At 71.4% G+C, this 57671-nt stretch carries 41 protein-coding genes and 3 pseudogenes (1 of these 44 only partly in view); 28 read left to right on the top strand and 16 right to left on the bottom strand.

Going from position 1 to position 57671, the window contains the following annotated elements; translation table 11 throughout:
* The 5 genes from ACH4RC_RS28605 to ACH4RC_RS28585 all read right to left on the bottom strand — a co-directional run.
* Positions 1–2022, bottom strand: the 5' portion of a protein-coding gene (locus ACH4RC_RS28605; RefSeq protein WP_398206015.1) for an AAA family ATPase. The gene continues 876 nt to the left of window position 1, outside the view; only the first 2022 of its 2898 coding nucleotides appear in the window; its start codon is at positions 2020–2022; its stop codon lies beyond the left edge, outside the window.
* Positions 2023–2557: 535 nt separating this feature from the next.
* On the bottom strand, positions 2558–5452 hold the full coding sequence (locus tag ACH4RC_RS28600) for an AAA family ATPase (RefSeq protein ID WP_398206014.1): 2895 nt from the start codon (positions 5450–5452) through the stop codon (positions 2558–2560).
* 255 nt (positions 5453–5707) lie between these two features.
* A complete protein-coding gene (locus ACH4RC_RS28595; RefSeq protein WP_398206012.1) occupies positions 5708–7108 on the bottom strand; it encodes an acyltransferase in 1401 nt (466 codons plus the stop codon).
* 7 nt (positions 7109–7115) lie between these two features.
* On the bottom strand, positions 7116–8336 hold the full coding sequence (locus tag ACH4RC_RS28590; RefSeq protein ID WP_398206010.1) for a cytochrome P450: 1221 nt from the start codon (positions 8334–8336) through the stop codon (positions 7116–7118).
* Between the two features lie 60 nt (positions 8337–8396).
* On the bottom strand, positions 8397–9620 hold the full coding sequence (locus ACH4RC_RS28585; protein WP_398206009.1) for a cytochrome P450: 1224 nt from the start codon (positions 9618–9620) through the stop codon (positions 8397–8399).
* A gap of 372 nt (positions 9621–9992) precedes the next feature.
* Between ACH4RC_RS28585 and ACH4RC_RS28580 the strand changes: the two genes are divergently transcribed.
* The 4 genes from ACH4RC_RS28580 to ACH4RC_RS28565 all read left to right on the top strand — a co-directional run bounded on the left by ACH4RC_RS28580 (position 9993) and on the right by ACH4RC_RS28565 (position 13427).
* On the top strand, positions 9993–10238 hold the full coding sequence (locus ACH4RC_RS28580) for a ferredoxin (protein WP_398206007.1): 246 nt from the start codon (positions 9993–9995) through the stop codon (positions 10236–10238).
* Positions 10239–10297: 59 nt separating this feature from the next.
* A complete protein-coding gene (locus ACH4RC_RS28575; protein ID WP_398206005.1) occupies positions 10298–11545 on the top strand; it encodes an activator-dependent family glycosyltransferase in 1248 nt (415 codons plus the stop codon).
* 74 nt (positions 11546–11619) lie between these two features.
* The gene (rfbB, locus tag ACH4RC_RS28570) at positions 11620–12642 is read left to right on the top strand and encodes a dTDP-glucose 4,6-dehydratase (RefSeq protein ID WP_398206003.1); all 1023 of its coding nucleotides are present in this window, start codon (positions 11620–11622) and stop codon (positions 12640–12642) included.
* A complete protein-coding gene (locus ACH4RC_RS28565) occupies positions 12636–13427 on the top strand; it encodes a BTAD domain-containing putative transcriptional regulator (RefSeq protein ID WP_398206002.1) in 792 nt (263 codons plus the stop codon). Before rfbB ends, ACH4RC_RS28565 begins: the two co-directional genes overlap by 7 nt.
* A gap of 29 nt (positions 13428–13456) precedes the next feature.
* Here ACH4RC_RS28565 and ACH4RC_RS28560 read toward each other — a convergent pair whose 3' ends face one another.
* Positions 13457–14461 carry an NAD-dependent epimerase/dehydratase family protein gene (locus tag ACH4RC_RS28560; protein WP_398206000.1) on the bottom strand — a complete coding sequence of 335 codons (1005 nt, stop codon included), beginning with the start codon at positions 14459–14461 and terminating at the stop codon, positions 13457–13459.
* A gap of 202 nt (positions 14462–14663) precedes the next feature.
* On the opposite strand from ACH4RC_RS28560, the gene ACH4RC_RS28555 reads away from it, so the two are divergent.
* Together ACH4RC_RS28555 and ACH4RC_RS28550 are read left to right on the top strand one after the other, a co-directional pair.
* Positions 14664–15260 carry a dTDP-4-dehydrorhamnose 3,5-epimerase family protein gene (locus ACH4RC_RS28555; RefSeq protein WP_398205998.1) on the top strand — a complete coding sequence of 199 codons (597 nt, stop codon included), beginning with the start codon at positions 14664–14666 and terminating at the stop codon, positions 15258–15260.
* A 50-nt stretch (positions 15261–15310) separates the two neighbouring features.
* Complete coding sequence (locus ACH4RC_RS28550) at positions 15311–16534, top strand: macrolide family glycosyltransferase (protein WP_398205996.1); 1224 nt, start codon at positions 15311–15313, stop codon at positions 16532–16534.
* A 69-nt stretch (positions 16535–16603) separates the two neighbouring features.
* Here the strand turns inward: ACH4RC_RS28550 and rfbH are convergent, their stop codons facing one another.
* Positions 16604–17905, bottom strand: coding sequence for a lipopolysaccharide biosynthesis protein RfbH (gene rfbH, locus ACH4RC_RS28545; RefSeq protein ID WP_398205994.1), 1302 nt, complete (start codon positions 17903–17905; stop codon positions 16604–16606).
* A gap of 276 nt (positions 17906–18181) precedes the next feature.
* On the opposite strand from rfbH, the gene ACH4RC_RS28540 reads away from it, so the two are divergent.
* Complete coding sequence (locus tag ACH4RC_RS28540; RefSeq protein WP_398205993.1) at positions 18182–19546, top strand: acyltransferase; 1365 nt, start codon at positions 18182–18184, stop codon at positions 19544–19546.
* Positions 19547–19602: 56 nt separating this feature from the next.
* Here ACH4RC_RS28540 and ACH4RC_RS28535 read toward each other — a convergent pair whose 3' ends face one another.
* Positions 19603–20223, bottom strand: coding sequence for a haloacid dehalogenase (locus ACH4RC_RS28535; RefSeq protein ID WP_398205991.1), 621 nt, complete (start codon positions 20221–20223; stop codon positions 19603–19605).
* Between the two features lie 178 nt (positions 20224–20401).
* Between ACH4RC_RS28535 and ACH4RC_RS28530 the strand changes: the two genes are divergently transcribed.
* The 4 genes from ACH4RC_RS28530 to ACH4RC_RS28515 all read left to right on the top strand — a co-directional run bounded on the left by ACH4RC_RS28530 (position 20402) and on the right by ACH4RC_RS28515 (position 23427).
* On the top strand, positions 20402–20752 hold the full coding sequence (locus tag ACH4RC_RS28530) for a DoxX family protein (protein WP_398205990.1): 351 nt from the start codon (positions 20402–20404) through the stop codon (positions 20750–20752).
* A 49-nt stretch (positions 20753–20801) separates the two neighbouring features.
* A complete protein-coding gene (locus ACH4RC_RS28525) occupies positions 20802–21410 on the top strand; it encodes a nucleosidase (protein ID WP_398205988.1) in 609 nt (202 codons plus the stop codon).
* Positions 21411–21500: 90 nt separating this feature from the next.
* The gene (metK, locus tag ACH4RC_RS28520; protein WP_398205986.1) at positions 21501–22751 is read left to right on the top strand and encodes a methionine adenosyltransferase; all 1251 of its coding nucleotides are present in this window, start codon (positions 21501–21503) and stop codon (positions 22749–22751) included.
* A gap of 46 nt (positions 22752–22797) precedes the next feature.
* Positions 22798–23427: a 4'-phosphopantetheinyl transferase gene (locus ACH4RC_RS28515; protein ID WP_398205985.1), complete on the top strand. Its 630-nt coding sequence runs from the start codon at positions 22798–22800 to the stop codon at positions 23425–23427.
* A 236-nt stretch (positions 23428–23663) separates the two neighbouring features.
* Here ACH4RC_RS28515 and ACH4RC_RS28510 read toward each other — a convergent pair whose 3' ends face one another.
* The gene (locus tag ACH4RC_RS28510; RefSeq protein WP_398205983.1) at positions 23664–24833 is read right to left on the bottom strand and encodes a glutamate--cysteine ligase; all 1170 of its coding nucleotides are present in this window, start codon (positions 24831–24833) and stop codon (positions 23664–23666) included.
* Positions 24834–24999: 166 nt separating this feature from the next.
* Between ACH4RC_RS28510 and ACH4RC_RS28505 the strand changes: the two genes are divergently transcribed.
* From ACH4RC_RS28505 to ACH4RC_RS28495, 3 genes and pseudogenes are all read left to right on the top strand, one after another.
* The gene (locus tag ACH4RC_RS28505; RefSeq protein WP_398205982.1) at positions 25000–25341 is read left to right on the top strand and encodes a hypothetical protein; all 342 of its coding nucleotides are present in this window, start codon (positions 25000–25002) and stop codon (positions 25339–25341) included.
* Positions 25342–25470: 129 nt separating this feature from the next.
* Positions 25471–26166 (top strand): annotated as a pseudogene (gene lepB / locus ACH4RC_RS28500) (signal peptidase I); the annotation flags it as partial.
* Positions 26167–26311: 145 nt separating this feature from the next.
* Positions 26312–26746, top strand: coding sequence for a hypothetical protein (locus ACH4RC_RS28495; RefSeq protein ID WP_398205980.1), 435 nt, complete (start codon positions 26312–26314; stop codon positions 26744–26746).
* A gap of 135 nt (positions 26747–26881) precedes the next feature.
* On the opposite strand, the gene ACH4RC_RS28490 is transcribed toward ACH4RC_RS28495, so the two are convergent.
* The 3 genes from ACH4RC_RS28490 to ACH4RC_RS28480 form a co-directional block, all read right to left on the bottom strand.
* On the bottom strand, positions 26882–27037 hold the full coding sequence (locus tag ACH4RC_RS28490; protein WP_398205978.1) for a hypothetical protein: 156 nt from the start codon (positions 27035–27037) through the stop codon (positions 26882–26884).
* 93 nt (positions 27038–27130) lie between these two features.
* Positions 27131–28237, bottom strand: a complete 1107-nt coding sequence (locus ACH4RC_RS28485) for a glycosyltransferase family 2 protein (protein ID WP_398205976.1) — start codon at positions 28235–28237, stop codon at positions 27131–27133.
* 203 nt (positions 28238–28440) lie between these two features.
* Positions 28441–28992 carry a hypothetical protein gene (locus tag ACH4RC_RS28480; RefSeq protein WP_398205975.1) on the bottom strand — a complete coding sequence of 184 codons (552 nt, stop codon included), beginning with the start codon at positions 28990–28992 and terminating at the stop codon, positions 28441–28443.
* A 422-nt stretch (positions 28993–29414) separates the two neighbouring features.
* On the opposite strand from ACH4RC_RS28480, the pseudogene ACH4RC_RS28475 reads away from it, so the two are divergent.
* Both ACH4RC_RS28475 and ACH4RC_RS28470 read left to right on the top strand, forming a co-directional pair.
* Positions 29415–29789: pseudogene (locus ACH4RC_RS28475) on the top strand (transposase); the annotation flags it as partial.
* Positions 29790–29894: 105 nt separating this feature from the next.
* The gene (locus ACH4RC_RS28470) at positions 29895–30398 is read left to right on the top strand and encodes an NUDIX hydrolase (protein ID WP_398205973.1); all 504 of its coding nucleotides are present in this window, start codon (positions 29895–29897) and stop codon (positions 30396–30398) included.
* A gap of 450 nt (positions 30399–30848) precedes the next feature.
* Here ACH4RC_RS28470 and ACH4RC_RS28465 read toward each other — a convergent pair whose 3' ends face one another.
* Entirely contained in the window at positions 30849–31796 is a 948-nt protein-coding gene (locus ACH4RC_RS28465) for a methionyl-tRNA formyltransferase (RefSeq protein WP_398205971.1), read from the bottom strand.
* A 244-nt stretch (positions 31797–32040) separates the two neighbouring features.
* On the opposite strand from ACH4RC_RS28465, the gene ACH4RC_RS28460 reads away from it, so the two are divergent.
* The 8 genes from ACH4RC_RS28460 to ACH4RC_RS28425 all read left to right on the top strand — a co-directional run bounded on the left by ACH4RC_RS28460 (position 32041) and on the right by ACH4RC_RS28425 (position 52251).
* The gene (locus ACH4RC_RS28460) at positions 32041–33393 is read left to right on the top strand and encodes a lysine N(6)-hydroxylase/L-ornithine N(5)-oxygenase family protein (protein WP_398205969.1); all 1353 of its coding nucleotides are present in this window, start codon (positions 32041–32043) and stop codon (positions 33391–33393) included.
* 209 nt (positions 33394–33602) lie between these two features.
* Entirely contained in the window at positions 33603–34661 is a 1059-nt protein-coding gene (locus ACH4RC_RS28455) for a FecCD family ABC transporter permease (protein ID WP_398205968.1), read from the top strand.
* Positions 34658–35719 (top strand): FecCD family ABC transporter permease, encoded by a 1062-nt coding sequence (locus ACH4RC_RS28450; RefSeq protein ID WP_398205967.1) that lies wholly within the window; start codon positions 34658–34660, stop codon positions 35717–35719. Before ACH4RC_RS28455 ends, ACH4RC_RS28450 begins: the two co-directional genes overlap by 4 nt.
* Before the next feature lie 38 nt (positions 35720–35757).
* Positions 35758–36600: an ABC transporter ATP-binding protein gene (locus tag ACH4RC_RS28445; RefSeq protein WP_398205965.1), complete on the top strand. Its 843-nt coding sequence runs from the start codon at positions 35758–35760 to the stop codon at positions 36598–36600.
* Between the two features lie 108 nt (positions 36601–36708).
* Positions 36709–37767, top strand: coding sequence for an ABC transporter substrate-binding protein (locus ACH4RC_RS28440; protein ID WP_398205963.1), 1059 nt, complete (start codon positions 36709–36711; stop codon positions 37765–37767).
* Complete coding sequence (locus ACH4RC_RS28435; protein ID WP_398205961.1) at positions 37764–39566, top strand: ABC transporter ATP-binding protein; 1803 nt, start codon at positions 37764–37766, stop codon at positions 39564–39566. The genes ACH4RC_RS28440 and ACH4RC_RS28435 overlap by 4 nt, the downstream gene beginning before the upstream one ends.
* 57 nt (positions 39567–39623) lie before the next feature.
* The gene (locus ACH4RC_RS28430) at positions 39624–50561 is read left to right on the top strand and encodes an amino acid adenylation domain-containing protein (protein ID WP_398205959.1); all 10938 of its coding nucleotides are present in this window, start codon (positions 39624–39626) and stop codon (positions 50559–50561) included.
* Positions 50548–52251, top strand: a complete 1704-nt coding sequence (locus ACH4RC_RS28425; RefSeq protein WP_398205957.1) for an ABC transporter ATP-binding protein — start codon at positions 50548–50550, stop codon at positions 52249–52251. Before ACH4RC_RS28430 ends, ACH4RC_RS28425 begins: the two co-directional genes overlap by 14 nt.
* A gap of 73 nt (positions 52252–52324) precedes the next feature.
* On the opposite strand, the gene ACH4RC_RS28420 is transcribed toward ACH4RC_RS28425, so the two are convergent.
* Positions 52325–53428 (bottom strand): alpha/beta hydrolase-fold protein, encoded by a 1104-nt coding sequence (locus ACH4RC_RS28420; protein WP_398205955.1) that lies wholly within the window; start codon positions 53426–53428, stop codon positions 52325–52327.
* Between the two features lie 147 nt (positions 53429–53575).
* Here ACH4RC_RS28420 and ACH4RC_RS28415 point away from each other — a divergent pair, with 147 nt between their 5' ends.
* From ACH4RC_RS28415 to ACH4RC_RS28400, 4 genes are read left to right on the top strand one after another with little or no spacing between them, the layout of a single operon-like run.
* Complete coding sequence (locus ACH4RC_RS28415) at positions 53576–53788, top strand: MbtH family protein (protein ID WP_398205954.1); 213 nt, start codon at positions 53576–53578, stop codon at positions 53786–53788.
* A gap of 11 nt (positions 53789–53799) precedes the next feature.
* On the top strand, positions 53800–55380 hold the full coding sequence (locus tag ACH4RC_RS28410; protein WP_398205953.1) for an amidohydrolase: 1581 nt from the start codon (positions 53800–53802) through the stop codon (positions 55378–55380).
* Entirely contained in the window at positions 55377–55607 is a 231-nt protein-coding gene (locus tag ACH4RC_RS28405) for a hypothetical protein (protein WP_398205951.1), read from the top strand. The genes ACH4RC_RS28410 and ACH4RC_RS28405 overlap by 4 nt, the downstream gene beginning before the upstream one ends.
* A gap of 54 nt (positions 55608–55661) precedes the next feature.
* On the top strand, positions 55662–56180 hold the full coding sequence (locus tag ACH4RC_RS28400; RefSeq protein ID WP_398205949.1) for a GNAT family N-acetyltransferase: 519 nt from the start codon (positions 55662–55664) through the stop codon (positions 56178–56180).
* 194 nt (positions 56181–56374) lie between these two features.
* Here ACH4RC_RS28400 and argB read toward each other — a convergent pair whose 3' ends face one another.
* Both argB and ACH4RC_RS28390 read right to left on the bottom strand, forming a co-directional pair.
* Entirely contained in the window at positions 56375–57256 is an 882-nt protein-coding gene (gene argB, locus ACH4RC_RS28395) for an acetylglutamate kinase (RefSeq protein WP_398205947.1), read from the bottom strand.
* Between the two features lie 194 nt (positions 57257–57450).
* Positions 57451–57561 (bottom strand): annotated as a pseudogene (locus ACH4RC_RS28390) (N-acetyl-gamma-glutamyl-phosphate reductase); the annotation flags it as partial.
* Between the last annotated feature and the right edge of the window lie 110 nt (positions 57562–57671).

Here is a 57671-nt window from a genome sequence, read left to right as displayed (position 1 = left end):
GATTTTGTCCCGGGCGTAGGCGCGGTGGCCGTCGGCGAGCGCGACCAGGGCCTGTTCGCACCGGATGACGGCCTGCTCCACCTCGCTGCCGCGGCGCTGGGCGAGCCGGTTGGCCTCACGCAGCCAGTGGGCCGCGCCTTCCACCTGCCCCGCGCCGGCCAGGATGTTCACAGCCAGCGGCACGGCGGTGTGGACGTGTTCGGGGGTCGGGGGCTCGCGCTCAAGGAGGCGATTGGACAACGTTGTCAGCCGCCCGGCGGGGACCGCGTTGGAAACGAACGCGATGTGCAGCAAGGAGGTGACCAACTCCCGCTCGCCCGTGGTGGCGAGACGGGGCGCCGGGCCGAGGTCGCGGAAGCGGCGCAGGGCCCGCTGGATGTGGCGCGGATCCTGCGCGGACAGGATGTGCTCGCGCGCCTCCAGACGCAGGGCCAGTTCGTGCTCCATCCAGTCCGCGGTCTCCGAGTGCCGCAGTTCGTCGGCGACGGCGGCGCGGATGGTGTCGATGCGGAAAGCGGGCGGGTCCATCTGCAGCGGACCGAGCCGTACGATCGCGTCGGCCCGCTCCCGCACCGATTCGAGCAGCGGCATGGCCTCCACCACATGGCGCAGCGAAGCGGCGGTGGCGAAGCTGCGTTCGGCGGTCGCGAGGTCGATGAGCAGCCGGGCCCGCTCGTGCCCGGCAAGCGAGGAGTCGAGCAGGGCGCGCCGCAGATAGCGTGCCGCGTCCCGGGGCGAACCGCGGCGCAGGGCGCTGTCCGCGGCGGTCCGCAGGATCTGCACCGCCTTCGGACCGCGCAGGGAGATGGCGCCCATCAGCTGCTCCGCGGCGAGTTCGGCCGGGTGCCCGGTGCGGTGCAGCAGTTCCGCGGCGACCCCGCGCATGGCGGTGCGCTCCTCGGCGGGCATGTTCTCCTCGAGGAGGTCCCGCAGGACCGTGCCCGAGGTGAGCCGGCAGGCGCGCGGGTCGGCGAGACCGACGCGGCGCAGCACGTCGATCGCCTCGGTGAGCCCGGCGTTGTCGATCTCGGCGAGGCGGGCGACGAACTGAGTGTCCGCGGCGGAGCCGAGGACGGTCAGCGCGTAGGCGGTGCGGCGCACATGGTCGGGCTGTGACCGCAGGAAGGCGTCGAGGCGCTGGCGTACGCGCTCGGGGCGCAGCGTCGCGGCGACGACGGCGTCCGCCGCCGTGGGGCGCAGCCTCAGGTAGTGCGCCTCGTCCAGGACCGTCCGCAACAGCAGGGGGTTGCCGCCGGTGCGCGCCGCCACGGTGTCCACGAACACCGCGTCCGTCGTGTCGCCGAAGGCCTTCTCCACGAGTAGGCGCACGCTGCTCCGGCCGAGCGCTGACAGCTCCAGGGTCAGGTCGTGCGTCTCGCCGCCGGGCTCCCGGGGGTGTTCGGTCGCGATCGGTGGCGCCGTGCTCGTCAGCGGGGCGAGGAGGCCGCGTACGTGCTGACGGCTGCCGCGTACGTCACCGGGGAGCACGGAGAACACGAAGAGGATCCGTCTTCGCGCGCGTTGCGCCAGTGGCAGCGCGAGCGCCTGCAGCGACTCGATGTCCGCCCACTGGAGGTCGTCCACCATGAGGACGACGGGCCGGTCCTCGGCGATGGCGCCGAGGAGGGCGGCCAGCCATCGGGGGGCCTGCTGCCAGGTGAGTGCGGACCAGGCTGGGCGGCCCGTGACCGGGTCGTGCGGGATCGTGGGCGATGCCGCCTCGGGCAGTGCGTCGGCGGCCTGCCGCAGCAGGTCCGCGATCTCCTCGGGCGGGGTGACCCAGCGCAGTGAGTCCACCAACTGCCGTACCACGCCGAGCCGGAACTTCTCCTCGGAGGCAGATGCCTGGGCCCTGAGGAGCAGGATGTCCTGCTCGTGGGTGAGGGTGGCCAGGGACTCCAGGAACGCCGACCGGCCCACGCCCATGGGGCCCTGGACGACCAGGAGCGAGCCCTGTCCGTTCACGGCGCGGCGCAGTGCGGCGCCGGCCTGCGCCAAAGCCGACTCGCGTTCTAACAACACGGTGCTGGTACTCCTCATGTGCGCCGGTACCGGGCGGACCTCGGTCCGCGCGGAGTCGGCTTGCTCGGCTCGGTCACGGACGTGCTACCGGTGTGCCGGGCCGACCGGGTGCGGACTATTCGAGAAGCGGCTCATGCCAGGTGAAGTCCCGAGGGTGCACTCAATGTTGCTTGAAATCTTGAGCGTCAGCAGATCACGGAGAGGGGTGTGCCAGCAAGGGGAGAAAAAAGGACAATAACCCAACGTTGTTATGCGCCAAATTGCAGAAAGCGCGTACGTGCTGATGGCGGGGCCACCGCACGGCCCCGGAGGAGCGGGTGGGGGCGCCTGCCGGCCGCAGGCCTCGGTAATTGAATCCGGGCCGGATCCGCCCACCGACGAGAAGGGTGCGATTTCCCGGAACGTTTTCTCTCAGCAGGCCATTGTCGGCCGCCATTTAATTGACCGTCAATGGCGGCGGCGCGTCCGGCGGAAACCGACAGCGTTTCGACAGGATCGACCACGGCGGCCGGCGCCGGAGCCCGTCTACGGCCGGTCACGTCCCCCGCGTGATGTCACTGGCGTCCGCCGACTCCAGCGCGTCCCGCAGCTCACGCCGCCCGGACAGCCCCAACTTTCGGTACACCGACGTCAGATGGACCTCCACGGTCCGCTGCGTGACGAACAGCGTCTCCGCGATCCACGCGTTGGACCTGCCGTCCGCCGCGAGACGGGCGACCTGGGACTCGCTCCGCGTGAGCGCCGCCAAGCCCCGGGAGACCGGACGGCGAGGCCGTGCGCCGGTCGCGAGCAGCGCCCGGTGGGCAACCGTGTGCAGGGACTTGGCGCCGATGGTGTACGCCTCCTCCCAGCCCTGACGCAGCACCTCGCGGGCGGCTTTCTTGTATCCGAGCCGCTGGAGCACCTGCCCGCGCGCGACCCGCACCTGGGCACGCAACAGCGCCGCCTTGGTGCCCGCGAGCACCTGCTCGGCCTCCTCCAGGAGCGGCGGCCGTTCGTCGTCGCCGACCGCCTGCGCCCACAGACCGAGCCCCACGCCCAGCGCGCACGGCAGGTCCGCGGCGCGCGCGTGGCCGACGGCCTCCTCGGCCAGTGCGAGGGCCGCGTGCCGGTCGCCGAGGGCGAGATGGGTGTGCCCGGCCCAGTACCACCAGTAGGAGAGGGACGGACTGACGCGCTGCCACTGCGCCTGCCGGCGGCCGCACTCCTCGAGGTGCGACAGGGCCCGCTTGGGATCGTTCATCGCCAGGTGCAGTCGCCCGCGGGCGCACAGCACCTCGTTCCACTGCCAGCCGTCGTCCTGGACCGGGTCGGGGATCTCCTTCTCCAGTGCGGCGGCCCCCACCGGGTCGCCCCGGTCGAGCAGGGTGTGCAGACGCACCGCCAGAGCCGGCGCGTGATGCGCGGTGGCCCGCGGGATGGCCACGTCCTCCAGGGCCGTCGCGGTGGCGCGCAGCGCCTCGTCGAGCGCTCCGAGGCGGTGGTGCGCCTCCGCGCGCAGCGAGAGCAGATTCGGGTAGGTGGGGTCGAGCAGCGGGTCGGTCGCGTCCAGCAGCCGCCGGTAGACCCGCTCCGCCTCGTGGGGCAGGTCGGCGTACAGGAAGACCGAGGCCGCGGAGCCGAGGAAGGCGGCGGCGTCGGTGGTCGACGAGCCGCGGCCGATGACGAGGCGGGCGGCGGTGACCGATTCGGCGACGCGGTCCAGGCGGGCGACGCAGATGATGGCGCGCGCCGCGAGCAGGGCCCGCTCCTCGGCGGTGTCGCCGGGCAGCGAGAGGTCGAAGGCCACGGTCTCCAGGAGTTCGCTGTAGCCGGCCCGGTTGGCCGTGGCCGCTATCAGCAGTTGTGCCTCGATCAGCTGCCGGCCGGCGACGCCGGACGCCGGTGTCGCCGCGTCCGAGGGGTAGCGGCCGAGCAGCGCCACCGCGCGGGCCACCTGCCCCTGCCGGCTCAGCGCCTCGGCGAGAGCGCCCAGCGCCGTCAGCCGCAGCTCCGGCAGGGACGCCCGCTCGAGCCCCGCCATCAGGTGGCCCACGCTGGCCTGCGGGTCGACCCGTATCTCTGCCACACCGAGTTCGACGAGCAGGCTCGGCTCGCACGTGTCCTCGGTGCCTTCGGGCACGCAGGGCCGCAGCAGCTCCACCGCCCGGCCCGGCGAGACGCGCAGCATCGCCTCACGGGCCGCCTCCCGCAGCACCTCGCGGGCCCACGGCTGCTGCGCGGCGTCCGGGGCGCGGCACAGGTGCTCGGCCACGTCCGCGGGGCGTGCCCCGCTGTCGTGCAGCAGCCGTGCGGCCCGGCGGTGGGCGCGGACGCGTTCGTCCTCCGGCATGTCGCCGAGGACGACGTTGCGCAGCAGGGCGTGGGAGAAGGACCAGGTTCCGTCGCCGTTGGAGGCGACGAGCCCGATGGAGATGAGCATGAGGACCGAGCGGGCGAAGGCGGTGCTGTCCAGGTGGGCCAGGCGCGCGCACGTCTCCGAGGCCGCGCCGTCGCCGAGCACGGCCAGCGCCCGGGCCGCCTGGACGGTGGCTTCCGGCTGCCGGTGCAGCAGTCGCGCCGCCCGTAGCCGGAAGGCGGGCATGTCGTGCTCGCCCATGGACGTGAAGCGGTCCGCCGTGAACGGGAGTTTCTCGTCGCGCAGCGCCACGAGCAGCCGGGTCACCATCAGCGGGTTGCCGTTGGTGGCGGCCAGACAGGACTCCTGGAAGTCGGTGTCGGTCTCCGTCCCGATGAGCCGGTGGGCGAGCCGGCCGATGCCGGCGCTGGTGAGCGGGCGGGGCCGCAGGATGTGGCAGAGGGGCAGGGCCGCCACCTCGTTCAGGGGCGGTACGTGGGTGCCGCTGCGTCTGGCGAGTGCCAGGAGCACGGGCAGCCCGGCCAGGCGGCGCGCGGTGTGGGCGAGGAACCGCAGGGACGCGGGGTCGGCGTCCTCGGCGTCGTCGACGGCGAGGACCAGCGGGCCGTCCGCCGCGGCGGACCGGACGCTCTCGTGCAGTTCGGCCAGCACTCCGAAGGAGACCGTCGAGGCGTCGACGTCGAAGCAGGGGAGTGCGTGCGGGCGGTTCCCGGGGCCGTCGGGGGCGCTCGGCCAGACGGCCGGCGGGAACCGGGCCGGACCCTCCGCGCCCAGGGCGGTCAGCAGGGAGTGCGCGGTGCTCAGCGGGAGCCGGTGTCCTGCCTGTCCGGTGCGGGAGTGGGCGATGTGCAGACCCAGCGTGCGGGCCTCGGCGATCAGCGCGTGCAGCAGGGTCGTCTTGCCGATGCCGTCGGGGCCTTCGAGCAGGACGAGGGAGGATCCGCCGGCCGCGGTGTGCCGGGCCAGCCTGTTCAGGACGGCGAGTTCGTGCTCGCGCTCCACCGGCTCCGGCTCCGGCTCCGGTCCGTCGGTCAGCCGGTCCCCGGGTCTGTCCCCGTGCGCAGCGGTCATCACCCCGTCCTCCCTCCCAGGACACCGGCGGTGACCCGGAGCATGTGTGTGCGGTCCGAGGGGAGGTTGCGTGAAGACCGCCGGCCGGACCTCGCACTTCCCCCGGCCCTGACTATCCTGGCCCATCGCAAGCCGGGAGCGTGCTAGGTGACTCCTTTCCCACAGCTCGGCTCTTCATCCCGCCTGACCCCGTCCCGGTTCGGTTCCGCTGAAGGCGCCCCGTCCGAGGCCAGGAACGGATCCGGACCATTCCGGTCAATGCCCGACAGCCGCCCCGCTCCACGCGTGCAGGCGCTCGCGCCAGGGCGCGGTGTCCACGAGCGCGGCATCCGCTTCGGGCAGGCACAGGTAGACGTCCCGGCTCCCGTCCTCCTCGGGCGTCGGCGCGATGTGCACGGTCGGTATCGGCAGGTCGGGGAACTCGTACCAGAACGGCCGTCCCGCACCCAGGTCGATGCGGTACAGCGGGAACGGCGACCAGTTGTTGACCGAGATCGCCGTCTTCGCCACGTCGGGCGCCCGCACCGACATCACATGGCGGGAAACGCCTTTGCTCCGGTAGGAGTTGAGGAAGGCGATCTCGTCGCGGATCTTGTCCTCGGTGTTGCTCTCCAGGCAGCGCCGCACCTCCCGGGCGACGGCGCCCAGCGGCGCCTCGCGCAGCCGGGCCGCCGTGAGCGAGGTCCAGCTGTTGCTGACGCAGTTGCCCCAGTACGACGCCGGCAGCGCGCCGCCGAGACGGTGCTGCACGCCGACGATCAGCCCGAGCCACTCGGCCGCGTCCGCGGGGCGGGCCCGCAACTCGCCGAGTACCTGCCACAGATGGGCGGTCAGCGCGTCGTTGGTCGACACCCAGGCGCCGGGCTCCGTGAGGGTGCGCTGCGACTCGGCCTTGAGCGCGGCCAGTTCCGTCGCGCCGAACCGGGTGGTGACGGTGGCGAGCTTGTTGCTGCCCGCCCGCAGCGTCGTCGTCAGGTGCCGCAGGCGGCCCACCCCGATGAACGCGCGCTCCCGTCGCGTCACCGGGTCCGCGGACGGCCGGCCCAGCTCGTCCAGTGCCTCGCGGGCGTGGGACGGGGCGTCCCATGCGAGGCCGAGGTGCTCGCGCGACCAGCTCTCCAGGAAGGCGACGGTGCTGCCGCCGTCCGCGAGGCTGTGGTTGATGAGCACACCGAGGATCGAACCGCCGCCGCGCATCCGGGTCAGCCGGACCTTCAGCAGCGGGGTGTCCCGGCCGATGACGCCGAAGGCGCTCACCTCGCGCAGCATGTTCCCGATCACCGGGGCGGCGCGCAGCCCGTGACCGTAGTCGCGCATGGGACCGGGGGAGGACGCCTCGGTGAACCGTACGCCCGCGTCGTTGCAGACCACGCTCATCCCGCCGTCGGCGTCCCGCTCGAGGCGCCCGGCGAGGAGCGGGTAGCGGCGCAGGGTGCGTGCCAGGGAGTCGCGCAGCGCCGCGCCGTCGAGGGTGTCGCGGTAGAAGAACGTCAGCGGCGTGTACCACGGGCCGGTCAGCAGGTCGTAGCCGGTGAGGCGGAGACGGCGGCCGTCGGCCTCACCGGCGCGGACGGTGTGCACCCGCTCCACGCGGCTGTCCACGACCGTGCGGAACGCGGCGGCGTCCTTCTTGCCCTTGCCCTTGCCTTTCGCCACGGCCGCCTCAGTCCCAGGCCAGCGGCAGCCGGTCCACGCCGTAGTGCACGGCGCGGTCGCGCAGCGGCACCTCGTCGGCAGGAGTGGCGAGGCGCAGCGTCGGGAACCGCTCGAAGAGACCGCGCAGCCCGATCCGCATGCTGGAGCGGGCCAGATGCTGGCCCAGGCACTGGTGGGCGCCGAAGCCGAGGGCGAGGTGCTTGCGCGGGATGCGCGTCACGTCGAGGCGGTCCGGATCGTCGAAGACCTCGGGGTCGCGGTTGGCGGCGGGCAGCGAAAGGACCACCGTCTGACCCGCCTTGATGGTCGTGCCGCCGATCTCGACGTCCTCGATCGCGCACCGGCTCGACCCCATCTGGGAGATCGTCAGGTACCGCAGCAGCTCATCCACGGCGCCGGCCTCCCACAGCTCGGGGCGCGTACGCAGCAGGGCCAGCTGGTCCGGGTGCTCGAGGAGCGCGAAGGTGCTCAGGGCCAGCATGTTGGGGGTGGTGTCGAGTGAGCCGCCCAGCGTGAGGACGGCCAGGTTGACCAGCTCGTCCTCGGTCAGCTCGCCGGTCGAGGACAGCCGTCCGAAGAAGTCCTCGCCCTGCCGCGCCATCCGCTCCTCGACCATCGGACGGATGAGCCCGTCCATGGACTCCACGTGGTGGATGAACTCCTCCAGCGTGTACGTGAGCGTCATCAGCGCCGAGAAGTGCTCCTGGATACCGTCCATCAGCTCCGGGGAGACGTCCATCAGCGAGCACACCGAGCGCAGGCTGACCTTCTCCGCGAAGTCGGTCACCAGGTCGGCGGGGGAGCCCTTGGCCGCCATCTCCGCGAGGGCCTCGTCGACGATCCGCGTCAGCTGCGGCTCGTACTGCTGGATGCGGCGCAGCGTGAAGTGGCCCGCGAGGAGCCGCCGGTACTTGGTGTGCTCGGGGGCGTCCATCTTCGCGAACGAGCCGGGCGGCGAGGGCTGCGGCGCGTACTCCGTCATCGGGAACGGCGGCGCGACCACGTGTGCGAGGAGTTCGTTGCGGTGGCTGAAGCGGTCGTCGGCGAGGATCTGCCGGACCAGGTCGTGGCGGGTCACCAGCCAGCCGGCGGTGTCCTTGGGCGCCACCTGGAAGGTGACGGGGCTGACCGGCTCCTCGGCGCGCAGCCGGGCGTACGCGGCAGGCGGGTCGAACGGGCACTTCCCGCGTTCCGAGGGGATCACGGGCGGGTCGGGCCTGGTCTTCATGAACTCACTCCGTCGGCGAAGAGGGGAGGGGCGGTCGGGTCATGAGGGAACGGGGCGGCCTCAGGCACGGTGCACGCGCAGCGGCAGGTGCCGGGCGCCGAAGACGTTGGTGCCGTGCCAGCTGAGCCGCGCCGTGGGGTCGACGCCGATGCGGTCGTAGCGGTCGAGCAGGGCCTCAAGCGCGATCCGGCCCTCGAGCCGGGCCAGCGGAGCCCCGATGCAGTAGTGGATACCGTGACCGAAGGCGGCCTGCCGGGAGTTGGAGCGGTCCGGACGGAACGCGTCCGCGCTCTCGAAGACCTCGTCGTCGCGGTTGGCCGAAAGGAGCCACAGGTGGATGAGGGTGTCGGGGGCGACCTCGACACCGGCGAGGGTCGTCGTGGTCGTGGTGACCCGCTCGATCCGGGTGAAGGGCGGACGCAGCCGCAGCGTCTCCTCGATCACCGCCGGTATCAGCGAGCGGTCCGCGCGCACCTTCGCCAGGAGTGCGGGGTCGCGGTCCAGGCACAGCAGCGCGTTGCCCACCAGCACCGAGGTGGTGATGTGCCCGGCGAGCAGCAGGAGGGTCGCGAAGCTCGCGATGTCCTCGTCGTCGAGGCGCTCGCCGTCGAGCTCGGCGCCGACCAGAGTGCTCAGCAGGTCGTCGAGCGGTTCCTCGCGGCGGGCCTCGATGAAGCCCTGGAGGTAGGCGGAGATGGTGACCGCCGTCTCCTCCATGCGGCGCACGCTCTCCGGGTCCTCGGGATCGGTGGAGAGGAGCTGGTCCGCCCAGCCCTGGAAGCGGTCACGGTCCTCGGTCGGCACGCCCAGCATGCGCGCGATGACCGTCACCGGCAGCGGGTTGGCCAGCGTGTCCACCAGGTCGAAGGTGTCCTCGGCGGCGGTGTCCAGGAGCTGCCCGGTCAGTTCGGTGATCCACGGTTCGAGGCCGGCGATGAGACCCGGGGTGAACGCCTTGCTCACCAGGCGGCGCATCCTGCCGTGCAGCGGCGGGTCGAGCAGCAGCAGTGTGCCGCGCGGGGCCTGCTTCTCGCCGCCGGAGAGCCGGCCCACCGTGTCGGAGGAGAACGTCGCGGGGTCGGCGAGGATCCGCTGCACGTCCGCGTGGCGGAAGACATGCACGTTGCCGCTGCCGTCGCGCCACACCGGGCGCTCCTCGCGCATCCGGGCCGCCCAGGCAAGCAGGGTTGTGCCGCCGTCCGGTTCCACGGCCGGCGGACGTTCGAGGGCGGTGTCGGCCTCAGGTGCCGTATCGAGCACGTCCGAGGTGCTTTGCTGCGCCACCCAGGGTCCCCTTTCACAGATGTCGTACGACGGCTTCGGCCACTTGGACCCACCAACCGGATCCATCGGCTGGACCCATCGGCAATCGGATCCATCGGCTGGACCCATCGGTTGGATCCCTCAGGAAAGGCCCTGCTCGTCCGGTCGCCCGGCCACTCCAGCACGGCGGCTTCGCGGCGGGCCAGCGCGGGCGGCGCTGTCTAGGGATTCACCGAGTCTTGGCCGCTCGGGAGGCGTTCGCCCCGGCGCCTGGGCCGAATATCTGGAGGAAACCCCAGTCAGCGGTGCTCGCGCGGCCGAACCCGCTCCCGGCACCGCAAGATGGGCTCGCTCCGGCATCCCGTCGAAGCGGCGAGCGCGCAGGAGGCCCGCATGGACATCGCGATCGACCACGACAAGTGCATCGGCGCCGGACAGTGCGCGCTGATCGCCCCCGAGGTGTTCGACCAGCGCGACGACGGAATGGCACTGCTGCTGGTCGAACGGCCCGGCGCCGCACAGGCCCCCGCCGTGCGGGAGGCCGCCGAGTCCTGCCCGCTGAGCGCCATATCCGTGGCGGAGGAGAGCGCGGCGGACGGCGCGAACGCCGCCCCGGGGCGCCCCCGCGGATCCGGCTAGATGCGACTGGATCCGACAGATGCGACCGGATCCGACTGGATCCGACCAGAGAGGAACCCATGCGCGTCCTGTTCGCCGGCCTGCCGGAGAAGTCACACGTCTTCACGATGGTGCCGCTGGCCTGGGCCCTGACGGCTGCCGGGCACGAGGTACTGATGGCCAACGCGCCGTCCCTGAGCGAAGCCGTCACCGGCGCGGGCCTGGTGGCCGCGCCCGTCGGCACCGACCACGACGTCCACCAGGACATGGCCCGGGCCCGGGGCTCCCAGGACGCCGACGTCGCCAACTGGAGCCGCCTCGGCTACGGCGACGTGGACCACGCGAGCCTCGTCGAGCGCTACTCGATCAGCGTCCCGTACGGGTTCGCCCGCTACAACGACCCCGTCGTCGAGGACCTCGTCGCCCTCGCCCGCGACTGGCAGCCCGACCTCGTCGTCCGTGACCCCATCGCCTACGCGGGCGCCATCGCGGCCCGCGCCTGCGGCGCCGCCCACGCCCGACTGCTGTGGTGCGCCGACGTCTACGGACAGGCCCGCGGCACCTTCGTCGAACTGGCCCAGGACGTCCCCGCGGACCAGCGGGTCGACCCGCTGGCCGACTGGATCGACGAGCGCGGCAGCGCCTACGGAGTCTCCTGCGACGAGGAACTGCTCAACGGCCAGTTCACCCTCGACACGCTGCCCGAGAGCCTGCGCCCGCCGAGCGACCTGCACCAGGTCTCCATGCGGTACGTGCCCTACAACGGCGCGGCCGTGCAGTGGGACTGGCTGCGCGAACAGCCCAAGCGCCCCCGCGTCTGCGTCACCCTGGGCCGTACCAACACCGAGGCCTACGGCGGCGACTACGTCGACGTCACCGGCCTGCTGCGCTCGCTGTCCCGGCTCGACGCCGACATCGTCGCCGCTCTCATGCCCGAACAGGCCGAGCACCTCGGCGACCTGCCGCCCAACGTCCTGGCCGCGAGCGGCGTGGCGCTGAGCACCCTGCTGCCCACCTGCTCCGCGGTGGTCCACCACGGCGGCTGGGGCACTTTCTCCACCGCCCTGGTCAACGCCGTGCCGCAGCTCGCCCTGTCCACCCTCGTCGCCGACCAGGAACTGCGCGGCCGGAACCTGGAGGACAGCGGCGCGGGGCTCTTCCTGCACCACACCGACGCCGCCCCCGAGCGGGTCGCGGACCTCACCCGGCGGCTTCTGGAGGACCCCTCCTACGCCGCCGCCGCGGGCCGGCTGCGCGACGAGTCCGCGGCCCTGCCCACCCCGCACGCCGTCGTCGGGGAACTGGAACGTCTCGTCGCGGCCCGCTGAATCACACCCCCGTACATTCACGAGGAAGGAGGACGGCGCCCGCTCGGCACGCCCGGTGACGCGCCGCACCCAGCATGAGTAAGACGCGCATCCTGGTGACCGGCGGGGCCGGCTTCATCGGCTCCCACTACGTCCGGACACTGCTCGGCCCCCTCGGCCCGCAGGACGTCACGGTCACCGTCCTCGACGCCTTCACCTACGCCGCCAACGCGGCCAACCTCGACCCGGTGAAGGACAGCGACCGCTACCGGCTCGTCGTCGGCGACATCTGCGACAGCGACCTGGTCGACCGGCTGATGGCCGAACACGACCAGGTCGTGCACTTCGCCGCCGAGTCCCACGTGGACCGGTCCCTGGCCAGTGCCACCGAGTTCGTACGCTCCAACGTGGTCGGCACCCAGACCCTCCTCGACGCCGCGCTGCGCCAGGGCATCGACCGGTTCGTGCACGTCTCCACCGACGAGGTCTACGGTTCCATCCCCGAGGGCTCCTGCTCCGAGGAGCAGCCCGTGAACCCCAACTCGCCGTACGCCGCGTCCAAGGCGTCCAGCGACCTGATCGCCCTGGCCTGTCACCGCTCCCACGGCCTCGATGTCCGCGTCACCCGGTGCTCGAACAACTACGGGCCCTACCAGTTCCCCGAGAAGATCATCCCGCTGTTCGTCACCCGCCTGTTCGCGGGCAGGAAGGTCCCGCTCTACGGCGACGGCCTGAACGTACGCGACTGGCTCCACGTCGACGACCACATCCGCGCCGTCGAACTGGTCCGCACTCGCGGCCGGGCCGGCGAGATCTACAACATCGGCGGCGGCACCGAACTCGACAACCGGGGCCTGACCGCACTGCTCGTCGAGGCGTGCGGGGCCGGCCCGGACAGCGTCGAGTACGTCACCGACCGCAAGGGACACGACCGCCGCTACTCAGTGGACTGGCGCAAGGCCCATGTCGAACTGGGCTACAAGCCGCAGAAGGACTTCGCCGAGGGCCTCGCCGAGACGGTCGCCTGGTACCGGGACAACCCCCATGTGTGGGACCGGACGGCACAGCCCGGACAGGCCGGACCGTCCGGCGGGACGACGGGGAACGCACCGTGCTGACCTGGCACACCCTGGGCCCGCTGCGGGTGTCGTCCGACGGCCGTGACGTCACCCCCACCGCGCCGAAGGTCCGCCAGGTACTCGCCGTGCTGCTCGCGCGCCGCAACAGCGTCGTCCCGCTGTCGGTGCTCACGGCCGAACTCTGGCCGGGGCAGCCCCCGCGCAGCGCCATCCCCACCGTGCAGACCTACGCGTACCAGTTGCGCAAGGCGCTGCACGGTGGGGAGGACCCGGGCCCCGGCGAAGGCGGCCCGCTCGCCACGCGCGCGCACGGCTACCTGCTGCGGGTGGGGCCGGGCGAGTGCGACGCGGAGGAGTTCACGCTCCTCACCGAACAGGCACGGGCGGCTCTGGCCGACGGTGACCCGGCCGGCGCCGTCGTGCTCCTGGACCGGGCCCGGCCGCTCTGGGAGGGGCCGCCGTTCGCGGACGTCGTGCACGGCACGGCGCTGCACGGCTACACCCTGCGCCTGGAGGAGCTCCACCTCCAGGCCGAGGAGTTGCGCATCACCGCAGGCTTCCGCCTCGGCCGCCACCGTGAACTCGTCGCCGGACTCAAGGAGTTGGCCTGCGCGCATCCGCTGCACGAATGGTTCCAGGGCACGCTGATCATCGCCCTGGAGCGGTGCGGCAGGCGCAGCGAGGCGCTTGCGGTCTACCAGCGGCTGAGAGCGCAGCTGAGGGACGAGCTGGGCCTGGACCCCTCACCCGGTCTGCAGCGGCTTCGCCAGCACGTGCTCACCGACGCGGTCAGCACGGCCGACCTGGATCTGCTGCCCGGCTGACGCCATCTTCCGGGCCCGCGGCCTGTCGCTCACGCACCGGCGGCGGGCCCCTCGTGCTGCTCCGCGGCGGCCCGCCACAGCTCCTCCACCATGTCGCGGGCGGTGCGCCCCGGCTCCCAGCCGAGGACCGTACGCGCGGCCGAGACGTCCACGGCCATCCAGTCGGTGTCCGGCAGCGCCCGAGCGCCCGCGACGGGCCGCTCCACCAGCTCGGCGGGCCGGCCGCTGATCGAGATCAGCAGGTCCACCATGTCCCGCACGGGCTGCCATGCGCCGCTCGCGATGTTCACGACGTGCCCGACGGCGTCCGGGGCGCGCACCGCCGCCACGACGGCCCGTGCCACGTCCCGCGCGTCGACGAAGTCCCGGCTGCTGCGCAGCGGGGAGACCCGCACCTGCGGGGGCGGCCCCTGTGCCGCCTGGTCGAGGAGTTGCGCGGCGACCTGTCCCAGGAGGCTGCCGCGCGGGGTGCCGGCGCCGATCACGTTCGACAGCCGCAGCACCACCGCGTCGACGGCGCCTGTCCTGACGGCCCGCAGGACCGCCCGGGTCCCGTGCAGTTTCGTCCGCCCGTAGTCGTTGGCCGGTTCCTCCGGCGAGGACTCGGTCAGCCACACCCCGTGGGGTTGCGGCGTGTACTCGTGCACGGACCCCAGCTGCACCAGGCGCGGCCGGTGGCCGGATGCGGCGAGCGCGGAGAGCAGACGGTCCACGAGCAGCTGGTTGCTGCGGCGCATCCCGTCGGCGGTGGGTGACCACACCTCGCCCGCGGCGTTCACGACGGCCACCGGGCCGGTCGCGTCGATGAGGTCGACCAGCGCCCGGGGCCCGGCGTCGACCAGGTCCATGGGGTGGAAACGCCAGGACGCGGGTGTCTTGCGCGGATGACGGGCCACGGCGATGACCTCGTACCCGGCCTGTTCCAGAGCGGTGCCCACATGGCGGCCGACGAAGCCGGTCGCCCCGAGAACCACCACCCGGCCGGACCCGCTGTCCGCAGCGTCGGGTCGTTCCGGCGCACCGGCCTCCGCCATGTCCGTCTCTCCTCCCGGCCCGCGCGGTGCGCGCCCGTCAACCGTGTGCTGTCCCGCCGAAACGCGGGTGTGACATCCCCACTGAAGCAGCCGCCGTTCGAGGAGCGCGCGAGGCCGGATCGAGTGGAGCCGGCCACCGACGGTCCTCGATCGGTCCTTGATCGCGACGCCCTACGGTGTGGCCACCATGAAGGTTCGAGAGATGGCTGTGCCGGACGCGTACCACATCACCCCGCACCAGCACCGTGACGAGCGCGGCAGCTTCTACGAGTCGTTCCGGCACGACAGGCTGGCCGAGGAGATCGGCCGGCCCGTGCCCGTGGCGCAGGTGAACTACTCGGTGTCGCGCCGCAACACCCTGCGCGGACTGCACGGCACACTGCTGCCGCCCGGACAGGCCAAGGTGGTGAGCGTGGTGCGGGGCGAGGCCCTCGACATCGTCGTGGACCTGCGGGTCGGCTCGCCGACCTGGGGCGTGCACGAGGTGAACCGGCTGTCCGCCGAGTCGGGGGAGACCCTGTTCGTGGCCGAGGGCCTGGTCCACGGCTTCCTCGCCCTCACCGACGACACCTGTGTCTCCTACCTGTGCTCCACCGCCTTCGTGCCCGGGACACAGGTGGACATCGACCCCTTCGACCCCGAACTCGCACTGCCGTGGCGCCTGTCGGAGGCGCCGCTGATGTCGGAGAAGGACTCGTCCGCGGTCTCGGTCGCCGAGGCCCGCGAGAGCGGGCTCCTCGCCCGCTACGAGGACTGCCTGGCGCACTACGAGGCGCTGCGCGCCGCCGACGCCCGCTGACCCACTGCCGCCCGGCCCTGGCGGGCCGGCTGACACCCACCGGAGAGCCGATGCCGCCCGGCACCCCCACCCCCGCCCGTCACTACGCCCTGCTGCTCTTCGCGGACTTCGGCCACGTCGCCCCCACCCTTGGCGTGGCCCGCGAACTCATCGCCCGCGGCCACCGCGTCACCTACGTCGTCGACGAGCGCTTCGCGTCGCTCGTCGAGGACTGCGGCGCCCGCGCGGTCACCTACACCTCGGCGCGCGGCGACTTCTACCGCGCCGCCGACCCGAGCCCCGACCGGCTCGCCCGCGACGGCTACGACCTCCTCGTCGACACGGTCCGCACCGTCTTCCCCGCCGCCCGCGACGCGCTCGCCGCCGACCCGCCGGACGCGCTGCTCTACGACTTCGAGACGGTCGCCGCCGGCCGGGTCGCCGCCCGCGTCCTGGACGCCGTACCGGTGCAGGTCTGCCCGAGCCACGCCGCCAACGAGACGTTCTCGCTGCGCGCCCAGATGTGGGACCCCGGCCATCCGCTGATGGCCGAGGGCGCCAAGGTGCTCATCGACTTCATGGGCGAACACGGCATCGGCCTGGCGGAGATGGGCCGTTACGGCACCGAGTGGGACGAGCGCAACCTGGTCTTCCTGCCGCGCGCCTTCCAGATCGAGGGGGACAGCTTCGACGACCGGTTCGCCTTCGTGGGCCCCACCTTCACCGAGCCCGGACCCGGCCTGTGGACGCCGCCCTCCGACGGGCGCCGCGTCGCCCTGGTGTCGCTCGGCACGGAGTCGTCGGACCGCGGCGACTTCTTCCGGCTCTGCGCGCTGGCGTTCCCCGCCGAGGACTGGCATGTCGTCATGACGCTCGGCCGGGACGCCGACCCGGCCCTGCTCGGGCCGCTGCCCGCCCATGTCGAGGCCCACCCCTGGCTGCCGCACCCCGCCGTCCTGCCGCACGCCGACGTGTTCGTGTGCCACGCGGGCATGGGCAGCCTGATGGAGTCCCTGGCCTACGGCACACCGGTGGTGGCGCTGCCCCGCGCCCACGAACTGGCGCTCAGCGCCGAGAGGCTGGAGGAGTGCGGGGTGGGCCGCACCCTGCCCCGGGCCGCCCTGACCGCCCAGTCCCTCGCGGACACGGTCGCCGGACTGCTCGCCGACCCCGCGACACCGGCCGCCCTGACCCGGATGCGGGACGCCGTGCACGAGGCGGGCGGCGCCGCCCGCGCCGCCGACGTGCTGGAGGAGTGGACCGCCCGGACCCCGGCGGTGCCCGCGGCGGGCTGAGCGCCCCGGACCCCGCCGCACGCGAGAAGGGGCCGGCACCGGATGGTGCCGGCCCCTTCTCGCGCGGCGTCAGTGCGGCAGCGTCACGTACTCGCTGACGGTGTTGATGCTGTGGTCGATCATCTCGTCGGTCAGGCCCGGGTACACCCCGATCCAGAAGGTCCGCTCGGTGGTGATGTCGCTGTTGGTGAGCGGCCCGCTGACCCGGAACTCCCGGCCCTCGTAGGCGGGGTGGCGGGTGAGGTTGCCCGCGAAGAAGCGGCGGGTGGCGACCTTGCTCGACTCCAGGTGGTCGATGAGGGCACCGGGCTCGAACGGCGCGTCCGGACGGACGGTGAGGGCGAAGCCGAACCAGCTCGGGTCACTGCCCGGCGTCGCCTCCGGAAGCAGCAGGTGCGGCAGCCCGTCGAGGCCCTCGCGCAGCCGCGCCCAGTTGTGCCGCCGCGCCGCGCCGAACTCGTCGATCCGGGTCAGCTGCTGCAGACCGAGCGCCGCCGAGACGTCCGTCGACTTCAGGTTGTAGCCCACGTGGGAGAAGATGTACTTGTGGTCGTAGCCCTCGGGCAGCGACCCCATCTGGTGCTCGAACCGTTTGAAGCAGCGGTTGTCCTCGCCCGGCTCGCACCAGCAGTCGCGCCCCCAGTCCCGCATCGACTCCACGATCCGCGCCAGGATCAGGTTGTCCGTCAGGACACAGCCGCCCTCGCCCATCGTGATGTGGTGGGCGGGGTAGAAGCTCTCCGTCGCCAGGTCGCCGAACGTCCCGGTCAGCTGTCCCTCGTAGGTGCTGCCCAGAGCGTCACAGTTGTCCTCGATGAGGAACAGGTCGCGGTCCTGAGCGAGTTGGGCGATCTCGCGCACCTGGAAGGGGTTGCCCAGGGCGTGCGCCATCATGATGGCCCGGGTGCGCGGGCCGATCGCCTGCTCCACCCGCTCGAGCGAGGCGTTGTAGGTGCCCAGCTCGATGTCGGTGAAGACCGGCGTCAGACCGTTCTGCAGGATCGGGTTGACCGTCGTGGGGAACCCGGCCGCGACCGTGATCACCTCGTCGCCCGGCTTGAGCCGGTCCTCGCCGAGCTGCGGGGAGGTGAGACTGCTCAGCGCCAGCAGGTTCGCCGACGAACCGGAGTTGGTCAGATGCGCCTTGCGCAGACGGAAGTACCTGGCCAGCGACCGCTCCAGCCGGCGCGAGCTGACACCGGCGGCGATCCGCATGTCCAGCGCGGCCTCCACCAACGCCACCCGGTCGTCCTCGGTCAGGACGGCGCCCGAGGCGAGCACCGGGGTGATGCCCGGCACGAACCCCGACGAGACGGTGGAGCGGTGGAACTCGCGGACCAGGTCGAGGATCTCGGACTTGTCGTTCCCCACGGCTGATGGCCTCCTGTGTGTGCCGGTGGGGACGAGACGGACGGCCGGCTCGCAGTCGAAGCGGGTCCCCACGCCCGTATCGTTCGATCGGGAGAGCCCCAGACCAGCACGTGCCCCCGCCCGCGGGCCAGGGACGTCGGCCGAATCTAGGGATCCACCAAACATCGGCCGCCCGGCGAAGCGCCCACGCCGGTTCTAGGGGATTCATGGATCCGCGCGCGGCAGTCTGGAACGAACGGGCCCCCGTGGGTCATTCGCCGATCCCTGGAGACACCCATGAAGAACGGCCGTCCGTCGGGCGACTCCGCGCGCACCGTCGTCCTGCGCGGAGGAGGGCCGTCCGGCGGCCGGGTCAGGCTCGGCGTGCACGACCTGATGAACGGCACGTTCGCCACGCCGCGCACCTTCTTCTACCGGCGGACCCTGAACGCCGGCGCCGTCGAGGACTCCCTGCGCCGCACGCTCGCCCAGTACCCGCTGCTCACCGGGCGCCTCGAACGCGACCCGGACGGCGGGCTCAGCGTGGCCCGCAACGACGCCGGCGCGGTCTTCGCGGTCGCCCACTGCGACCGGCCCATGCCGGAGTACGGGCCCGACCTGTCCGCCAGAAAGGACCTGCGCCGCTACCTCCACGCCGTCAACGCCTTCCGTGTCGTCGGCCACGACACCCCGCTGCTGTCCGTCAAGGTCACCCACATGCGCGGAGGCGGCTCCGTGCTCGGCGTGTCCATCAACCACGCCGTGGTCGACGGGGGCGGCTACCTGGACTTCCTGCTCCACTGGTCGCGCACGCACGCCGGTGAGGAGAGCCCCGCCGCGCCCTACGACCGGGCGCTGCTCGACGGACTCGCCGACGGCGTCTCCCCGGCACCGGACGATCCGCAGTACCGCGTGATCACGGGAGGCCAGAAGTTCGGGTTCATCTGGAAGGTCAACGCCCGCGCGCGGCGTCTGCGCACGATCACCGCCCGCTTCACCGCCGACGAGGTCCTCGCGCTGCGTGAGACGGCCCGCACGGGGCAGGGAGCCGACCGGCCGGCCGCCTCCAGCGGCGACGCGCTCGGGGCACACCTGTGGCGTGTGCTCGGCGCGCTGCGCGACCGGGACCCCGGCGCGCAGGAGCGCCTGGGGATCGTGGTCGGACTGCGCGCCGCGCTCAAGGACCGCCTCCCCGACGGCTACTGGGGCAACGCCGTCTCCAACACCACGGCCGTGCTCCCGGCCGGAGAGCTGCGCGAGGAACCCCTCGCGCACACCGTCACGGCGCTGCGCGCGGCCCTGGACCGCGTCACCCCCGACCGGGTGCGCCGGGAGACCGCCTACCTGGAGGCCCAGCGCTCGGGCGGCCGCTCGGGGCGCGTGTTCAGCCGGATGTCCCTCGACGCCTTCGAGGACACGGTCGCCCTGAACAACTCCAGCCGGCTCCCCGTCTACCGCGTCGAGTTCGGCGCGGGGCGGCCGTTCTGGTTCGAGTACCCGGCGAGCCCCATCCCGTGGACGGTGCTCATCACGCCCACACCGGCCGACGACCACAGCCGTGACGTCCACCTGAGCGTCCCGCGTGAAGCCGCCGACGCCCTGCGCGGCCCGGAGTGGAGTGCGCGTCTGCACGACCCCGCCGAGCGTCTGCGCACGCTCTGAGCGAACGAACCCGTAAGAAGCGAACGAACCCGTAAGAGCAGAGCGGGAGACCGGCGTCAGACCCTGGAAGCCGTCAGGCACTCCAGGGCGGGGATCACGGCGCGCAGGTCGTCGCCCCGGACCGACGTCGCCGTACGGGCCCGCGCTTCGGCCCGGGCGTTGAAGGCGATGCCCAGGCCGACGGAGTCGAGGAGGGGGGCGTCGGCCGGGCAGGCGCCCACTGCCGCGCATTCCTGCGGCGAGAAGCCGAGTTCGTCCGCGCGTCGGAGAGCCGACTCCCTCTCCGTGGGAGGCGCGGGCACGTCATCGGTGTTGCCCGTGAAGCGGCCGTGCACCGCGTCCAGGGGGCGGCCGAAGTACGAGTGGAAGCCGAAGCGCTCGGCGAGATGGGCGCCGATCGGTTCCCAGACGAGGCTGGAGATGACCGGCAGGAGACCGTTGCTCCAGCACCAGCGGGTCGTCTCCTCGACGCCGGGCAGCACGGGCAGGTCGGCGAGGCGCGTGTGCAGGGCCCTCTCGGTGATCCCCGCCCAGCGCGCCGGGTCGGTGTCCCCGGTTTCGTGCAGGCTGGCGGGCCCGCTCAGCCCGAGGCGTTCCTCGACCAGGCGGCACAGGCTGTCTCCCTGGACGAGCACACAGTCCACGGAGAAGAACACGGCGGCGGTATGAGCAAACATGACAGTTGTTCGAGTATGCCACCGGTGCGAGGACTCGCACCAGGCATTAAACGATCGAGGCCTCCCGTCCTCCCGGTCCGACGGCGCACGCTCTAGGGATCTCCTCGTGTCATGAACGCAAACATGGGAGGCGGCCGTCAACGCCGGCCGGTCGCCGTCCTTCCACCCCTGGAGAACCGTGAGCGCCAATTACGTCTCTCTCACCGTCGTCCTGTCGCTCGTCCTCGTCGGCTCGGCGGTGGCCAAAGTGAGGCGGCAGGAGTCCCTCGTCGCGACCATGCGGCGGATCGGCGTGCCCGACGCCTGGCTGCCCCGGCTCGCCGCTCTGGAGATCGCGGGAGCCGTCGGCCTTCTCGTCGGCCTGGCGTTCCGGCCGCTGGCGGTGGCCGCCGGCGTGGGAGTGGTCCTCTACTTCGCCGGTGCCGTCGTCTTCCACGTCCGGGCGCACGACCGCAAGGGGCTCATCGCTCCGGGCGCCCTGACCGTGGTCGCACTCCTCGTGAGCCTGCTGGCCCTCCAGAACACCTGATCACGCCCCGCCTTCCAGACGGCACACTTTCCGACAGGACCGACTCACCATGCTGCAAGCTCCCCTGTCCGAACCCTCCTTCGCCGCCCGGCTCCACGGCGAGATACGCCGCGACCGGCCGCTGATCGTGACGGCCGCCGAGGCGGAGGCGGCACGCTTCGACGACACCTGCCCCGTCCTCGTCACCGGCATGGGAAAGGTACGGGCCGCCATGGAGCTGACACGGGCGCTCTCGACGGCCCGGCCGCGAGCGATCGTGAACCTCGGCACCGCCGGGGCGCTCAAGGACGGCCTGAACGGGATCGTGGAGGTGTCCCGCGTCGTCCAGCACGACCTGCCCGACGACGTACTCCATCAGCTGAGCGGCACGCACCACGGCCGCCCGCTGACCATCAGCCCGCACCCCGGCGCCACACTGGCCACCGGCGACGCCTTCATCGCCGACGGCCGCACACGTAGGCAACTGGCCGCACACGCCGACCTCGTCGACATGGAGGGCTACGCGATCGCCTCGGTGGCCGAGCGGTTCGCCCTGCCGGTACGGATCGTGAAGTACGTCAGCGACCGGGCCGACGAGTCCGCGCAAAGGTCCTGGCCGGAAGCGGCGGCGGCCGCCTCCGACGTGCTGGCCGACTGGATCCGCGAGCACCTGGCCTGACCTCGACACCACAGGGATCCGGGCCCGTGTCCCGGCCCTCCCGCCCGTGCGGTGCCCGCCCAGGGCCACCGCCGCAACCACTGGAGTGACGTGTCCCGTCGCCTGTTCACCTCGGAGTCCGTGACCGAGGGCCACCCCGACAAGATCGCTGACCAGATCAGCGACACCATCCTCGACGCCCTTCTGCGGAAGGACCCCTCCTCCCGGGTCGCCGTGGAGACGCTGATCACGACCGGCCAGGTCCATGTGGCCGGCGAGGTCACCACCAGAACCTACGCGGACATCGCGACCCTGGTCCGCGACAAGATCCTGGAGATCGGCTACGACTCCTCCGACAAGGGGTTCGACGGCGCCTCGTGCGGCGTGTCGGTGTCGATCGGGGCGCAGTCCCCGGACATCGCGCAGGGGGTCGACACGGCGTACGAGTCGCGCGTGGAGGGCGACGAGGACGAGCTGGACCGCCAGGGCGCGGGCGACCAGGGTCTGATGTTCGGTTACGCGACGGACGAGACCCCGACGCTCATGCCGCTGCCCGTCTTCCTGGCCCACCGGTTGTCGAAGCGGCTGGCGGAGGTCCGCAGGAACGGCACGATCCCGTACCTGCGACCGGACGGCAAGACACAGGTGACCATCGAGTACGACGGCAACGCGGCAGTGCGCCTCGACACGGTGGTGGTGTCCTCGCAGCACGCCGCGGACATCGATCTCGAGTCGCTCCTCGCGCCCGACATCCGGGAGTACGTGGTCGAACCGGAGCTGAGGTCGCTCCTCGAGGACGGCATCAAGCTGGACACGGACAGCTACCGGCTCCTTGTGAACCCGACCGGCCGGTTCGAGATCGGCGGCCCGATGGGCGACGCGGGCCTGACCGGCCGCAAAATCATCATCGATACGTACGGGGGGATGGCCCGGCACGGCGGTGGCGCGTTCTCGGGCAAGGACCCCTCGAAGGTGGACCGCAGCGCGGCTTACGCGATGCGCTGGGTGGCGAAGAACGTGGTGGCCGCGGGTCTGGCCGCACGCTGCGAGGTGCAGGTGGCGTACGCGATCGGCAAGGCGGAGCCGGTGGGTCTGTTCGTCGAGACCTTCGGCACCCACACGGTGGGGACGGAAAGCATCGAGAAGGCCGTCGACGAGGTCTTCGACCTCCGCCCGGCCGCGATCATCCGCGACCTCGACCTGCTGCGCCCGATCTACGCACAGACCGCCGCCTACGGCCACTTCGGCCGCGAGCTGCCCGATTTCACCTGGGAGAGGACCGACCGCGTGGAGGCCCTGCGCAAGGCGGTGAGCAATGCGTCCGGATCGGATGGGCGCCCGGCCACGGTGAGCCGCGGATGACGGACGAGGAACCGCCGGCGAGCCCGTCTCCGCCGGGGCCGGTGACATGATCGAGCACATACTCCCGCAGGGGGTCGCGGTCGTCGAAGCCTTCCGCGACTCACCGGCCGCGGACCTCTACCCGCAGGAGGCCCGCCTCGTCGCACACGCCGTGGCCCCGCGCCGGCAGGAGTTCGCCACGGTACGGCGGTGCGCCCGCGAGGCCCTGGCCCGGCTCAGCCTGCCCCCCGTGCCGATCCTTCCGGACCGGCACGGGGCACCCCGCTGGCCCGCGGCGGTGCTCGGCAGCCTCACCCATTGCGCCGGCTACCGGGCCGCGGTCGTCGCCCCGGCCGCCGACCTGCGGCTCCTCGGCATCGATGCCGAGCCGGACGCCCCGCTGCCGAACGGCGTACTGGAATCCATCGCGCTCCCCTCCGAACTCCGACTCGTACGGCGTCTGCTGATCCGGCACCCTCAAGTGCGATGGGACCGCGCGTTGTTCAGCATGAAGGAGGCTGTGTACAAGAGCTGGTATCCGTGTACGGGGGAGCGCCTGGACTTCGAGGACGCCGAGCTCGACTTCGACGCTGACAGCCCCGTGTTCACCGCGCGGCTGCGCATTCCGGCGGCCCCCCGTCTGGAGGGCCGCTGGATGGCGGAGAAAGGCCTCCTGATCACCGCCATCGCAGCGTGAGGGGAATGCCGCGCGGCGCGGTCATGGAGGGTGGTGAACTCCAGCTGCCCGCCGCGCGGCACCGGCCACAACCCGGCGTCCTCGGGCCCAGCCGCCGAGGCCCTCACCAAGCTGACAAGGCGCTATCTATCGACGAGGTGCATCACCGCGATCAGGAGTTGCGCGCCGTCATCAAGCCCGGATACGTCGATTCGCTCGTGGACAGTCTGTCCCTGTGGTCGCCGCCCTGTGGCAGATCAGCCGGTGAGTCGATGAATGAGGTGGTCGACGATGTCGTGGTGACGATGGCGCTGACGGTAGGCGGCTCGTTGGCGGTCGGCCCCGTTGCCTTGTCCGGCGAGGCGCCGGCGTGTCTTGTCGGCGAGGGCGAGATCCTGGGGCGACAGGGCGGGCAAGGCTGTGTCCCACATGTGGGCGAATGATCGAGCGGCGGGTCGGAGGCGGCCGGTGGCGAGGTCGATGCTCTGCCCCCGTACGCCGTCGCGGGCGGCGCGCCAGTATCCGGCCCGCAGCATCTCTGCCTCCGGCCGCGGCGCCGCCCGTCCCTCGCGTACCGCCGCCAGGGCAGCGAGGGCCAGGCCTTTGACGGCGGCGGCCAGCAGGAGGGTGTCGTCGGAGGAGTACGCGGCGTCGGCGACCCGGACCTCCAGGGTCGGCACGTGGTGCGAGGGCCGGATGTCCCAGTACACCCCGGAGCGGTCCATGAGCGTACGACTGGTGATGAGCCGGCCGACCAGGTCCTCGAAGTGGGCGGCGGACTCGAAGTAGGGCGGCGGCCCGGCCACGGGCCAGCGTCCCCAGGCCAGGCTGCGCCAGCTGTCGTAGCCGGTGTCCTGCCCGTGCCAGTAGGGCGAGTTGCCGCTCAGGGCGAGAAGCCCGGGCAGCCAGGGACGCAGGTGGTTGCTGGTGGCGAGAGCGGTGGCCAGGTCCGGCATCTCCACGTGGATGTGGCAGGCGCAGACGGTCTGTTCGTGATCCAGCGCCCGAAAGGTGGCCAGGCTCTGCGCGTAGCGCTCGCCGGCCGACAAGGGCGGGGGAGTGTGCTGACCCAGGACGGGCGTCCCGCTGGAGATGACGCGCAGTCCCAGCCGGGAGGCGGCCCGCGCGACGGTGTGGCGGAGGTGTTGCAGGTCCTCGCCGAGAGCGGTGAGGCCGGCGTGGGGGTGGGTGCGCACCTCGACCTGATAGCGGGTCAGTTCAGTGCTCACCCGCGAGCCCAGTTCTCCTGCCGCTTCGGCGACGACCTTGTCCGCGCGGGTGCTGAGCCGCCGTGACATCGGGTCGACGACGAGGTACTCCTCCTCCACCCCGACCAGCACGACAGGCGGACCGGCGCCTCGGCGGTGGGAGGTGGCGCCGCGCGGCTGTCCCGGCGCAGGGGCGGATGTCGGCTTCTCGCTCTTCATGGCGACCACAGTGTCACCTACGGTGACCGCAGGGTGGGCACCGGAAGGCGTCGGATGCGCAAGCGGACACGCGTCCTCGTGATTGGCGGAGGCGTCCTTGTGACCAGCGGGGGCCCGCACCCCGCGCTGGTCCTCGGACCGCTCGGCGGCGTGCACACCGGACGGCGTGTCGACGTGCTCCACCGCCCCGAACGCGCCGCACGACGAGCTGTACGTACCGGTGCTCACCGAACTGCAGTGTGCGGCCGCGGCCATCCGACAAGGCCACCACGGGCTTCGTCGCCGCCCAGCAGGTGCACGAGGCGGCTCGTCTGTCCGGCCCGCTCTGCCCGCGAGCATTCTGCGGGCGGCACAGTTCCACGAGTTCGTCGGTCAGCTCCTCGACCGGCAGCCGAGCGGCATCGCGTACATCCCGGACCTGCCGACCCAGCTGGTGGCCTGCCGCACCGGCCCGCACGCCCGGCTGGCCGGTCCCACTTTCGAGGAGTGGCTCGACGCCCGCTCCTGAGCCCGTTCCGGCGTCCGCGGGCCGCGTTGATCGTGTACTTATGCCGCGGGCCTCATCCTTGAGCTCTCCATGTCTGCGGGCCCTGCCCAGGGTCATGGCCATGGCGCGGAGTGAGGGGGAGCGGGGAACATGACGGTCGGCGCACGGCCAGGGCAGCGGGAGCAGCCCGAAGGATCCGATGACGCGGCGAGTCCGGTGGTGAGGGGAGAGAAGAAGCCCCGTTCTTTCTGGAAGGAGTTGCCGATCCTCGTCGTCGTCGCGCTCGTCCTCGCCGTGGTGATCAAGACATTTCTGGTCCAGGCGTTCTCGATCCCCTCGGGTTCGATGGAGAAGACCCTGCAGGTCGGCGATCGCGTACTCGTCGACAAGCTCACTCCGTGGTTCGGCTCGGAGCCCGAGCGCGGCGACGTCATCGTCTTCCGCGACCCGGACGGATGGCTGGCGGAGGAGCCGACAGCGACCCCTGATGCGGTGCGCAGAAGCCTCAGCTGGGTGGGCCTGATGCCCTCGGCCGACGACAAGGACCTCATCAAGCGTGTGATCGGCGTCGGCGGTGACACCGTCGAGTGCAAGGGCACAGGCCCGCTCAGGGTCAACGGCAAGGCGCTGCGCGAACCGTACGTCTATCCCGGGAACACCCCGTGTACCGACAACGGGCAGCCCGGCAGCCAGTTCGAGGTGACAGTCCCCGAAGACACGGTCTGGGTGATGGGCGACCACCGGCAGGGGTCGGCCGACTCCCGGTACCACCAGAACGACAAGAATCACGGCTTCGTGCCGGTGAGTAACGTGGTGGGGCGCGCCATCGCCGTGGCCTGGCCGCTCGGCCATTTGAAGGGCCATCTCCAGCAATGAGCCCGACTGCTCCGATTACATGTCTATTTGCCTCTTTCGTGCGTTTGGCGTGTCCCTGACCGTCCGTAGGGCAGGCCAGTGCTGTACGGCACTCGACGAGAAGGAGAGGAAGACGATGGCGGACATCACCAAGATCACCGCCCAGGTCGCCACAGGAGATGACACCAACGCCGGGACCTTCGGCTGGGTCTATCTCGGCATCGGCGGACGGGAGTTCGTGCTCACCCGTCCGGACATCGACGACATGGAACCCGGCTCGGACGACACCTACATCCTGGGTGACGGAGCGAACGTCGAAGAGGCGCAGTACAACGACCCGCGCACCCCGCAGCTGAACACCGACAACCTTTCGGCCTACCCGGCCTACATCCGCCTCGAGCCGGAGGGCCAGTACCCCGCCTGGCAGGTGGAGCGCGTCACGGTCGTCGTGAACCCGGACGGGCCCGACAGCATCACCTTCGACAACCTGGACCTGCGCGGAGCAGCGAAGATCTGGCTCGGCCAGCCCTACGGCAAGACGCTCTACCTCCAGCGAGAGACCAGCAGCTGACCTCGCCGAGCAACTTCGAGCAAGGGCCGGAGTCACGGGAACCGACTCCGGCCCTTGCGCACGAAAGGCTAGACCCTGGTCCTCTACGCCGGGTGCTGCACGGCACAGCGAGGCGGGGTGTCGCGCACAGCTCCGTCATCGCCTGTTGCGGGGGAGGAGTCTGGCCACGGCGGTGGCGGCCATGAGCAGGGTGGTGGCGGCGACGATGGTGGCGAGGGTGTGAAAGCCGGTGGCGAGGAGGGAGGCGCCGCCGATTCCCGCGGTGTGTGCGGCGGCGGGGGTGGAGTACATGGGGGTGGTCCTTGTCGACGGCCGTGCGGAAGGGCTTGTGGGTGACGGGTGACGGGTGACGGGTGACGGGTGACGGGTGACGGGTGACGGGGGTCAGGTCAGGGGCCAGCGTTCGCGCCTGCGTCGGGTGAAGTCGTAGAGGCAGCGCAGGTAGACGGTGTGCTGGAAGAGGTCGTAGGCCAGCTCCACGACCAGGAGCGCGGCGAGCAGCTGGCAGCGTGGGCCGGCGCCGCGGGCGGTCACAGTCTTCTCGACGACGAACAGAAGGCCGACGGCGATCCACAGCGGGGAGAGGGCGGGCACGCCGCGGCAGAGCATCCAGGCGGTGAAGACCAGATACAGCAGCAGGGCGATCACGGACAGGCCCATGGCGGCCTGGCGCGCGAAGTAGGGCCAGGTGATGGGGGTGAGCCCGTAGTGGCGCAGGTTCTCCAGGGCGCCGCGCTGCCAGCGCAGCCGCTGGTGCCACAGTTTGGGCAGGCTGGTCATGACTTCGGTGGTGACCGCACAGCCCTTGGGGGAGATGGTGCGGTAGCCCAGGGTACGGACGGCTTTGGTGATCTCGTCGTCCTCGGTGAGGGAGGCGGGGGAGTAGTAGGAGGTACCGCCGGGCAGGCGGCCGTCGGCGCGGGCTTCTTTGAGGCGGTGCAGGGTGGCGGTGCGGAAGAGGGTGGCGGTGCCGGTGAGGACGTCGGCGCGGTGGTTGCGGCGGCTGATCTCGCGGGCGTAGCGGTGGAATTCGATGCGTTGCAGGGTGCCCAGGAGGCCGCCGCCCGGGTCGCCGTAGAAGATGCCGCCCACGGCTCCGACGGTGGGGTGCAGTGCGGCGGCGGCGTGGGCGACGAAGCCGGGGTTGAGGAGGGTGTCGGCGTCCTGGATGAGGATGAGGTCGCGTGCGTCGAGGGTCGGGATGAGGTAGTTGAGTCCCTGGTTGAGGGCGCCGGCCTTCTTGTGGGTGTTGCCACTGGTGTGCAGGACCAGGGCGCCGGCGTCGGCGGCGACCTGCGCGGTGTCGTCGCTGCAGTTGTCGGCGACGACGAGGATCGTCTCCGGCGGCAGGGTCTGGTCGCGCAGTGCGGTGAGGGCGGCTTCGATGCGGTCTTGTTCGTTGTGGGCGGGGACCAGTGCGACGATGCGCGGTGCCGTACCGACACCTCGGGCGGGACGCGGCTGGGAGGGGGTGGCGGACGGTCTGCTCACCGGCGGGGCCTTCCTTGGCTGGATACGGCGCGGGCTGGGGGCGACCGGGCGGGTGTGCTGCGGCATGCCCCGCCCGACGGATACGCACCCGGCCGACCGGGTGCGCGGAACGGGCGCCGTCCGTGGTGCAGCGGGAAGTGCTCACCCACCGGTGTGTGGGTGAGCACACGCGCCTGCGCCGCTCGGCGGGCCGGCGCCGTGGGTCAGGTGTGCAGGTCGATGGGTGTGGTGCCGGAGGCGTAGGTCGGCGAGCCCAGGTCGAAGGTGACCTTGGCGGTGCCGGGGGCGCCGGCGGTGGAGTCCACGGCCATCTCCGGGTAGACGACGAGGTTGCGGCGGGGGTCGAGGTTGAGATCGAGGTGGTCGCAGACCAGGACGCGGTCGTGGGAGACCAGGTCGCACGTCAGGTGCTCCTCCTGGCCGTCGCGGCGGGAGATGCCGAGTTCGTCGCTGAGGAAGTGGGTCCTGTCGTCGGCGGTGATGACGAGTTTGTCGCTGCCCAGCGGGGTGCTGCCGGTGTTGGTGATGATCGCCGAGGGATATACGTAGTCCTGTCCGGGTGTGGCGCTCACGGGCTTGCCGTGACGGACGGAGGCGGCCTGCCCGCTGCCGTCGGCCGCGGTGGTCGCTGTCGCCTGCGGTGTCGCTGTCGCCGTCGTGCCGAATGAAGTGGCGGCGGTGAGGGCGAGCAGAGCCGCGGCGACGAGGCGGCGGGGCGTGGGGCGGCGTCGCGTGGTGCGGGTTGTGCGCTGCATGATGTCTTCCTTTTCGGTCGGACGCTTGGATGGTCGGGCGGTCGGGTGGCCGGGGTGAGGGATCCCTCCCTTCGGGGTCTTCTCAAGGGGGTGCCGCGGCATCCGCAGCGAGTTGTTCTGCTGGACGTGTGGGCCAGTAAGCGCGCTCGCGAAGTGTCCGGGTCCGGAAATCAGCCGGTCACCTGCTCTGGGCGTGCGGGACCGCTCACACGGTCTGTGCCACTTGCCACTCGATGGGCCGGGCTGCCGCTGGTCGCGGGCCACTTCGCGCCGAGGGGACTGCGTGCGGCGGGTCGGAGGGTCCGGCCCCCACCGCGTGAGTCCGTACTGCGGCCGGGTCGGCTCCGCGTGTCGTCACGGACATCGACGTCAAACCCCATGCCGGAAGCACTTCTCTCGGCGACATCGACTGCTCGTGCGCGGTCAGCACGATCACCGCGGTCACAGCTGAGGGGCACCGCGACATCCTCGGACTGTGGGCCGGTGACGGCGGTGACGGCGCAAAACGCTGGCTGCGAATACTCTCCGAGCTCAAGAACAGGAGCATCGATGTGTCCTGATGCTGGTCTGCGACGGACTGAAGGGACTACCGCGCGTCAACGCCCGCATCCGCAAGGCCGTCCGTGCCCGCGGGCACTTCCCCACGGAGCGGGCCGCGCCTCAAGTGCGTCTATACGGCCGTCATGAGTCTCGACCCGGCCGGCGCCTGCCGCAAACGCTGGACCATGCGCTGGAAGGGCGCCATGAACGCTTTCGACCTGACCTTCGACGGCCGCCTGACCGCAGGCCAACTCTAGTCAGAACAACCCCAGTTTCACCGCTCGCTTTACAGACCCCCTTACGGTGCGGCCGCCAGCGCTGCTGGCGGCCCGGGCTCCGGCGCCCGCATTACGGTGTGTGGCATGACAGCGGATGATGGGAAGACGCCGAAGCCTCGCGTGCAGTTGGTGATCGGCGTCATCCGCCGGGGCGACGACGTTCTCCTCGTGCGCGAGAGCCTCGGCAGCAACGGCGAGATCCTCTGGTCCCTTCCCGGCGGTGGGGTCGAGGACGGCGAGCTCATGCATGAGGCTTTGCGGCGCGAGCTGCGTGAGGAGACCGGGCTGGTGGTGGGCGTGCCGGTACGGACTGCCTTCCTCATGCACATCGACTCCGAGCGGCATCCTTCGGCGGTGGCCGTCGCCTTCGAGGTCGACGCATGGTCGGGGGAGGTCGAGCCCAGGGACGACGACATCCGACAGGCGGCCTTCTTCCCTCTGCCCGACGCGCTGAAGCTGCTCGGTGAGCTGGACAGCGCGGTGCAGCGGGACCCCGTCGTCGGATATCTGTCCGGGACCGTCGAGCCGGGGACCACGTGGCTGTACCGCGACCGGGGTCAGGGAGAGACGCTCGTCGCCCGCTGGTGACGTGTCAGGCCGCTGGTGCGAGAGCGTCGCGCACCCGGCGCAGGAGAGAGGCAGAGACGAGGAGCCGTCGCTCTTCCGCGTCGAGAGGAGCCAGAACGGTGTCGTCCGTCGTGGCGGTTTCGGCGCTGAGCTCGGCCAGTGCCTCCTTGCCGGCGGCGGTGAGTCGTGCGACGACGCGTCGCGTACTTGATCGGCAAGGTGGACATGCCGACGATGGTGAACGCCGCCCCGGAGTAAGCGTGCGCGGTACCGGTGACGAGCGGATCTTTCACGCTGTTCACCGCAACGCTGCTCAAATGCAGGCAAGTTGATCCTAAGGAGTCCGCAAGAGTCCGCAGAAGCCCGCAGGAGCCCGCACGCCGCATCGCCGTACGAGTCGATGATCCGTACGGCGATGCACACCACCCCCGACCGGGACCGTCCGGAAAGCGGGATGGAGATCCAGGTTGTTCAGGCGCGGTCGGTGAGGTAGCCGCCCATGGAGCGGAAGTACTCGGTGGCCGGCAGTTCACGGCCGTCCTCGGTGCGGACGCGAGTGATCGCCAGGCCGTGGTTGGCGCCCGTCCGGGCATCGGCTCCCGCGACGATCACCACGCCGTCACCTTCGCGGTAGAAGACGCGGCCCGGTGTACCGCCGTACTTGGCCTCGGACACGACGGCGGAGAGCACCTCGAGCCGCTTGCCCTTGTGGAACGTGAAGGCCGCCGGGTAGGGCGCGGACTGGGCGCGGACCAGACGCTCCAAGGCGTCGGCGGGCCAGTCCCAGTTGATCCGGATGTCTTCTTCCGCCCGCTTGTGGAAGAAGGTGGCCTGGCTGCGGTCCTGCCGGGTGAACTCGGTCCGGCCGGAGGCGATCAGGTCGAGGGCGCCCACGGTGACCGGGGCGATGAGGTCGACCGTCTTGTGGAACAGGTCGGTGGCGGTGTCCCTGGGTCCGACGGACACCGCGCGCTGGAGCACGATGTCGCCGGCGTCGAGCACCTCGTCCATCATGTGGGCCGTGACGCCGACTTCGGGCTCGCCGTTGATGAGGGCCCAGATGATCGGGGAGAAGCCCGCGTACTTCGGCAGCAGGGAGTCGTGGACGTTCAGGGTGCCGTGGCGCGGCAGGGTGTAGATGCGCGGGGGGATCCAGGTCCGCCAGTTGTTGGCGACGATGATGTCCGGGTCGGCTTCCTTGAGCTGCTGGAAGAGTTCCTCGTCGTCGGGGCGGTTGCGGATGACGACCCGCACGCCGTTCTCCTCGGCGAGGTCGGCGACCGAGTCGCTCCAGATCTTCTCGTACGCGTGCTCGCTCTTGGGGTGGGTCACGACCATCACCACGTCGTGCTCGGAGTCCAGGAGCGCCTTGAGAGTGCGATGGCCCCAGGTCTGGTATCCGAACATGACGACCCGCATCGAGTTCCTCCTTGGCAGAGCGAAACAGTGAATGGCTAGTAAAGCAAGGCTTACCTAACGATGCAACGGCCCTCTTGCGGAGCGTAGTTGGGCGCACCCGCCCTGTCGACATCATCGCCACATCAGGTTAGCTTTACCTAAGTTCCGCTCGGTTGTCGGTCACCGGCGTGCCCGGACGACCCCTGCCTTCCCCACCGCGACACGACGCCGAACCGGCGGCGGTCCCGCACGAATTGGGAGTGACATGTCACAGGCCCTTCCTGTCGACGAACCACTGGTCCACGATCTGATCGGGATCGGCTTCGGACCGTCGAACGTGGCGATGGCGCTCGCTCTGAGCGAGCACAATGCGACCGTCGGGAGGCAGGAGGCGGTCACCGCCCACTTCTTCGAGCAGCAGCCCGGTTTCGGCTGGCACCGCGGCATGCTCATCGACGACGCGACGATGCAGGTCTCCTTCCTCAAGGACCTCGTGACGCTGCGCAACCCGACGAGCCAGTACAGCTTCCTCTGCTACCTGCAGAGCAAGGGCCGCCTCATCGACTTCGTCAACCACAAGAACCTCTTCCCGCTCCGCGTCGAGTTCCACGACTACTTCGAGTGGGCCGCGGCGAAGGTCGACGACATGGTCTCGTACGGCCACCAGGTCGTCGCCGTCGAGCCCGTCGTGCGGGACGGTGTCGTGGAGTACCTCGACGTGACCGCACAGTGCGCCGGCGAGACCGTCGTGCACCGCGCCCGCAACCTCGTCATCGGTACAGGGCTGCGCCCGGTCATGCCCGAGGGCATCGAGCGTACCGACCGCGTCTGGCACAACTCCGAACTACTGGCGAAGGTCGACCAGTTGGACGGCAGCGACCCCCGGCGTTTCGTGGTCGTCGGCGCCGGTCAGAGCGCAGCGGAGAACGTCGCCTACCTGCACCGCCGCTTCCCCGAGGCCGAGGTCTGCGCCGTCTTCTCCCGCTACGGCTACAGCCCGGCGGACGACAGCAGCTTCGCCAACCGCATCTTCGACCCGCAGGCGGTGGACGAGTACTTCACCGCGCCGCAGGACGTCAAGCGTCAACTCATGGACTACCACGGCAACACCAACTACTCCGTGGTGGACATCGACCTCATCGACGACCTGTACCGGCAGGCGTACCAGGAGAAGGTGCTCGGCAACGAGCGCCTGCGCTTCCTCAACGTCTCCCGCCTGACGGGTGTGGCACCGACGGCCGACGGGGTCCGCGCCACCGTCAAGTCCCTCGTCACCGGCGAGGAGAGCCTGGTGGACGCCGATGTGGTCGTCTGCGCCACCGGGTACGCGCAGGCCGACGGTCTGGGGCTGCTCGGCGCCGTGGCGGACCAGTGCCATCGCGACGCCCAGGGCCAGGTCCGTGTCGAGCGCGACTACCGCGTCGCGACCGACCCCGAACTGCGCTGCGGCATCTACTTGCAGGGCGGCACCGAGCACACGCACGGCATCACCTCCTCCCTGCTGTCCAACACGGCGATACGGGTCGGCGAGATCCTGGGCTCGATCGTCGACCACGACCGCAAGTCCGCCGAGGACGCCGCCCAGTCCGTCGTGGGTGAGGCGGGCGGCGTTCGCTGACGTCCCCCTGGCCCCTCCCGGCCTGACCGCCGTGCCCGTGGTGCTGGTGCGCCGTGCGGGCACGGCATCGCCATGTGAACCGTACGTACGAGAAAGGAACGACCGTGACCCCTGGCCCGCGGCCTCGGGGCGCCCCATCGTCCGGTCCGTCCGGTGAACACAGGGTGCCCGGACGGACGGCGCCTGTGGCCGGGATAACCTACGTCGCCATGAGCACGACGACAGTGGAACGTCCCACGCCGTCCCGGATCGTCGGGGCCCGCCGACGCAGGATCGTGGGTCTGGTCGCCATAGCCGCGGTCCTGGTGGTCGCCGTCGTGGTCTCGACAGCCGTCGGGGCACGCGCGTTGACCCCCGCCGAGGTGTGGCACGGGCTGTTCGCGTCGCCGGAGCCGGATCAGAAACTCACCGAGATCCGGCTCATCGTGCGGACCGTACGGGTGCCCCGCACCGTGCTCGCGGTCGTCGCGGGCATCGCTCTGGGGGTGGGCGGGGCGCTGATCCAGGGGTTCACCCGCAACCCGATCGCCGACACCGGGTTGCTGGGGGTGAACACCGGCGCTTCGTTCGCGGTGGTGTCGGCCATCTCCCTGCTGGGTCTCACCGACCCGTTCCAGTACGTGTGGTTCGCCTTCCTGGGCGCCGCGTTGGCCGGTGTCGTGGTGTTCGGTCTCTCGAGCATCGGCCGGGGCGCGGGCAACCCGCTGACCCTGGCACTGGCCGGCCAGGGGGTCACCGTCTTCCTCGCCGCGATGACGACGGCGGTCGCCCTCTCGGACAAGGCGGCGCTCAACGCCCTCCGGTTCTGGAACGCCGGCTCGGTCGCCGGTGTCCCGTTCGGTGTGATCTGGCCGGTCAGCGCCTTCATCCTGGTCGGCCTGGTCCTGGCCCTGGCCACCCTGCCCTCCGTCAATCTGCTGAACCTGGGCGACGACGTGGCGCGCGGCCTGGGCGTGAACATCCCGCTGATCCGGACCGTCGGGATCGTCGCCATCACCCTGCTCGCGGGTGCGGCCACGGCGGCGTGCGGGCCGATCGCGTTCCTCGGCCTCATGGTGGCGCACGTCGCCCGGTACCTGGCCGGCCCCGACTACCGGTGGCTGGTGCCCTACGCCGGTCTGCTCGGTGCGGTGGTCCTGCTGGTGTGCGACGTGGTGGGGCGTCTGGTGGTGCGTCCTGGCGAGCTCGACGCGGGGGTCCTCGTGGCGCTTCTCGGCGCCCCGTTCTTCGCGATCCTGGTGTGGCGAGGAAGGTTCAGGAGCGCATGAACGCGACAGTGCTGAAACGGTCGACTGCGCCGGGCGTACGGCTCGGCGGTGTGTCCTTCGTATGGCGGCCCAGGATGGCGCTGGTCACCCTGGTCCTGGCGGTGGCGGCGTTCTTCGTGTTCAGCGTGTCCATCGCCGTGGGGGACTTCCCGATCGGTCTGCAGCGCGTGCTCGCCACTCTCTTCGGGTACGGCGAGCGGGTGGACGAGTTCGTCATCATGGACCTGCGCCTGCCGAGGGCGCTGGCCGGTCTCGTCGTCGGCGTCGCCCTGGGGGTCTCGGGGGCGCTCACGCAGTCCATCGCCCGCAACCCCCTGGCCAGTCCGGACATCCTCGGGATCACCGGCGGCGCCACCGCCGTCGCGGTGGCCCTGGTCACGGCGTCGGGCGGGACCGCCACCGCGGTCCTCGACACCCTGGGGCTGCCCGCCGCCGCGCTCGTGGGCGGTCTCGGGACCGGGCTGCTCGTGTACTTCATGGCGTGGCGGCGCGGGATCGACGGATTCCGGCTCATCCTCATCGGCATCGCGGTGAGCGCCGTGATGCAGGCGCTCACGACGTGGCTGCTGGTCAACGCCGACATCAGGGACGTGGCCAGGGCGCAGGCGTGGCTGGTCGGCTCGCTGGACAACCGGTCGTGGGGCGAGGTCGAGGTGGCCCTGTGGGGCACCCTGATCCTCATGGTCGTCGTGGCGTGCGTGGCCTTCCAGTTCAAACCCCTGCACCTCGGTGACGACGTGGCCGCGGGGCTGGGCGTGCGGTACACGGCGGTGCGGGCGGTCCTGCTGCTGTGTGCGGTGCTTCTCGCCTCGGTGGCGGTGAGCGCCGCGGGGCCCGTCCCGTTCGTCGCGCTGGTCGCGCCCCAGGTGGCGATGCGTCTGACGAAGAGTCCGACACCGCCGCTGCTCGCCTCCGGGGCGACGGGGGCGCTTCTGCTGACCGGTTCGGACCTGGTCGCCAGGACCGTCCTGCCCATCAGCCTGCCGGTGGGTGTGGTCACGGCCGCGTTCGGCGGCCCCTTCCTGATCTATCTCCTGGTGCGGGCCAACCGCCGTTAGGTGATAGAAAGTTAGGCAAGCCTGATCGAGGGGGAGTCTTGGTCGCTCAGTACACCGCCGAGGTGAAGTCCGGGACGCAGGTCCCGCGTCTGGCAGCCAGGGGCGTCACGGTCGGGTACGGCGACCGCACCGTCATCGACGCACTGGACGTGGCCGTTCCCCCCGGAGTGGTGACCACGATCATCGGCCCCAACGGCTGCGGGAAGTCCACCCTGTTGCGGACCATGTCACGGCTGCTCAAGCCCAGCCGGGGCGCGGTCGTGCTGGACGGAGAGGATCTCGCCGGGCTCAGGACCAGGGACGTGGCCAAGAAGCTCGGCCTGTTGCCGCAGTCGCCCGTCGCACCGGAGGGGCTGACCGTGTCCGACCTCGTGGCGAGGGGCAGGCACCCGCACCAGAGCTGGCTGCGCCAGTGGTCCTCCGACGACGTGTCCGTCGTGGAGCGCGCACTGGGCATGACCGGGGTGTCCGACCTGGCCGACCGCCCCGTCGACTCCCTGTCCGGAGGGCAGCGCCAGCGCGTCTGGATCTCCATGACCCTGGCCCAGGGCACCGATCTGCTGCTGCTCGACGAACCCACCACGTATCTCGACCTGGCGCACGCCATCGATGTGCTCGACCTGATCGACGACCTGCACGAGTCGGGGTGCACGGTGGTGATGGTCCTGCACGACCTCAATCTGGCGGTCCGCTACAGCGACAACCTCGTGGTGATGAAGGACGGTGCGGTCCTGGCGCAGGGGCATCCGTGCGATGTGGTGACCGCGGAGCTGCTGTACGAGGCGTTCGGCCTTCGGGCCACGGTGATCGACGATCCGGTGGGCGACCGGCCGCTCATCGTGCCGATCGGGCGCACCCACGCGCAGGTCCCGGGCGACTGAGAACGGAATCACCTCAACTGAGGCTAGGTTTACCTTAGTTGTTCACGGTAAGGTTTGCCTGCCCTGACGTGGGGCCGTGGTGGACAGCATGACAGCAAGGGAACCCGGATGTTTCTCGATCGAACGACACGTATGCCCTGGCGGCGGCTGGCGGCGACGGTGTCCGTCACGGCCCTCGGTGTGAGCCTCCTGGCGGGGTGCGGCTCCGACTCGGACAAGGAAGAGAAGGCGGACAGCGCCGACTCCACGGTGTCCGCCGGCCGGTTCCCGGTCACCGTCGAGCACGCCTTCGGCTCCACGGAGGTCGCCGAGGCTCCCAAGCGGGTCGTGACCGTGGGCTACACGGACGATCAGACGGCCCTCGCTCTCGGCGTCAAGCCGGTCGGGATGGTCGACCAGTACCCGAACCCGGCCGGCAAGACCCCCGACATCAACACGCAGTGGCCCTGGGTGAAGGACAAGTGGGGCGACACCCGTCCCGAGGTCATCATGAAGAACGGCGACAACGGCCCCAACTACGAGAAGATCGCCGCCCTGCGCCCCGACCTGATCATCGCGGTCTACTCCGAGGTCGACAAGGCCGCCTACGACAAGCTCTCCAAGATCGCCCCGACGGTGGGCCGCACCAAGACCGAGAAGGTGCCCTTCAGCGCCCCGTGGCAGGACAACGCCCTGCAGATCGCCAAGGCGCTCGGCCAGGCCGACGAGGGCGCCAAGATGGTCCAGGGAGTGAAGGACAAGCTGGCCGAGGTCAAGAAGGCGCACCCGGAGTTCGCCAAGGAGACCGCCGTGGCGCTGTCCTGGTACAAGGACGCGGTCAACCCCTTCACCACCACGGACGTGCGGGGCCAGCTCCTGTCGGGGATGGGCTTCAAGGGGCAGAAGGAGATCGACAAGGTGGCGGGTGACCAGTTCTCCGTCGCGCTCTCCCCGGAGCGCATGGACCTCGTCGACGTCGACCGCGTGTTCGTCATCAACGACAAGGCGGACACGAAGGCGCTGAAGGACTTCGACCTCTTCGCCAACCTGAACGTCGTCAAGAAGGACAAGGTGTCCTACCTCCTCGACAGTGAGGGACCGGCCGCGGGCGCGGCGATGTCCCAGGCCACGCTGGCCTCCCTGCCGTACGCCATCGACCAGCTCGTCGAGTCGGTCGGCCGGGTGTGAGCACCGCTCCGACGCGCGTCGCCCCGGCAGTCCTGCGTACGACGACGGGGCGCGAGGCGGCAAGGTGGGTCCTGGCGCGCTGCCGCGAGACTCCCTGGCTGGCGGCGGCCACCGTGTTCACCACGGTGGCCGGGGCGGCGCTGCAGATGCTTCCGGTGCTCCTGCTCGGCCGGGTGGTCGACGGAGTGGTCGGGAACGAGCCGCGCTCGTCCCTGGTCGGGATCGGGGTGGTGATGGTGGCCGCCGCGCTGCTCAGCGCGGTGGCCACCGTGGCCTCGACCCATCTGATCGGCCGGCTCGGCGCCGACCTCCTCGCGCACCTGCGAGAGGCCGCCGTCCGGGCCGTCCTCGGAATGCCCAGCGCCCGGATCGAACAGGTGGGCCGCGGCGATGTGCTCTCCCGGGTCGGCGACGACGTGGCGGTCCTGTCCAGGGGTATCCGCTCCGCCGTCCCCACGATCTTCTCGGCCGGGGTCCTGGTCGCGGTCGCCACCGTCGGCATGTTCGGGCTCGACTGGCGACTCGGTCTCGCGGGAGCCTGCGCGCTGCCCGCCTACGCGTTGGCCCTGCGCTGGTATCTCCCCAGGTCGGCGCCGCTCTACCGGAAACAGCGGGCGGCCCAGGCCGACCGCGCCCAGGCGATGATCAGCGGCCTGAACGGTATCGACACGGTGCGGGCCTATCGCCTGGAGAGCTCCTTCCGTGACAGGGTCGACGACGACTCGCGGCGCGTGCGGGATCTCGGCATCGACGTCTTCCGGCTGTTCGGCCGGTTCGTCGGCCGGGAGAACCGCGCCGAGTTCATCGGTCTGGTGCTGATCCTGGTGGTCGGCTTCGTCCTGCTGAGGACGGGGTCCGCGACCCTCGGCGACGTGTCCGCGGCGCCCTTGGCCTTCCACCGCCTGTTCACGCCGCTGGGCGCCATCATGTTCACCTTCGACGAGGCGCAGAAGTCGGGCGCGAGCCTGACGCGGCTCGTCGGGGTACTGGACGAGCCCACGGCGGAGCGGCTGTTGGACGACGCGGCGGCGACGCCGGACGCCGGCTCGGGTGATCCGGGTGGCTCCTACCCGGTGACGGTGCGAGGGCTCACGTTCACCTACCCCGGCGCCGGGGAACCGGTCGTGCGCGACGTCGATCTGTCGATTCCGGCGGGGGGCTCTCTGGCCCTGGTCGGAGCGACGGGCGCCGGCAAGACCACCTTGGCGGCGTTGATCGCCGGTATCGGGACCCCGCAGGCGGGGTCGGTGCGCATCGGGTCCACCGACCTCTCCGGTCTGGAGGAGGCGCGGGCGCGGCGGCTGGTGCACGTCCTGACCCAGGAGACGCACGTGTTCTCCGGGCCGCTCGCCGACGACCTGAGGCTCGCCGCGCCGGAGGCGACGGACGCCGAGCTCATGGACGCGCTGCGGACGGTGGGCGCACACCAATGGGTCGAGGACCTGCCGGACGGTCTGTACACCGCGGTGGGGGAGGGCGGTGAGCGCCTGGACGGAACCAAGGTCGCGCATGTCGCCCTGGCCCGCCTGGTGTTGGGCCGGGCGCCGGTGGTGGTGCTCGACGAGTCGACGGCGGAGGCGGGCAGTGAGGGGGCGGCCGAGCTGGAGCGGGCCGTCCTGGCCGCGTGTGCGGGTCGGACCACGTTGTTCGTGGCGCATCGGCTGACCCAGGCGATGGCGGCCGACCGGATCGCCGTGCTCGATGCCGGACGCGTCGTCGAACAGGGCACGCACGAGCAGTTGGTGGCGCAGGGCGGCCGCTACGCGCAGTTCTGGCGAGCCTGGCGAGACGGTAGTTAGGTAAGCCTAACTTAGGCTAGGTTTACCTTCGTGCCTACGAAGGGTGTTGAGTCTTCGATGATGGAACCGAGCGCTCGTCTCGTGTGGATCTCTCCCGCGCGCCTGGCCGACGTACGCCGACGCGCCGGCGACCACTCCGATGCGACCATTGCCACGGCGTGTGCCGTCGGCCTGGCGTACTGGGCGAGGGGCGAGGGGTCCGACAGCATCGATCTCGCCCCGGAGACCTTGTTCACGGACGTGCTGGCCCGGATGGGCAACGGCGGTGGCGCACCGCGTGGTTGGGCGGTCGGTGAATCCGCCGAGGGCGACGCGCGCGGTGTGTCCATCACCGTCCCGGAAGGTGTCGATCTTTCCGAGGCGCAGCGCACGCTGAACGACCTGGCGGACTTCCCGGACCGGCCCGTCTCCACCATCGCGCCGTCCGGCGTCGCGGAGCGGCTCGAAGCCCTCGCGCGGTGGAACGACACCGACGCCGACCGCTGTCGGCCGACGATCATGGAGATGTTCCGCGAGCAGGCGCGGCGCAGGCCGGACGCGGTCGCCGTAGTCGACGACCACCACACGCTGACGTACCGCCAGGTCGCCGAGAAGTCGGCCCAGTTGGCGCACCACCTGCTCGAACGCGGACTCGCCGCCGAGCAGGTGGTGGGCATCTCCCTCAGCCGCTCCGCCGACATGGTGATCGGGCTGCTCGCCGTGGTCCAGGCGGGCGGCGCGTTCGTGCCGCTCGACCCGCAGTGGCCCGCCGCGCGACGCGCCGTCGTGATCGAGGACGCCGCGGTGGTGGTGCAGCTCAACAGCACAGGGGAGCACGACCCCGCGGAACCGGACGCGCTCGCCGTCGATCTGGACGACTGGCGGTACGGGGCCCACGCGGCCGACTGCCCCGACATCACCGTCCACGGCGACTCCCTGGCCTACGTCATCTTCACGTCCGGTTCCACCGGCCGCCCCAAGGGCGCGATGATCCGGCACGCCGCGATCAGCGAGCGTCTGGTGTGGCAGGTCGACGAGATCCTGGGCTTCGGCACCGACGACGCCTCCCTCTTCAAGGCCCCGCTCTCCTTCGACATATCCATCAACGAAATCTTCCTGCCGCTGGTCTGCGGCGCCCGTCTGGTGGTTCTCCGCCCCGGCGGCGAACGGGACCCGCATCACCTGCTCAGCGTGATCGCCGAACAGCGGGTCACCTTCACGTATCTCGTCTCGTCCATGCTGGACGTGCTCCTGGAGATGGCCGGCGACTCCGGGCGCCTGGACAGCCTGCGCCACGTGTGGTGCGGCGGCGAGGTCCTCACCCCCGAGCTGTACGAGCGCTTCCGTACCCGGCTCGACGACGTCCCGCTCTACCACGGTTACGGACCGGCCGAGACCACGATCGGCATCTCCCACGTCATCTACCGGGGTGCGGCGGAGCGCCTGTCGACCTCGATCGGCAAGGCCAATCCCAACACCCAGCTCTACGTACTCGACGAAGAACTGCGCCCGGTCCCCGTCGGCGTCGGCGGCGAGCTCTACGCGGGCGGTCTCCTGCTCGGCCGCGGATACGCGGGCGCGGCCGGACTGACCGCGTCCCGCTTCGTCGCCAACCCCTTCGCGAACGACGGGTCACGGCTCTACCGGACCGGCGACCTCGCCCGCTTCGCCCCGGACGGCTCCCTCGACTTCCTCGGCCGGGCCGACAACCAGGTCAAGATCCGCGGCATGCGGCTCGAACTGGAGGACGTCGAGGCGGGCCTCGCCGAACACCCCGGCGTCCGGCACACCTGCGTCGTCACCAAGAAGAACAGCGCCGGCGGCACCTACCTCGTGGGCTACGTCATCCCGGCCGCGGGCAGCGAGAGCCTGAAAGCCGACGAGGTCAGGGCATGGGCCACCGAGCACATGGTGGAGTACATGGTCCCCGCCCATGTCGTCGTGGTGCGCGAGTTCCCCCTCACCGCGAACGGCAAGGTGGACCGGCGCGCCCTGCCCGAGCCGGAGACCGCCACCGGCCCCTTCGTCCCGCCGTCCACCGACGACGAGCGCACGGTGTGCGCGGCCGTCGCGTCGGTGCTGCGCCTCGAGGAAGTCGGCGTCGACCAGGACTTCTTCCAGCTCGGCGGGGACAGCATCCTCGCGATCTCGCTGCTCAGCGTGCTGCGCGAGGCGGGCCTCTACGTCACGGCGGGGCAGATCTTCGCCCACAGCGTCCTGGGCGCACTCGCGGCGGTCGCCAGCCGTGAGGACACGGCACACGTGGACCACGCCGACGTCCCCACCGGCTCCGTCACCGGTTCCCCGGTGCTTCAGTGGCTCGGCCGGACCACCGACACGATCGACGGCTTCGTGCAGTCCGTCGTGCTCAACACCCCGGCGGACCTCACCGCCGAGACCCTCGACGCCGTACTCACCTCCGTCGTGGCCCGGCACGACATGCTGCGCGCCCGACTCGTGCGCGGCGAGCGCTGGAGCTTCGACGTGCCGGAGGCCGACGCGGCCACGGCCGACTGGCAGGAGAGCGACGAGCCGCTCGACGCCTGTGCGGCGCTGGCCGCCGAAGGGCTGAACCCGGACGAGGGCGTGATGCTGCGGGCCGTCTGGCGGCCCGCGGCACGCCAGCTGGTGCTTGTCGCCCACCATGTGGTCATCGACGGAGTGTCGTGGCGCGTGATCATGGAGGACCTGGCCACGGCATGGCGCCGGTGCGCGGCCGGCGCGACCGTCGAACTCCCCGCCGTGGGCACCTCGTTCCGCCGCTGGACGCAGTTGCTGGAGAGCGCGGCGTTCGACGAGGACCGTGCGTACTACGAGCGTCCCCTGCCGGGGCCCGACGCGCCGCTGGGCCGGCGGCCCCTGTCCGAGGGCGACACCGTCGAACGGGAGCGGCAGCGTACCTTCACCGTCGGCTCACGCCTCACCGGCGCACTGCTGGGCGAGGTCCCGGCGAAGTTCCACGCCGGTGTCAACGACGTCCTGCTGACAGCGCTCGCCGTCTCCCTGGCCCGCCTGCGCCGGGACCGCGGTGACGACCAGACGTTCGCGCACATCGAGCTGGAGGGGCACGGGCGCGAAGGCCGCCATGTCGCGGCCGCCACCGGTGTCGAGCCCGAACTGTCGCGCACCGTCGGCTGGTTCACCACGCTCTTCCCGGTCACTGTGGACCCCGGAACGACCCGCGACTTCACGGCCCCCGCCTACCTCGCCGCCGCACTCAAGGCGGTCAAGGAGGACCTCGCCGAGGTCCCGGGCAACGGCCTCTCCTACGGCGCCCTGACATTCCTGTCGGACGCCGCCTTCACCGCCCCCGCACCCCAGGTGCTGTTCAACTACCTGGGCCGGTTCGACGCGGGCGCGCCCGGGGACTGGCAGCTCTCCGGCACCACCGGTCAGCTGGGCGAGAAGCGGGATCCGCGGATGCGCCTCGTGCGCGCCCTGGAGTTCAACGCGATCGCCGAACCCGCGGCGGACGGCGAGTACGAACTGGTCACCACCGTCTCCTGGCCCGACGGGCTGTTCCACGACGAGGACGTGGACAAGCTCGGCGCGTACTTCCAGGCGGCGCTCGCCGGACTCGCCGCGCTCGACGAGGGCGGTCATTCGCCCAGTGACTTCCCGCTGGTACGCCTGGCCCAGGCCGACGTGGACGCCCTGGACAGCCCCGTACTGCGCGACGTCCTGCCCCTGACCCCGCTCCAGGAGGGCCTCTACTTCCACTCGGTGTTCGACGAGGACTCCGCGGGCAGCTACGTCGAGCAGCAACTGCTGACTCTGGACGGGGACCTCGACGCAGGCCGGCTGGAGGCCGCGGCGACCCGCCTGCTCGCCCTCTACCCGAACCTGGCGGCATGCTTCACCGCTCTCGCCGACGGCCGCGTCGTGTCCGTCCTGGAGAACGGTGCGAAGGCGCCGTTCACCACAATCGACCGCCCCGGCATCACCGAGGCGGAGATCCGTGACCACGCCGAGCGCGACCGCCACACCGGCTTCGACCTCGCCACCGGACCGCTGATGCGGTTCACGCTGTTCCGCGACTCCGACTCGGGCCGGAACACCCTGGTGCAGACCGTCCACCACATCATCGCCGACGGCTGGTCCGTCCCCGCGATGCTCCGCACGCTGCTCGCCGAGTACCACGCGCCGGGCACCGTCCACCCGGTGGGCGGCTTCGCGGACTACGTGGACTGGCTCGCCGCGCGCGACGCCGACGAGAGCGACCGGGTGTGGCGCGCCGAACTCGCCGAGCTGTCCGGCCCCTCGCTGGTGGCCAAGGGGCACACGCCGTCCGGCCGGTTCGCCGACACCTCGACGGAGCCCGAGGGCGATCTCGACGCCGCCGTCCGGGCCGCCGGAACCACCCTGAGCGTGGCCGTGCACAGTGCGTGGGCGCTGACGCTGGGCGGCATCCTGCACTCCGACGACGTGGTGTTCGGCTCCACCGTCTCCGGCCGCGACGCGGACGTCCCCGGCATCGGCGACATGGTCGGCCTGTTCATCAACACGGTCCCCCTGCGGGCCCGGTTCGGCGCCGGCACCACAGCGCGGACGCTGCTGTCCTCGGTACGTGCCCACCAGGCCGCGGTCCTGCCGCACCAGCACGTCTCGCTGGCCCGGATCGGCCGCCAGGCCGCGGTCGGCTCGTTGTTCGACACCCTGGTCGTGTTCGACGTGGCCACGGACATCGCCGCGCTGCGACGGCCCGGCGACACCCTGTTCGTCACCGGCCTCGTCAACGAGGGCGCTCCGCACTACCCGTTGACCCTGGTCGTGGAGCGGTCCCTCGACGGGCGCCCGCGCTTCAACCTCATCTACGACGAGGAGCTGCTCAAGGAGCGGGGCGCACAGGACATCCTCCGCGGGTTCACGCACACGCTCGCCGCCCTCCTGGAGAGCCCCGACCGGCCCGTCGGCGAACTCGTACCGAGCGAGAACCGGAGCCCGGCCCCGGTCGTCCCGGCCACGCTCGGCGACCTGTTCGACGCCGCGGCACGCCGCGACCCGGCGGCCACCGCCCTCACCCAATGCGCCCTCGACGGCACCACCCGGTCCCTGACCTACGGTGAACTGGCCGGTGCCAAGGACCAGTTGGCGGCGTCCCTGCGCGCGGCCGGGGTGCGCCCCGGGAAGCGGGTGGCCGTCGCGGTGCCCCGCACCGTCGAGCAGGTCGTGGCCCTCGTCGCCATCGTCAGCGCGGGCGGCGCGTACGTGCCTCTGGACACGGCCTACCCGGACGAGCGTCTCGCCTACGTCCTCCAGGACGCCGCCCCGCAGGTCGTCCTGGTCGCCCCCGACCAGCGCGAGCGTTTCACGGCCCTCCTCGACCGGGCCTCGGTCGCGGCGCGTGTCCTCGTACAAGGTGAGGAACCGCCCGGCGGCGGCGCCGACACGGCCGCCGGACAGGTGGGGTGGCACGACCCCGCGTACGTGATCTACACGTCCGGATCGACGGGCAGGCCCAAGGGCGTCGTGGTCCCGCACTCCAGCGTGGTGACGCTGCTCGCCAACACGCGGCCGGACATGGACTTCGGCCCCGACGACGTCTGGGTCCAGTTCCACTCCTACTCCTTCGACTTCGCCGTCTGGGAGCTGTGGGGCGCTCTGGTGCACGGCGGCGAACTCCTTGTGCCGGACTACGGACTGACGCGTTCCCCGGTGGACTTCCACCGCCTGGTCCGCGAGCGCGGAGTCACCGTCCTCAACCAGACCCCCTCGGCCTTCTACCAGTTCATCGAGGCCGACCGGCGCGCCGACGAGCCCCTCACCGCCCTGCGCCGCGTCATCTTCGGCGGCGAAGCGCTGGACCTCGGCCGGCTGCGGGACTGGATCGGACGGTACGGCACCGCGTCGCCCGAGCTGGTCAACATGTACGGCATCACCGAGACCACCGTCCATGTGACCCATCGCGTGCTGACCGACGACGACTTCCGCTCCGACGATGCCGATGTCAGCCCCATCGGCGGCCCGGTCCCGGGCCTGGTCACCCATCTGCTCGACGACCGGCTGCGGCCGGTCCCGCCCGGACAGGTGGGCGCCATCTACGTGGCGGGCGACCAGGTCACCCTCGGCTATCTGGGGCGGCCGGGCCTGACCGCGGGCCGCTTCGTGGCGAACCCGTTCGCGGACGACGGTTCCCGCATGTACCACACGGGCGACCTCGCCCGCCGCACGCTCGACGGCGAGCTGCAGTTCACCGGCCGCGCCGACGACCAGGTACAGCTCAAGGGTTTCCGCATCGAACCCGGCGAGGTCGAGTCCGCGCTCCGCGACCTCGACGGTGTGGTCGACGCGGCCGTCACCGTCGCCGACAGCGGGGACCACCTGGTCGCACACGTCGTGGGGCGCGTGCCGGCAGACCTTTCCGATGTCCTCGCCGCGAGGTTGCCCGTGCACATGGTGCCCGGACGGGTCCTGACGGTGGACGCCCTGCCCCTGACCGTCAACGGCAAGCTCGACCGCAAGGCGCTGATCGCGCGTGCCGCACAGGACGGCACTGCGGAGACCGGCGCCGGCGCGGTCTCCGATTCCGCACTCACGTCGCTGATCGCCATCTTCGCCGAGACGCTGCACCACCCGGAGGCGGAGGGCGACACCGACTTCTTCGCGGCCGGCGGCGACAGCATCATCGCCATCACCGTGGTCAACAGGGCCAGGGCTCTCGGACTGCCGATCGCTCCCCGCGACGTGTTCCTGAGCAAGACGCCCCGGGCCCTCGCCGAACTCCTAGGCGCCCGCGCGCCGCAGTCCGCGCCGGCCCGGCCGTCCGATACCGCACCTCGCGAGGACGGTCCCGTGCCGCCCACGCCGATCATCCTGCGCCAGCGTGAACTGGGCGGCTCCCTCGCCCGGTTCGCCCAGGCCCGGACCCTGCGACCGGCCGAGGGCACCACGCTCGCCGACATCGAACGCGCCGCGAGCGCGGTACTGGCCGCCCACCCCGCCCTGCGCCTGCGCCTCGACACCCGGCACGGCGTGTGGACTCTGCGGACCGAACCCGCCCACCCGGCCACCGTCGTCGAGGCAGACACCACCGACGCCTCCGCAGCGGCGAACGAGGCCGCCGGGCACCTCGACCCCGGATCCGGGAACGTCGTCGCGTTCACGTGGCTCGAGCGCAGCAACACGCTGGTGATCATCGTGCACCACATCGCTGTCGATGCCGTCTCCTGGCTGATCATCCTGGACGACATCGCCGCCGCGCTGCGCGGGGAGGCGCTCGCACCGGCGACGACGTCCTACGCCGAGTACGCCGAGGCGCTCACGCTGCGGGCCGCAGCCGACATCGAGGATGTCGGACGCTGGATCGACGTGCTTCAGGCGCCCGCGCTGCTCACCACCGTCGGCGCACCGCGCGACATCACCGTCGTGCTGCCCCCCGACGTCAGCGACCAGCTGACGCGCACCGCGCCCACCGCGCTGGGAGTCGCCCTGACCGAGCTGCTGTGCGGGGCACTGCGCACCGCCCTGACCGAGATCCAGGACGTGCCCGCCGACCTCGCGATCGAGCTCGAACGGCACGGCCGAACCCCGGCATCGGGGCACCACGACTACACCCGTACGGTCGGCTGGTTCACCGCCATCGCGCCTGTGCGGCTCACCGCGCACACCGACCCCGTCGCGGCGGCCCGCGAGCTCGCCGAGCGCCAGCCGGACGAGGCCGGACACGCCGCCTACGGCCGACTTCGCTACCTCAACCCGCAGACGGCGCCGCTGCTCACCGCCCGCCCGCAGGTGCTGTTCAACTACCTCGGCCGGGGCAGTGAGTCAGAGGCACTGCACATCACCGGCGGGGACCAGGGCAGCCCGTACGCCGTCGAGGTCAACGCCTGGACGGACGCCGTCACGGGAAGCGTGCACGCCACGTTCACCCTGGCGGAGGACGTTCCCGAGGAGATCACCAGGCACTGGCTGCACGCCCTGGAGGGCATGGCGCGGGCCGCGGTGACCGCCGAGCGCACGGCACCGGTCACACCGCTCCAGCGGGGCCTGTACTTCCAGGCCCAAATGGCGGGTTCGGCCGGCCATTACGTGGCGCAGAACTACTTCACCTTCGACCGGCGCCTGGACACGGCCGCGCTGGAGGAGGCCATGGCCTCCGTGATCGCCCGGCACCCTGTCGTCGGCGCGGGCTTCGCCACGGACGACGACGGCAATCCGGTCCAGGTCCTCAAGCCGGGCCGCCGGGTCCCCGTCCGCACGGTCGAACTCCGCGCCGAAGCGGAGGTGGACGCCCTGCGTGTCCGGGACCGTACGACCGCATTCGACCTGGACGACGCACCGCTGATCCGGCTCACCGTGGTCAGGCTTCCCGACGGCGGCGACGGTCTGCTCCTCAGCCATCATCTGCTGCTGTGGGACGGCTGGTCCCGCGAGATCGTGCTGCGCGACCTGTTCGCCGCCTACGAGGCTGTCGTCGCCGGCGAACGGCCCGGCACCGAGCCGGCCGAGCCCCGCTTCGAGGACCACGCCCGCGCGCTCGCCCAGCGGGACCAGGCCGTCTCGGAACGCTTCTGGGCCGAGCACCTGTCCAAACTCACGAGCCCGACGCTCCTGGCCGGACCGGCACCGACCCTCTCGGCGGACCTTCCGCCCGCGCTCGTCCACACCCTGACCGCCGAGCAGTCCGAACTGCTCCGGAAGGCGGCCAAGGCGCACGGCGTCACCCTGAACTCCGTCCTGACGGGCGCGTTCGGCCTGCTTCTCGGAGGCCACACAGGGCGCAGCGACGCGGTGTTCGGCGTGACGGTCTCCGGACGTGACGGCGAGGGGCTGTCCGACATGGTCGGAGTGCTGCTCAACACCGTGCCCATGTGGACGCGGGCCAGGCCGGAGGAGACCGTACGGGACTACCTGTCCGCCGTGCAGACGAGCCGCGTCGCGGCCATGGAGCACGAGCACCTGGGGCTCGGCGAGATCCAGCGTGCCAGCGGCCACGACGTCCTGTTCGACAACCTCTTCGTGCTCCAGAACTTCCTGGACATGGACGCCTTCGCCGAGATGAACGCACGGCACGGCATCACCGAGGTGAAGGCCGACGACTCCACCCACTATCCGTACACCTGGGTCGTCACGCCCGGCGAGCGCCTGACAGTCAAGCTTGAGCACCGCCACGGCGACAGCGACAGCGCCCGTAGCCTCCTCGACGATTACGTGCGCGTACTGGAGGACCTCGCGCGGGCGAGCGGACCCGTGGGCGCGCTGCCGGGCCTCGGCCCGGTTCCGGAGCCCGGCGTCCGTACGGACATCGGCACCGACACCGTGGTCGACCGCTTCGACCTGGCGGCGGACCGCTCCCCGGACCGCACCGCCCTGGTCGCGCACGGCAGGAGCATGACCTTCGCACAACTGCGGGACCGCAGCCGTGAGCTGGCGGGCGTGCTCGCCGGACGGGGGATCGGCCCCGAACGGACCGTGGCCCTCGCGATCCCGCGCTCGCTGGACTCGATCGTGGCGCTGTTCGCCGTGCTGCGCACCGGAGCCGCGTACGTGCCGCTCGAGCTGGACCACCCGGACGAGCGCATAGCCTCGATCGTGGCCGACTCCCGCCCGGACGTGATCCTCACCGTCAGCTCCGTGTCCCCGCGCCTTGGCGGCGACCTCATCGAACTCGACCGCCCGCTCCCGGCGGCGGAGCCGTGCGTCTCGTTCGCGCCGGACGACCCGCGGCGGCTGCGCCGTCCCGCGTACACGATCTACACGTCCGGCTCCACCGGAAAGCCCAAGGGTGTGGTGACCGAGTACGCGGGCCTCACCAACATGCTGATCAACCACCAGCGCCGTATCTTCGCTCCGGTCCTCGCCGACCACGGCGACCGGGTCTTCCGGATCGCGCACACCGTGTCGTTCGCCTTCGACATGTCGTGGGAGGAGCTGTTGTGGCTCGCCGACGGCCATGAGGTGCACATCTGCGACGAGGAGCTGCGACGCGACGCGCCCGGCCTGGTCGACTACTGCCGCGACCACGGGATCGACGTCATCAACGTCACCCCGACGTACGCCCAGCAGCTGGTGGCCGAGGGCCTGCTCGACAACCCGGACCGGCGCCCCGCCCTGGTTCTCCTCGGAGGGGAGGCGGTCACCCCGGGCCTGTGGCAGCGGCTCGACCGGACCGAGGGGACCGTGGGGTACAACCTCTACGGACCCACCGAGTACACCATCAACACCCTGGGCGTCGGCACGTTCGAGTGCGAGGACCCCGTGGTGGGCGTGGCCATCGACAACACCGACGTGTACGTGCTCGACCCGTGGCTGCGGCCTCTGCCGGACGGAGCCCCCGGCGAGCTGTACGTCTCCGGCGTGGGCATCGCCAGGGGCTACCTCGGCCAGTCGGCCCAGACGGCGCACCGGTTCGTGGCGTCCCCGTTCGGCGCCCCCGGCGAGCGCATGTACCGCACCGGCGACCTCGTCATCCGGCGCCCCGACGGAAACCTGATGTACCTGGGCCGCACGGATCAGCAGGTCAAGATCCGCGGACACCGGGTCGAACTGGGCGAGGTGGAAGCCGCGTTCGCCGCGCACCCCGCCGTACGGTTCACCGCCGCGGTGGCCCAGCCCGACCCCCAGGTCGACGGCGCCCACCGGCTGGCCGCCTACCTGGTGCTCGACGACGGTAACCTGGCGTCGATCGCGGCAGAGGTCGGCGCGGGGCTGCCCGACTTCCTGCGGCCGACGCACTACGCCCAGGTGGACAGCATCCCGCTCACGGTGAACGGAAAGGCCGACACCAAGGCGCTGCCCGAACCCAAGCCGCTGGGGGCGCTGACCACTTCGGGCGAGCGCGGCCCGGAGACCGAGACGGAGACCGTGGTCTGCGAGTTCTTCGCGGAGACCCTGGACCTGGACGACGACGAGGTGAGCGCGATGGGTGATTTCCTGTCCCTCGGGGGACACTCCATGCTGGCCGTGCGCCTGGTCGGACTTCTGCGCCGGGAGTACGGTCCCGTGATCACCATCCGTGATCTGTACACCCTGCGAACCCCGGAAGCGATTGCTCGGCACATCGATGACAACTCCTGACGTTCAGAGATCCCGCCGCCCGGGGTCCGACATCCTGCGGACGGCCGTCCGCCGCAACATCGGCGCCATGGCCTGGGGCACCGTCCTCATGGGCCTCTACCAGGCCGGTGAGACCGCCTTTCCGATCGCGCTCGGCCAGATCGTCGAGCGCACCATGAAGGACGGCAGCACACTGTCGCTCCCGCTGGCGATCGGCGCCCTGGCCGTGATCATCACGGTCGTGTCGCTCTCCTGGCGCTTCGGCATGCGCATTCTGCAGAAGGCCAACACGACCGAGGCGCACCGCTGGAGGGTGCAGGTCGCGGCCTGCGGCCTCCAGCCCGTGGCCAGGGACTCCGGCCTGAAATCCGGCGAGGTGCTCACCATCGCCACCGAGGACGCCGACCAGACCGCCGACATCGTCGAAGTGGTGCCCCTGCTGATCAGCTCCATGGTCTCGGTGCTTGTCGCGGCGGTGGCGCTGAGCATGGCGAGCCTGCGGCTCGGCCTCCTTGTCATGGCCGGGGCCGTGGCCATCCTCGCGGTCCTGAGCGTGATGTCCAGGCGGATCGGCACCAGCACCAAGGAGCAGCAGGCCAGGGTGGCGCGCGCGGGTGCGAAGGTCGCCGACCTGATCACAGGGCTGCGTCCGCTGCACGGCTTCGGCGGCAACTACGCGGCGTTCCGTTCCTACCGGAAGGTCAGTACGGAGGCGAAGGAGCAGGCGGTCACGGTCGCCCGGGTGAACGGGGCCTACGCGGGCACCGCGCTGGCGCTGAACGGGATCCTCGCGGTCTCGGTGAGCCTGATGGCCGGCTGGCTGGCCTTCGACAAGCAGATCAGCATCGGCGAGCTCGTCATGGCCGTGGGTCTGGCGCAGTTCATCATGGAGCCGCTCAAACTGTTCTCGGACATGCCGAAGTACGTGATGATGGCGCGCGCGTCGGCGGAGCGGATGGCCCTGGTCCTCTCGGCCCCGCCGATGGCGGACCCGGGCTCGGAGCGGCCGACGCCGGCCGGCGACCTGGACATCGACGGTGTCCGGTACGGAACGCTGCAGGGGGTCAAGCTCCGGGTGTCGGCCGGTGAGTTCGTCGCCATCGCGGCCTACCAGCCCCGGGCGGCGGCCGAGCTCGCGTCGATCCTGGCTCTGGCGGTTCCCCCGGACGCCTACGAGGGAGTGGTACGCGTCGGGGACCGGCCGCTCTCGGAGTTGTCGGTCGCGTCGGCCCGCGAGCACATCCTGGTGAACCCCTTCGACGGGGAGATCTTCGCCGGCACGCTGCGTTCGAACATCGATCCGCTGGGGACGAGTCGCATGCTTGCCGAGGCGGTCGAGGCGTCTCTGCTGACCGATGTGGTGGCCCTGCACCGGGAGGGACTCGACTACGAGGTCCGTGACCGCGGTTCGAACCTGTCCGGGGGGCAGCGCCAGCGGCTGTCCCTGGCGCGTGCTCTCGCCGCGGACTCGGAGGTCCTCGTGCTGCGGGATCCGACGACGGCGGTGGACGCGGTCACCGAACAGCTGGTGGCGCGCAACATCGCGACGCTGCGCAGGGACCGCACCACCGTCGTGATCACCAGCAGCCCCGCTCTGCTTGACGCGGCCGACCGCGTGCTCGTCCTCGACGACGGTGTGGTCAAGGCCGAGGGCACGCACCGGCAGCTGCTGACCATGGACCGGGACTATTCCCTGGCGGTGACCAGGTGACCAGGTGACGTGAGGAGAAGGTGCCCCGGGACGCAGCCGCTCGGCTGCGTCCCGGGGCACCTCCCTGCGTTCGTCAGGCCAGTGCCCAGGCCACGTCCGTGAGCAGGGCCTGCCGCCAGCCCGCCCGGTCGTGCGCCGACGCCGACCGCGAGACCCGTACGGTCGCACCGGACTCCTCGACGAGCGATTCCACCAGCTCGCAGTGGGGACGCATACGGGTCTCGTGCTCGCCCAGGTCGAACGCGATCCGCAGACCTGGTGGGGCGGGGTGTTCGCGCAGGCGTGCCGCGATGGCGCCGCCCACCTGTCCGGCCAGGGGATCCGGCAGGTCCGCAGCGCTCGGGGACCACCAGAAGGACCCCGACTGGCAGGCGACGCGGGACACCAGGTCCGGGTACTCCAACGCGGCGTACACGGCGCTCAGGCCACCGAGACTCTGCCCGGCGACCACCAAACCGTCCGTCTCCGCCGGGACTTCGCTGTCCACGACGAGGGGGAGCAGTTCGTCGCGCACCGCCTCCCACAGGTCCGGGCGGCAGCCGAACTCCGCCGCCCGGTCCTTGGCCGGTACGAAGACCAATGTGGCCGGCGGCATCTCCCCGGCGGCGGCCGCCGCGTCGAAGGCGGCCATGGCGGGGTGCAGGTGCAGCCAGTCGTCCCCGTCGAGCAGCAGGACCACGGGCCCGCCGCCGGCGACCGGATGGAGGCGCACGGTGCGGCGCCCGCCGAGCCGTTCGCTGGTCCAGCGGATACGGGTGCGGGGCAGCGGCAGCACGTCGTCCGCGCCGACGACCGGCCAGTGCGGCTGCGGGGGAGCGTCCGGGGTGGCGACGATGGACTGTTCACCGCCGGTCCCGGCCGGGTTGAACGGGTCGGGGTGCGTCAGTTCGCCCGTACGGAACCGATAGGTCACCCGGAGCCGGGCCGGCATCGGCACCTCGGCGTACCAGCAGTCCGTGTCGCCCCACCGGACCAGCGGCACGGGGTCGGGCCAGTTCTCGAACTCGACCACCGCCGGGCTGCCGCGCCACAGGAACAGGGTGACCCAGCCGCCGTCCCCGGAGGGCACCGATGCGGGGGCCGCCGCGCCCGCCCAGAACTCTTCGCCGCCGGGCGTCGCGGTCAGGCCGAACCCGGTGAACGGGCCGTCGGCCAGGCCCTGTTCGCGTCCAGGCATGATGAGGGCTCCTTGTGGGGGAGAGGGGGAGACGTTAAGGTCTGGGTTTAGGCGAGCCTAACCTAACTGGTCAAGGGGTTCGCCGGTCGACGTCCTTCTCGCGCGACCCGAAACCCAGCCCCCTTGGGCCCAAGGAGGAACCCGCACATGAGCACCAACCCGTTCGACGACGCCGACGGCCGTTTCCTGGTCCTGGTGAACGACGAGGGCCAGCACTCCCTCTGGCCGTCCTTCGCGGAGGTGCCCGGCGGCTGGACGGTCGCCCTGGCGGAGACCACACGGGACGCCTGCCTGGAGTACGTCGAGACCAACTGGACGGATCTGCGCCCCCGTTCCCTCGCGGCCTCCGCCGACGCCTGATCCGGCCGCCCATGCTGTGCTCACGGCTGACGAACGCTCACATCGTCACGATGGACCCGGACCGCCCGACCGCCCGCGACATGGGGATCTGGCGGGGGCGCATCGTGGGACTCGACGAAGCCGTGACCGCTCTCCCCGCCCGCGAAGTCATCGATCTGCAGGGCGCGACGGTCCTGCCGGGCTTCATCGACAGCCATGTCCATCTCGCGTGGGCGGGGCTCGGACAACTGGCCCGCAGCGTCACTTCGTGCGAACGCGTCGAAGACGTTCTGGCAGTCGTCGCCGAGGCGGTCTCCGGTACGGACGGACCCGGCGACTGGGTCGACGTGATGGGCTACGACCAGCGAGCCCTCGGGCGCCATGTGACCAGCGCCGAGCTGGACACCGTCGCCCGCGGGCGCAAGGTGTTCCTCCTGCACGCCTCCGGGCACGGATGCGTCGTCAGCTCCGCCGTCCTGGACCTCCTGCCCGCCGATGTCCCGCACCACGACGGATTCCTGGCCGAGCGGGCCATGGAGCGGGCGCGTAAGCTGCGGCTCCCCTTCGCGCAGACCGAGATCGCCGACGCCGTCGAGCGAGCGGCCCGTACCTGTCTCGGTGCAGGCGTGACCGCCGTCGCCGAAGCAGGCATCGGCGGCGGCCTGCTCGGCCACAGCCCGGTCGAGCTCGGCGCCTACCAACTGCTGCGAGACCAGGGAAGGCTGCCGCTGCGCGTGCAGCTCATGGCGGCCGGTGACACCCTGCGCCCGCTCGCCGCCCACCGGGACGACGGACTCCCCCGCTCCCTGGATCTGGGGATGCGCACCGGCTTCGGCGACGAGTGGCTCTCGCTGGGGGCGCTCAAGATTTACACCGACGGCGGGATGATGGCCCGGACCGCCGCCCTCACCGCTCCGTACGCCGGGACGGACAACACCGGCGAACTGCAGGACGACCCGGAAATCCTGACCCGGCTCATCGTGGACGGGCATCTCTCCGGCTGGCAGCTCGCCGTCCACGCCATCGGCGACCGCGCGGCCGACCTCGCGCTCGACGCCCTGGAGCGGGCCCAGCGCCTGCGGCCCCGCAGCGACGCGCGGCACAGGATCGAGCACGCCGGGCTGATCCGGCCCGACCAACTTCCGCGCATGGCACGCCTCGGCGTCAGCGCGGTCGTCCAGCCGACCTTCCTGTACTCCTTCGGGGACGACTACGCGCGGGTGATGGGCGCCGGGCGAGCGGACTGGCTGTACCGGGGCCGGGCGTTCCTGGAGCACGGGGTGCCCCTCGTGGGGAGTTCGGACCTGCCCGTCACGGACGGGGCGCCGCTGCGCGCCGTCCAGTTCATGGTCGAGCGCGCCTCCGCCTCGGGGCGCACGGTCGGAGCGGACGAGGCGGTCACCGTCGAGGAGGCGCTGCGCGCCTACACGGTGGCCGGGGCGTACGCCTGCCGGTGGGAGGACGGTGCGGGCAGCCTGACCCCGGGAAAGCGGGCCGACTTCGTCGTGCTCGGCGACGACCCCCGGCGCGTCCCGCCCTCGCGCATCAGCGGCATCGAGGTCGTGGCGACCTTCGTGGACGGAACCGAAGCGACGAAAGCGGGAAAGCTGTGAGTGCGGAGACGGACGTCGCCGAGTGCGTCGCCGAGTTGCGGGAAGAGCCCGGGACCCCGTCGCGCTGGGTGATCTGGCACATGTCCGCGGACGAGGTCGTCGTCTTCGACCGACGGCTGAACATCCCGTTCGACGTGGACGAGAAGGTTCTCGGGGACGTGCTGCGCCGCCTGCGCGAGGCGGGAACCCCCGAGACCGACGCCTATCCCGGCCGCCCCTGCGGGTGACGGCCGAACGGTCGACCTGACCGTCCGGCCGGAACTGTCTGAGGAAGGAATGTCTTGACCACCGCTACGCTGCCCGCCGCCTTACCGGCGCATGCCCCGGCCGTCGAGCGCTGCGGGGCTTCCGCGTTCTCCGTGAGGCCGGCGCAGAACGGTGACGCCCCCGCGCTGGCCGCGCTCTCCCGGCCGTTCGTGCGGACGGGAGCACTCCGCGAACGTCCCGTCTCCCTCTACCTGGCGAGGGCATGCGACTTTCTCGTTGCCCAGGCGCCCGACGGGGACCTCGAGGGATGTCTCGCGGCGAGGGAGCACGCCTCGGTCGGCGTGCTCTACAACTTCTGCGTCGCCGAGCACCGTCAGGGTTCGGGCATGGGAGGCAGTCTGTTGCAAGCCGCGTTCGCCCGGGCCCGCAGCCGTGCCCTGACCATGTTGTTCACCGCGACGACCGGCAGCGGCCGGCTCTTCCTCGACCACGGCTTCCACCCGGTCGACCCGGGTCTGGCCCCGGCAGCCTGGACCCGGACCCTGGATCCCGACCGCAACGCGCTCATTCTGGCCCGCGCCTGTCAGCCGTAGCGCACCTGGCGGCGTCCAGCGCACCGGAGGCGACCACGACCGGCCGTCCTCGTCCCACACCGTGCCGTTCACACCTCCGACGAGGGCCGGCGGGGGAGTGCCGTGGTCGTCCCTCATCACCGCACGCCGGCGGCTGGCCGGTGAAAGGGGACCGTCGTCGCTCAGGCGGCCTCCTCCGTGTTCCGCGTCGCTGGCTACTTGTCAGGGACGACCGTGGTGCCGGGACCGTCTTCGTCGAAGACGCCACGCAGCAAGGCGTGCGGAACGCGACCGTCTATGACGTGCGCGCGGCCGACGCCCGCCCGGACGGCCCGCAGACAGCCCTCCATCTTGGGGAGCATGCCGCTGGTCAACTCCGGTAACAGCGCGTCCAGTTCGTCCGCGGTCAGCCGATCGATGATTCCGGTGCTGTGCGGCCAGTCCGCGTACACGCCCTCGACGTCGGTCATGACGACCAGCCGTTCCGCCCCCAGCGCCACAGCGAGCGCCGACGCGGCGAGGTCGGCGTTGACGTTGTAGACCTGGCCGTCCTCGCCCCGTGCGACGGGCGAGATCACAGGGATGCGGCCCTGTTCCAGCAATGCGTCGATCGTGGCGGCCTCCACCGCGACCACGTCCCCGACCAGGCCGATGTCCACAGCGCGGCCGTCCACCAGGGCGGAGCGCCGGACGGCGGTCATCGTGTGCGCGTCCTCGCCCGACAGGCCCACGGCGAAGGGCCCGTGGACGTTGATGGCCCCGACCAGTTCGCGCTGGACCCGGCCGGTGAGCACCATGCGGACGACGTCCATCGTCTCCGGCGTGGTCACCCGAAGCCCTGCCTCGAAGCGCACCTCCAGACCGAGCCGGTCGAGCAGGGCGCTGATCTGCGGCCCTCCGCCGTGCACGACGACGGGACGGAGCCCCGCCTGCCACAGCTCCACCACGTCCTGCGCGAACGTCCGGTGCAGCGACGGGTCCACCATGGCGTTGCCGCCGAACTTGATGACGACCACGCTGCCCTGCAGCTCCTCGGCCCAGGGCAGGTCCCGGGCGGCAGGCGCCACGGCCGCGTCCGGCTCCTGTGTTCTCTCCATTCCCGCCCCGTTCATGAGCTGTACGCGCTGTTCTCGTGGGCGTACTCGGCCGTCAGGTCGTTGGTCCACATGCCCGCTGCCGCGTCGCCGGAGCGCAGGCCGGCGGTGTCCGTGATCCGGCGGTCCGGCAGATCGGCCTCCTTGGAGGCGCCCTCGGCGTCCGCCACCAGTCGCCGGGCCAAGTCCTGGCAGACGGCGTGCACGGGTCGGGCGAAGATCTCGACCTCGGGGTGAGCGTCGAGCGGGCGGAGCAACTCTGCGCCCGCGTAGCCACCGGCTCCGGCCACCGCGACCCGTACGGTCATGTGTTTCCAATCTCCCCGGGATCAACCGCAGTTAGCGTAGCCTAACCTAATCCGCGGGGGGTGCCGATGGCGTCACGCGATGCGCCGAGTCGCGGGCGGTGCCGGACGTG

The sequence above is a fragment of the Streptomyces sp. NPDC016845 genome (assembly GCF_044332585.1).
Taxonomy (GTDB): Bacteria; Actinomycetota; Actinomycetes; order Streptomycetales; family Streptomycetaceae; genus Streptomyces.
This window is presented reverse-complemented; position numbering and strand designations above follow the sequence as displayed.

Coding starts and splice junctions, on each gene's coding strand:
- ACH4RC_RS28600 (WP_398206014.1), bottom strand. CDS start 5,452: ATGACCGCTGCGCACGGGGACAGACCCGGGGACCGGCTGACCGACGGA.
- ACH4RC_RS28590 (WP_398206010.1), bottom strand. CDS start 8,336: ATGAAGACCAGGCCCGACCCGCCCGTGATCCCCTCGGAACGCGGGAAG.
- ACH4RC_RS28580 (WP_398206007.1), top strand. CDS start 9,993: ATGGACATCGCGATCGACCACGACAAGTGCATCGGCGCCGGACAGTGC.
- ACH4RC_RS28575 (WP_398206005.1), top strand. CDS start 10,298: ATGCGCGTCCTGTTCGCCGGCCTGCCGGAGAAGTCACACGTCTTCACG.
- rfbB (WP_398206003.1), top strand. CDS start 11,620: ATGAGTAAGACGCGCATCCTGGTGACCGGCGGGGCCGGCTTCATCGGC.
- ACH4RC_RS28560 (WP_398206000.1), bottom strand. CDS start 14,461: ATGGCGGAGGCCGGTGCGCCGGAACGACCCGACGCTGCGGACAGCGGG.
- ACH4RC_RS28555 (WP_398205998.1), top strand. CDS start 14,664: ATGGCTGTGCCGGACGCGTACCACATCACCCCGCACCAGCACCGTGAC.
- ACH4RC_RS28550 (WP_398205996.1), top strand. CDS start 15,311: ATGCCGCCCGGCACCCCCACCCCCGCCCGTCACTACGCCCTGCTGCTC.
- ACH4RC_RS28540 (WP_398205993.1), top strand. CDS start 18,182: ATGAAGAACGGCCGTCCGTCGGGCGACTCCGCGCGCACCGTCGTCCTG.
- ACH4RC_RS28535 (WP_398205991.1), bottom strand. CDS start 20,223: ATGTTTGCTCATACCGCCGCCGTGTTCTTCTCCGTGGACTGTGTGCTC.
- ACH4RC_RS28525 (WP_398205988.1), top strand. CDS start 20,802: ATGCTGCAAGCTCCCCTGTCCGAACCCTCCTTCGCCGCCCGGCTCCAC.
- ACH4RC_RS28515 (WP_398205985.1), top strand. CDS start 22,798: ATGATCGAGCACATACTCCCGCAGGGGGTCGCGGTCGTCGAAGCCTTC.
- ACH4RC_RS28510 (WP_398205983.1), bottom strand. CDS start 24,833: ATGAAGAGCGAGAAGCCGACATCCGCCCCTGCGCCGGGACAGCCGCGC.
- ACH4RC_RS28495 (WP_398205980.1), top strand. CDS start 26,312: ATGGCGGACATCACCAAGATCACCGCCCAGGTCGCCACAGGAGATGAC.
- ACH4RC_RS28490 (WP_398205978.1), bottom strand. CDS start 27,037: ATGTACTCCACCCCCGCCGCCGCACACACCGCGGGAATCGGCGGCGCC.
- ACH4RC_RS28480 (WP_398205975.1), bottom strand. CDS start 28,992: ATGCAGCGCACAACCCGCACCACGCGACGCCGCCCCACGCCCCGCCGC.
- ACH4RC_RS28470 (WP_398205973.1), top strand. CDS start 29,895: ATGACAGCGGATGATGGGAAGACGCCGAAGCCTCGCGTGCAGTTGGTG.
- ACH4RC_RS28465 (WP_398205971.1), bottom strand. CDS start 31,796: ATGCGGGTCGTCATGTTCGGATACCAGACCTGGGGCCATCGCACTCTC.
- ACH4RC_RS28460 (WP_398205969.1), top strand. CDS start 32,041: ATGTCACAGGCCCTTCCTGTCGACGAACCACTGGTCCACGATCTGATC.
- ACH4RC_RS28455 (WP_398205968.1), top strand. CDS start 33,603: ATGAGCACGACGACAGTGGAACGTCCCACGCCGTCCCGGATCGTCGGG.
- ACH4RC_RS28450 (WP_398205967.1), top strand. CDS start 34,658: ATGAACGCGACAGTGCTGAAACGGTCGACTGCGCCGGGCGTACGGCTC.
- ACH4RC_RS28440 (WP_398205963.1), top strand. CDS start 36,709: ATGTTTCTCGATCGAACGACACGTATGCCCTGGCGGCGGCTGGCGGCG.
- ACH4RC_RS28430 (WP_398205959.1), top strand. CDS start 39,624: ATGATGGAACCGAGCGCTCGTCTCGTGTGGATCTCTCCCGCGCGCCTG.
- ACH4RC_RS28425 (WP_398205957.1), top strand. CDS start 50,548: ATGACAACTCCTGACGTTCAGAGATCCCGCCGCCCGGGGTCCGACATC.
- ACH4RC_RS28420 (WP_398205955.1), bottom strand. CDS start 53,428: ATGCCTGGACGCGAACAGGGCCTGGCCGACGGCCCGTTCACCGGGTTC.
- ACH4RC_RS28415 (WP_398205954.1), top strand. CDS start 53,576: ATGAGCACCAACCCGTTCGACGACGCCGACGGCCGTTTCCTGGTCCTG.
- ACH4RC_RS28410 (WP_398205953.1), top strand. CDS start 53,800: ATGCTGTGCTCACGGCTGACGAACGCTCACATCGTCACGATGGACCCG.
- argB (WP_398205947.1), bottom strand. CDS start 57,256: ATGGAGAGAACACAGGAGCCGGACGCGGCCGTGGCGCCTGCCGCCCGG.